Origin of the sequence: Burkholderia sp. THE68, assembly GCF_009938265.1 — a bacterium.
In the GTDB taxonomy this organism is placed as follows: Bacteria; Pseudomonadota; Gammaproteobacteria; order Burkholderiales; family Burkholderiaceae; genus Caballeronia.
In genome coordinates, this window is record NZ_AP022319.1 from 690,457 (window position 1) to 746,457 (window position 56,001).

General features: G+C 57.4%; 54 protein-coding genes and 1 pseudogene (1 of these 55 only partly in view). 21 read left to right on the plus strand and 34 right to left on the minus strand.

What is annotated here, in order from left to right:
• The 9 genes from mmsB to BTHE68_RS31705 form a co-directional block, all read right to left on the minus strand.
• Positions 1-742: the 5' portion of a multiple monosaccharide ABC transporter permease gene (gene mmsB / locus BTHE68_RS31665; protein ID WP_162070230.1), read on the minus strand. 467 nt of this gene lie to the left of the window's left edge; only the first 742 of its 1,209 coding nucleotides appear in the window; the start codon lies at positions 740-742; its stop codon lies off the left edge, out of view.
• The gene (gene mmsA / locus BTHE68_RS31670) at positions 735-2,273 is read right to left on the minus strand and encodes a multiple monosaccharide ABC transporter ATP-binding protein (RefSeq protein ID WP_162070231.1); all 1,539 of its coding nucleotides are present in this window, start codon (positions 2,271-2,273) and stop codon (positions 735-737) included. The genes mmsB and mmsA overlap by 8 nt, the downstream gene beginning before the upstream one ends.
• Positions 2,274-2,357: 84 nt before the next feature.
• Complete coding sequence (chvE, locus tag BTHE68_RS31675; RefSeq protein ID WP_162070232.1) at positions 2,358-3,428, minus strand: multiple monosaccharide ABC transporter substrate-binding protein; 1,071 nt, start codon at positions 3,426-3,428, stop codon at positions 2,358-2,360.
• Between the two features lie 98 nt (positions 3,429-3,526).
• Complete coding sequence (locus BTHE68_RS31680) at positions 3,527-4,615, minus strand: Gfo/Idh/MocA family protein (RefSeq protein WP_162070233.1); 1,089 nt, start codon at positions 4,613-4,615, stop codon at positions 3,527-3,529.
• 24 nt (positions 4,616-4,639) lie between these two features.
• Positions 4,640-5,632: an inositol 2-dehydrogenase gene (gene iolG / locus BTHE68_RS31685; protein ID WP_162070234.1), complete on the minus strand. Its 993-nt coding sequence runs from the start codon at positions 5,630-5,632 to the stop codon at positions 4,640-4,642.
• Between the two features lie 42 nt (positions 5,633-5,674).
• Positions 5,675-6,553 (minus strand): sugar phosphate isomerase/epimerase family protein, encoded by an 879-nt coding sequence (locus tag BTHE68_RS31690; RefSeq protein WP_162070235.1) that lies wholly within the window; start codon positions 6,551-6,553, stop codon positions 5,675-5,677.
• Between the two features lie 75 nt (positions 6,554-6,628).
• A complete protein-coding gene (locus BTHE68_RS31695) occupies positions 6,629-7,540 on the minus strand; it encodes an intradiol ring-cleavage dioxygenase (protein WP_162070236.1) in 912 nt (303 codons plus the stop codon).
• A gap of 131 nt (positions 7,541-7,671) precedes the next feature.
• Complete coding sequence (locus tag BTHE68_RS31700; protein WP_162070237.1) at positions 7,672-8,586, minus strand: LysR family transcriptional regulator; 915 nt, start codon at positions 8,584-8,586, stop codon at positions 7,672-7,674.
• A 139-nt stretch (positions 8,587-8,725) separates the two neighbouring features.
• The gene (locus BTHE68_RS31705; protein ID WP_162070238.1) at positions 8,726-9,937 is read right to left on the minus strand and encodes a phytanoyl-CoA dioxygenase family protein; all 1,212 of its coding nucleotides are present in this window, start codon (positions 9,935-9,937) and stop codon (positions 8,726-8,728) included.
• 93 nt (positions 9,938-10,030) lie between these two features.
• Here BTHE68_RS31705 and BTHE68_RS31710 point away from each other — a divergent pair, with 93 nt between their 5' ends.
• Positions 10,031-11,074 carry a LacI family DNA-binding transcriptional regulator gene (locus BTHE68_RS31710; RefSeq protein WP_162070239.1) on the plus strand — a complete coding sequence of 348 codons (1,044 nt, stop codon included), beginning with the start codon at positions 10,031-10,033 and terminating at the stop codon, positions 11,072-11,074.
• 74 nt (positions 11,075-11,148) lie between these two features.
• On the opposite strand, the gene BTHE68_RS31715 is transcribed toward BTHE68_RS31710, so the two are convergent.
• Positions 11,149-12,333, minus strand: a complete 1,185-nt coding sequence (locus tag BTHE68_RS31715) for a porin (protein WP_162070940.1) — start codon at positions 12,331-12,333, stop codon at positions 11,149-11,151.
• A 492-nt stretch (positions 12,334-12,825) separates the two neighbouring features.
• Between BTHE68_RS31715 and BTHE68_RS31720 the strand changes: the two genes are divergently transcribed.
• The 3 genes from BTHE68_RS31720 (at position 12,826) to xylB (ending at position 16,308) form a co-directional block, all read left to right on the plus strand.
• Positions 12,826-13,146 (plus strand): DUF4148 domain-containing protein, encoded by a 321-nt coding sequence (locus tag BTHE68_RS31720; RefSeq protein WP_162070240.1) that lies wholly within the window; start codon positions 12,826-12,828, stop codon positions 13,144-13,146.
• A gap of 929 nt (positions 13,147-14,075) precedes the next feature.
• A complete protein-coding gene (locus BTHE68_RS31725; RefSeq protein WP_162070241.1) occupies positions 14,076-14,804 on the plus strand; it encodes an SDR family oxidoreductase in 729 nt (242 codons plus the stop codon).
• A 34-nt stretch (positions 14,805-14,838) separates the two neighbouring features.
• Entirely contained in the window at positions 14,839-16,308 is a 1,470-nt protein-coding gene (xylB, locus tag BTHE68_RS31730; RefSeq protein WP_162070242.1) for a xylulokinase, read from the plus strand.
• A gap of 386 nt (positions 16,309-16,694) precedes the next feature.
• On the opposite strand, the gene BTHE68_RS31735 is transcribed toward xylB, so the two are convergent.
• From BTHE68_RS31735 to BTHE68_RS31755, 5 genes are all read right to left on the minus strand, one after another.
• Positions 16,695-18,017 (minus strand): MFS transporter, encoded by a 1,323-nt coding sequence (locus BTHE68_RS31735; protein ID WP_502710622.1) that lies wholly within the window; start codon positions 18,015-18,017, stop codon positions 16,695-16,697.
• 311 nt (positions 18,018-18,328) lie between these two features.
• Positions 18,329-19,255, minus strand: a complete 927-nt coding sequence (locus BTHE68_RS31740) for a ketopantoate reductase family protein (RefSeq protein ID WP_162070243.1) — start codon at positions 19,253-19,255, stop codon at positions 18,329-18,331.
• An 11-nt stretch (positions 19,256-19,266) separates the two neighbouring features.
• A complete protein-coding gene (locus tag BTHE68_RS31745; protein WP_162070244.1) occupies positions 19,267-20,346 on the minus strand; it encodes an isocitrate/isopropylmalate dehydrogenase family protein in 1,080 nt (359 codons plus the stop codon).
• Positions 20,347-20,470: 124 nt separating this feature from the next.
• Positions 20,471-21,376, minus strand: a complete 906-nt coding sequence (locus tag BTHE68_RS31750) for a LysR family transcriptional regulator (RefSeq protein WP_162070245.1) — start codon at positions 21,374-21,376, stop codon at positions 20,471-20,473.
• Positions 21,377-21,455: 79 nt separating this feature from the next.
• A complete protein-coding gene (locus BTHE68_RS31755) occupies positions 21,456-21,767 on the minus strand; it encodes a hypothetical protein (RefSeq protein WP_162070246.1) in 312 nt (103 codons plus the stop codon).
• Positions 21,768-22,645: 878 nt separating this feature from the next.
• Here BTHE68_RS31755 and BTHE68_RS31760 point away from each other — a divergent pair.
• The gene (locus BTHE68_RS31760) at positions 22,646-23,425 is read left to right on the plus strand and encodes a hypothetical protein (RefSeq protein ID WP_162070247.1); all 780 of its coding nucleotides are present in this window, start codon (positions 22,646-22,648) and stop codon (positions 23,423-23,425) included.
• A gap of 23 nt (positions 23,426-23,448) precedes the next feature.
• Positions 23,449-23,700: a hypothetical protein gene (locus tag BTHE68_RS31765; protein ID WP_162070248.1), complete on the plus strand. Its 252-nt coding sequence runs from the start codon at positions 23,449-23,451 to the stop codon at positions 23,698-23,700.
• Positions 23,701-23,760: 60 nt separating this feature from the next.
• On the opposite strand, the gene BTHE68_RS31770 is transcribed toward BTHE68_RS31765, so the two are convergent.
• Complete coding sequence (locus BTHE68_RS31770; RefSeq protein ID WP_162070249.1) at positions 23,761-24,021, minus strand: PepSY domain-containing protein; 261 nt, start codon at positions 24,019-24,021, stop codon at positions 23,761-23,763.
• 198 nt (positions 24,022-24,219) lie between these two features.
• Between BTHE68_RS31770 and BTHE68_RS31775 the strand changes: the two are divergent.
• Positions 24,220-25,705, plus strand: a pseudogene (locus tag BTHE68_RS31775) (DUF1254 domain-containing protein).
• 604 nt (positions 25,706-26,309) lie between these two features.
• Here BTHE68_RS31775 and BTHE68_RS31780 read toward each other — a convergent pair.
• Both BTHE68_RS31780 and BTHE68_RS31785 read right to left on the minus strand, forming a co-directional pair.
• Positions 26,310-26,513: a cold-shock protein gene (locus tag BTHE68_RS31780; RefSeq protein WP_162070250.1), complete on the minus strand. Its 204-nt coding sequence runs from the start codon at positions 26,511-26,513 to the stop codon at positions 26,310-26,312.
• A gap of 139 nt (positions 26,514-26,652) precedes the next feature.
• A complete protein-coding gene (locus BTHE68_RS31785) occupies positions 26,653-26,949 on the minus strand; it encodes a DUF6723 family protein (RefSeq protein ID WP_174258136.1) in 297 nt (98 codons plus the stop codon).
• 408 nt (positions 26,950-27,357) lie between these two features.
• On the opposite strand from BTHE68_RS31785, the gene BTHE68_RS31790 reads away from it, so the two are divergent.
• The 4 genes from BTHE68_RS31790 (at position 27,358) to BTHE68_RS31805 (ending at position 30,076) form a co-directional block, all read left to right on the plus strand.
• Positions 27,358-28,641 carry a GAF domain-containing sensor histidine kinase gene (locus BTHE68_RS31790; protein ID WP_174258137.1) on the plus strand — a complete coding sequence of 428 codons (1,284 nt, stop codon included), beginning with the start codon at positions 27,358-27,360 and terminating at the stop codon, positions 28,639-28,641.
• A gap of 189 nt (positions 28,642-28,830) precedes the next feature.
• Positions 28,831-29,184, plus strand: coding sequence for a response regulator (locus BTHE68_RS31795; protein ID WP_162070251.1), 354 nt, complete (start codon positions 28,831-28,833; stop codon positions 29,182-29,184).
• Between the two features lie 103 nt (positions 29,185-29,287).
• Positions 29,288-29,656 carry a response regulator gene (locus BTHE68_RS31800; RefSeq protein ID WP_162070252.1) on the plus strand — a complete coding sequence of 123 codons (369 nt, stop codon included), beginning with the start codon at positions 29,288-29,290 and terminating at the stop codon, positions 29,654-29,656.
• A gap of 138 nt (positions 29,657-29,794) precedes the next feature.
• Positions 29,795-30,076: an RNA chaperone Hfq gene (locus BTHE68_RS31805; RefSeq protein ID WP_162070253.1), complete on the plus strand. Its 282-nt coding sequence runs from the start codon at positions 29,795-29,797 to the stop codon at positions 30,074-30,076.
• Between the two features lie 135 nt (positions 30,077-30,211).
• Here BTHE68_RS31805 and BTHE68_RS31810 read toward each other — a convergent pair whose 3' ends face one another.
• From BTHE68_RS31810 to BTHE68_RS31825, 4 genes are all read right to left on the minus strand, one after another.
• The gene (locus BTHE68_RS31810; RefSeq protein ID WP_162070254.1) at positions 30,212-31,462 is read right to left on the minus strand and encodes a phosphatidylserine decarboxylase family protein; all 1,251 of its coding nucleotides are present in this window, start codon (positions 31,460-31,462) and stop codon (positions 30,212-30,214) included.
• Between the two features lie 161 nt (positions 31,463-31,623).
• The gene (locus tag BTHE68_RS31815; protein ID WP_162070255.1) at positions 31,624-32,760 is read right to left on the minus strand and encodes a glutathione-independent formaldehyde dehydrogenase; all 1,137 of its coding nucleotides are present in this window, start codon (positions 32,758-32,760) and stop codon (positions 31,624-31,626) included.
• Positions 32,761-33,532: 772 nt separating this feature from the next.
• Entirely contained in the window at positions 33,533-33,805 is a 273-nt protein-coding gene (locus tag BTHE68_RS31820) for a hypothetical protein (RefSeq protein ID WP_162070256.1), read from the minus strand.
• A gap of 509 nt (positions 33,806-34,314) precedes the next feature.
• Positions 34,315-34,974, minus strand: coding sequence for a ParB/Srx family N-terminal domain-containing protein (locus BTHE68_RS31825; protein WP_162070257.1), 660 nt, complete (start codon positions 34,972-34,974; stop codon positions 34,315-34,317).
• 153 nt (positions 34,975-35,127) lie between these two features.
• On the opposite strand from BTHE68_RS31825, the gene BTHE68_RS31830 reads away from it, so the two are divergent.
• From BTHE68_RS31830 to BTHE68_RS31840, 3 genes are all read left to right on the plus strand, one after another.
• Positions 35,128-35,958 (plus strand): CHAD domain-containing protein, encoded by an 831-nt coding sequence (locus BTHE68_RS31830; protein ID WP_162070258.1) that lies wholly within the window; start codon positions 35,128-35,130, stop codon positions 35,956-35,958.
• A gap of 280 nt (positions 35,959-36,238) precedes the next feature.
• On the plus strand, positions 36,239-36,712 hold the full coding sequence (locus BTHE68_RS31835) for a low affinity iron permease family protein (protein WP_162070259.1): 474 nt from the start codon (positions 36,239-36,241) through the stop codon (positions 36,710-36,712).
• Positions 36,713-36,721: 9 nt separating this feature from the next.
• Positions 36,722-37,477, plus strand: a complete 756-nt coding sequence (locus BTHE68_RS31840; RefSeq protein WP_232078316.1) for a flavin reductase family protein — start codon at positions 36,722-36,724, stop codon at positions 37,475-37,477.
• Positions 37,478-37,558: 81 nt separating this feature from the next.
• On the opposite strand, the gene BTHE68_RS31845 is transcribed toward BTHE68_RS31840, so the two are convergent.
• The 5 genes from BTHE68_RS31845 to ku all read right to left on the minus strand — a co-directional run bounded on the left by BTHE68_RS31845 (position 37,559) and on the right by ku (position 41,217).
• Positions 37,559-37,873, minus strand: coding sequence for a hypothetical protein (locus BTHE68_RS31845; protein WP_162070260.1), 315 nt, complete (start codon positions 37,871-37,873; stop codon positions 37,559-37,561).
• A 282-nt stretch (positions 37,874-38,155) separates the two neighbouring features.
• Positions 38,156-38,869: a hypothetical protein gene (locus tag BTHE68_RS31850; protein WP_162070261.1), complete on the minus strand. Its 714-nt coding sequence runs from the start codon at positions 38,867-38,869 to the stop codon at positions 38,156-38,158.
• Positions 38,870-38,926: 57 nt separating this feature from the next.
• Positions 38,927-39,223 carry a DUF6723 family protein gene (locus BTHE68_RS31855; RefSeq protein ID WP_162070262.1) on the minus strand — a complete coding sequence of 99 codons (297 nt, stop codon included), beginning with the start codon at positions 39,221-39,223 and terminating at the stop codon, positions 38,927-38,929.
• A gap of 237 nt (positions 39,224-39,460) precedes the next feature.
• A complete protein-coding gene (locus tag BTHE68_RS31860; protein WP_162070263.1) occupies positions 39,461-40,303 on the minus strand; it encodes a tetratricopeptide repeat protein in 843 nt (280 codons plus the stop codon).
• Complete coding sequence (gene ku, locus BTHE68_RS31865; protein WP_162070264.1) at positions 40,300-41,217, minus strand: non-homologous end joining protein Ku; 918 nt, start codon at positions 41,215-41,217, stop codon at positions 40,300-40,302. Before ku ends, BTHE68_RS31860 begins: the two co-directional genes overlap by 4 nt.
• A gap of 268 nt (positions 41,218-41,485) precedes the next feature.
• Here ku and ligD point away from each other — a divergent pair, with 268 nt between their 5' ends.
• Positions 41,486-44,005: a DNA ligase D gene (gene ligD, locus BTHE68_RS31870; protein WP_162070265.1), complete on the plus strand. Its 2,520-nt coding sequence runs from the start codon at positions 41,486-41,488 to the stop codon at positions 44,003-44,005.
• 39 nt (positions 44,006-44,044) lie between these two features.
• On the opposite strand, the gene BTHE68_RS31875 is transcribed toward ligD, so the two are convergent.
• From BTHE68_RS31875 to BTHE68_RS31885, 3 genes are all read right to left on the minus strand, one after another.
• On the minus strand, positions 44,045-44,254 hold the full coding sequence (locus BTHE68_RS31875; protein WP_062254603.1) for a dodecin: 210 nt from the start codon (positions 44,252-44,254) through the stop codon (positions 44,045-44,047).
• Positions 44,255-44,376: 122 nt separating this feature from the next.
• Positions 44,377-44,598, minus strand: a complete 222-nt coding sequence (locus BTHE68_RS31880) for a hypothetical protein (protein ID WP_062254605.1) — start codon at positions 44,596-44,598, stop codon at positions 44,377-44,379.
• A 231-nt stretch (positions 44,599-44,829) separates the two neighbouring features.
• Positions 44,830-45,021 carry a hypothetical protein gene (locus tag BTHE68_RS31885; RefSeq protein ID WP_035505920.1) on the minus strand — a complete coding sequence of 64 codons (192 nt, stop codon included), beginning with the start codon at positions 45,019-45,021 and terminating at the stop codon, positions 44,830-44,832.
• A gap of 777 nt (positions 45,022-45,798) precedes the next feature.
• Between BTHE68_RS31885 and BTHE68_RS37305 the strand changes: the two genes are divergently transcribed.
• Positions 45,799-46,182, plus strand: coding sequence for a GNAT family N-acetyltransferase (locus BTHE68_RS37305; protein WP_353622678.1), 384 nt, complete (start codon positions 45,799-45,801; stop codon positions 46,180-46,182).
• A 918-nt stretch (positions 46,183-47,100) separates the two neighbouring features.
• Here the strand turns inward: BTHE68_RS37305 and BTHE68_RS31890 are convergent.
• The 3 genes from BTHE68_RS31890 to imuA are packed head-to-tail and all read right to left on the minus strand — an operon-like array spanning position 47,101 to position 52,363.
• Positions 47,101-50,250 carry an error-prone DNA polymerase gene (locus BTHE68_RS31890; RefSeq protein WP_162070266.1) on the minus strand — a complete coding sequence of 1,050 codons (3,150 nt, stop codon included), beginning with the start codon at positions 50,248-50,250 and terminating at the stop codon, positions 47,101-47,103.
• Positions 50,251-50,262: 12 nt separating this feature from the next.
• The gene (locus BTHE68_RS31895) at positions 50,263-51,726 is read right to left on the minus strand and encodes a Y-family DNA polymerase (RefSeq protein ID WP_162070267.1); all 1,464 of its coding nucleotides are present in this window, start codon (positions 51,724-51,726) and stop codon (positions 50,263-50,265) included.
• A complete protein-coding gene (gene imuA, locus BTHE68_RS31900) occupies positions 51,650-52,363 on the minus strand; it encodes a translesion DNA synthesis-associated protein ImuA (protein WP_162070268.1) in 714 nt (237 codons plus the stop codon). Before imuA ends, BTHE68_RS31895 begins: the two co-directional genes overlap by 77 nt.
• Before the next feature lie 153 nt (positions 52,364-52,516).
• Between imuA and BTHE68_RS31905 the strand changes: the two genes are divergently transcribed.
• The 4 genes from BTHE68_RS31905 to BTHE68_RS31920 all read left to right on the plus strand — a co-directional run bounded on the left by BTHE68_RS31905 (position 52,517) and on the right by BTHE68_RS31920 (position 54,572).
• A complete protein-coding gene (locus tag BTHE68_RS31905) occupies positions 52,517-52,735 on the plus strand; it encodes an AbrB/MazE/SpoVT family DNA-binding domain-containing protein (protein WP_162070269.1) in 219 nt (72 codons plus the stop codon).
• Between the two features lie 8 nt (positions 52,736-52,743).
• The gene (locus BTHE68_RS31910; RefSeq protein WP_162070270.1) at positions 52,744-53,088 is read left to right on the plus strand and encodes a hypothetical protein; all 345 of its coding nucleotides are present in this window, start codon (positions 52,744-52,746) and stop codon (positions 53,086-53,088) included.
• Between the two features lie 37 nt (positions 53,089-53,125).
• A complete protein-coding gene (locus BTHE68_RS31915; RefSeq protein ID WP_162070271.1) occupies positions 53,126-54,085 on the plus strand; it encodes an SOS response-associated peptidase family protein in 960 nt (319 codons plus the stop codon).
• A 214-nt stretch (positions 54,086-54,299) separates the two neighbouring features.
• On the plus strand, positions 54,300-54,572 hold the full coding sequence (locus BTHE68_RS31920) for a hypothetical protein (RefSeq protein WP_062253099.1): 273 nt from the start codon (positions 54,300-54,302) through the stop codon (positions 54,570-54,572).
• Between the two features lie 173 nt (positions 54,573-54,745).
• Here the strand turns inward: BTHE68_RS31920 and BTHE68_RS31925 are convergent, their stop codons facing one another.
• The gene (locus BTHE68_RS31925) at positions 54,746-54,937 is read right to left on the minus strand and encodes a hypothetical protein (protein WP_035505908.1); all 192 of its coding nucleotides are present in this window, start codon (positions 54,935-54,937) and stop codon (positions 54,746-54,748) included.
• A gap of 426 nt (positions 54,938-55,363) precedes the next feature.
• Between BTHE68_RS31925 and BTHE68_RS31930 the strand changes: the two genes are divergently transcribed.
• The gene (locus tag BTHE68_RS31930; protein ID WP_162070272.1) at positions 55,364-55,867 is read left to right on the plus strand and encodes a hypothetical protein; all 504 of its coding nucleotides are present in this window, start codon (positions 55,364-55,366) and stop codon (positions 55,865-55,867) included.
• Positions 55,868-56,001 lie beyond the last annotated feature (134 nt).

A 56,001-nucleotide genomic window follows, 5' to 3' on the forward strand; every position in this document is an offset into this window, starting at 1 on the left:
GATAGGATGCGAGCAGATAGCAGAAGCCAACGATGAGAGCCGTCAGCACGACGTTTTTGATGACGAACATCGAGAACGGGCCGCTTTCGACGCCGTGTTTGGCGGCACCGGCACGATGCCGAAGCTCAATCACGAAGAAGAGCGCGCCGACAAACACACCGAGCAGGATGGAGGTGATGTGAAGGGCTTGGCCGTGGAATACATCCGGAATGAAGCCCGAACTCACCGCGCCGAATCCCTCAGGGAATGGCCCGATGGACTGTCCCTGGAGCACTAGATTTGTCATGCCGCGGAACACCAGCATTCCCGCCAGCGTAACGATGAACGACGGCATCCGCCAGAAAGCAATCCAGTAACCTTGTACGGCACCTATCAGCGCGCCAGCCACGATACAGATAATGGTCGCCCAGACGTAATTGACTTCGTACTGGACCATCAATACGGCCGCTAACGCGCCCACAAGCCCCGCCGTCGAGCCGACAGACAAGTCGATATGTCCCGAAACAATCACCATGAGCATGCCGAGCGCCATGATGACGATGTAGCTGTTCTGCAGCACCAGGTTGGTCAAATTGAGCGGCTGCATCAATACGCCATTCGTCGCGACCTGGAAGAACACCATGATGATGACGAGCGAAAGCAGCAATCCATATTCGCTACCGATACGCTTGACCATTCCGAACACTTCGCTTTTCTTGACCTCGGCGCCTTCGGCGGCTACCGGAGAGAGTGCCTTACGCATTTTGAATGTCTCCATTTCGCATAATTGCTCGCATGATGCTTTCCTGCGAGGCTTCTTCTGCGGTTAATTCGCCGACGAACCGGCCTTCATTCATGACATAGATGCGGTCGCACATTCCGAGTAGCTCAGGCATTTCCGAAGAAATCATAACCACACATTTGCCCGCTGCAACCGCCTGATTGATGATGTTGTAAATCTCGTACTTCGCTCCCACGTCGATGCCTCGAGTGGGCTCGTCGAGAATCAACACTTCGGGCTCAGAAAACAGCCACTTGCTGATGACGACTTTCTGCTGATTCCCCCCAGACAAATTACCGACGACATGCGTCACGCCTTGCGCGCGAATACGTAGCTTCTTGAGAAACTCGGTCGCGACCGTAATCTCCTCATGCTCATCGACTACACCGAGCTTTGAGACACCGGATAGGTTGGCGAGCGTAATGTTTCGCTTGATGTTGTCGTCGAGCAGCAGACCATTGCCTTTCCGGTCCTCGGTGACGTAGGCGATTCCCGCTTTGATAGCCTTCTTCACCGACGATGTGTCAGCCTGCTTCCCGTGCATCAGCACTTGGCCCGTGATGTCCTGACCATACGTGCGGCCGAAAACACTCATGGCAAGCTCGGTTCGCCCGGAGCCCATCAAGCCGGCGATACCGACTATTTCGCCCTTGCGTGCCTTCAGATTGACGCCCTTGAGGACGGCGCGGTCACGCTGCGTGGGATGCTTGACACGCCAATCCTTGACTTCGAAAATCACGTCGCCGATATTGGGCGTACGTGGCGGATAGCGGTCGGACATCTCGCGACCCACCATCGCTTTGATGATGCGGTCTTCGCTTACTGCCTCGGTACTGCAGTCGAGGACATCCACCGTCGACCCATCGCGAATCACGGTGATTCCGTCCGCCACACGCGAAATTTCATTTAGCTTGTGCGAGATGATGATTGACGTTACGCCGTTCGCCTTCAGTTCCAGCAGTAACGTGAGCAGCGTGTCACTGTCTTTTTCATTCAAGCTCGCCGTCGGTTCATCGAGGATGAGCAATCGCACTTCTTTCGACAACGCCTTTGCGATTTCAACAAGTTGCTGCTTGCCAATCCCGAGGGTGCCAACCGCTGCGTCGGGAGAGTCGGTGAGGCCGACTTTCGCCAGCAGTTGCTTGGCTTTTGCGCGCGAAACCTGCCAGTCGACGACTCCGCGCTTCGATTGTTCGTTACCGAGAAAGATGTTCTCGGTAATCGATAGCATCGGTACGAGGGCAAGTTCCTGATGGATGATGATGATTCCGACCGCCTCACTGTCGGAAATATCGGCGAAGGCTCGCTCCTGGCCGTCGTAAAGGACGTCGCCACCGTACGAGCCGTGCGGATAGACGCCGCTGAGGATTTTCATCAAGGTCGATTTTCCTGCGCCATTCTCTCCACAAATGGCGTGAATCTCGCCCTGGCGCACCCTCATATTCACGTTATTCAGCGCTTTGATGGGGCCAAAGCTTTTCTGAATCCCGCGCATCTCCAGAATGGTATCCATGGTCAAATCTCCGATTGGTCACGCTCGGGCGTGCCCGCGTGGGCGGGGTCTCGATACACCCCGCCACGCTGACGTTCAGGCGCCTTACTTGACTTGGGCCTGCGTGTAGTAGCCGCTTGTGACCAGTTCCGCCTGGTAGTTGGCCTTGTCGACCAGAACCGGCTTCACGAGATAGGTCGGGACAATCTTCGCGCCGTTGTTGTAGCTCTTCGTATCGTTGACGACTACTTGCTTGCCGGTCAGCGCATCGGCAACCATGTCGGCTGCGACGCCCGCGAGCTTCCGCGTATCCTTGAACACGGTGGAGGTTTGGTCACCGCGAACGATGTTCTTCACGTTCTGAATATCCGCGTCCTGTCCCGTGATGATGGGCATTGCTTGCTGAGCTGAGCCGTAGCCCACACCTTTGAGAGACGAGATGATGCCAATCGCAAGCGCGTCGTTCGGTGCCCATACCGCATCCAGATGGTCCTTGCCATAGAATGCGCTGAGCAGGTTGTCCATGCGGGCCTGCGCGGTCGCACCATCCCAATTGCGCGTCGCAACTTTTTCGAAGGCAACCTGCTTGCTCCGAATCACGAACTTGCCGCTGTCGATATACGGCTTGAGAACCGACATGCCGCCCGCGTAAACCATGTGAGCGTTGTTGTCATCGCTGGAACCGCCGAACACTTCGATATTGAACGGCGTCTTGCCTCCGGCTTTCTGCCATGCGCTGACGATGCTCTGGGCTTGCAGGACGCCTACCCCGTAGTTGTCAAACGTGGCGTAATAGTCGACGTCCTTGGTTTGGCTAATCAGACGGTCGTAGGAGATGACCTTGATGCCCTTCTTCTGGGCGAGCGCCAGCGCGTCAGAGAATGTCTTACCGTCGATGGGCGCAATGACCAGCGCCTTGACACCCTTCGCGAGCATGTTCTCGACCTGGTTAACCTGCGTGGGAACATCATAGTTCGCGTACTGCAGGTCCGCCGAGTACCCCTTCGCTTTCAGCGCGTCGACCATGCTCTTCCCATCGGTAATCCAACGGGATTCGGTCTTGTCCGGCAGCGAGATTCCGACGACGCCCTTATCCTGTGCGAAAGCTGCGCCCGACGTTGCAGCGAAAGCAGCCGACGCTGCAAGCACTACCACAACACTCTTCAAAATTTTCATGACACTGTCTCCTGATTAGGAATCCGTATTTAATCTCTCAGTTTATGAGGTGCAGAATTCGATGCTGACGCCTAAATGGGTGTCAGCTCAACAAGCTGTTATCCAATAACGACCTCTGAGCCAGCTTCTTTCGAGGAAGCGAACATGGCCTCGATGACTCGGCTGATGTTGTAAGCCTGAGTAGCCGGCACGACCGATGCCGTACCATTGCGCAATGCATGGACGAATGCGTTCGACTCGCGGTCGAAGTACACCGGGTTGCCAATTTCCGCGATGTCGGGCGAATATTCGGTCTTCTTGGTGGCCCAGATTTCCGGGAAGCTAGTTTCCTGCCACTCCGTCCAGCCTTCCGGATAGTCGCCTTTGCCCGCGTCATAAATCTTGTAGCTCGAGGGCAGCGAGCGGGAAGACATGATGCCTTCGGTCCCGTATGCTGTAATGTCCCAGCTCTCGGTCCACGGCAAAACGTCCCACGACATGAAGTCGACGCTGATAATCTTGTCTTCGTAATTCAGCACCGCGCCTGCGGCGTCTTCACGCGATTCATCGCCGTGGAAGTTCGGGAACTTCGTGATGCGGGCGTTTACCGAGCGCGGCAAGCCGAAGTGCAGAAGGATGCGGTCGATGAGATGGCAGCCGATGACGAAGACCGCACCGCCGATATCGCCTGGCTGAGTCATGTGCGGCGTGCCCGCCTCATCGTGCGAGCAACCACCGTGGGCGCGCACCTGGACCACTTTTCCGAGACGACCGCTCTTGAGCGCCGCCTGCATGGCATCCACAGAAGGCGCGAAGCGCCAGCAGTAGCCGACCTGGACCAGGCCACCGGTGCGGTCGACCGCGTCGACGATGCGCTTCGCATCCGCCGAACTGCGTCCGGCCGGCTTTTCGCACAATACAGCCTTACCGGCTTCGAGCGCCTCGATGGTCAAGTCGGCCATCTTCTCGCTTTTGGAGTGGACGAGTACGACATGAACGTTCTCGTCGGCCAGGATGTCGTCCTTCGAGCGAGCTTCGAGGCCCAGCGCATCGACGAACGGCGTGAGCAACGGGCTCGTATCCCACGCACCGAGCATCTTCGAGTCAGTACGACGCTGGATAGCCTTGACTCGCCCGGACGTATGCGGGTGAGTGATGCCAAGACATGCTACGCCAAGCGTTTCGTTCGGACCAATCTTTCGCGTCATGACTTATCTCCTCCGGTTTTTCGGTTACACCTTGACGGCTTTGCCCGTCAGCGCGGACTCGAGCGCCGCATCCGCCAGACGCAGAGCTTTCAGCCCATCCTGAACCGACGTCGGCAACGGGGAGTTCGTGTTCAGTGCATCGACGAAGGCTTCGAGCTCAGCCTTGTACGCTTCAACATAGCGTTCGAGGAAGAAATTCAGGAGCGGCTCTCGCGCGTCGGTCGCGTCCTTCGTCCAGCGACGAATCGTCGACGGGCGGAGATTCTCTTGCAGGAGCATGCCTTTGGAACCGGACACTTCCATGCGCTGGTCGTATCCATAGACAGCTTCACGGCAGCAGTTGATGTGGCATTGCTTGCCCGAAGCGGTACGCAGCTGAACCATCACCGTGTCGAAATCGGTCAGCTTCTCCAACGACTCATCAATGAGGCGGCTTGCCATGGCCATCACCTCGACCGGTTCTTCGCCCAGCAGCCAGCGAGCCATGTCCAGGTCGTGGATGACCATGTCGCGGAAAATACCGCCCGAGTGCTCGACGTAGTCGCGGGGCGGCATGCCCGGGTCGCGGCTCGAAATAATGACCTGGCGCACTTCGCCCACGTCGCCCGCATCGATTGCCTTGCGGAAGGCCTGAGACGTCGGGTCGAAACGGCGATTGAAGGCGAGCATGACGCGGCCGCCTTGGCGTTCGACTTCGTTCGCGGCGGCGAGCGACTTGTCCATGTCGAGGTCGATGGGCTTTTCGCAGAGCACAGCCTTGCCACGCTTCACGGCTTCAAGCATGAACGTGATGTGCGTGTCCGTGGGCGTGCCGATGACCACGGCATCAATGTCATTGCGCTCGAGCACCGCTGCCGCGTCGGTCGATGCTTCGCAGCCGAGTTTGGTGGCCAGCGACTTCGCTGCGCTTTCGACCGGGTCCGCTACCACGACGAGTTTCGCGTTGGGATTCGCGGCGACGTTGCCAGCGTGAATGCGGCCAATGCGGCCTGCACCAAGTACGGCGATTCGAATCATGTGAGTCTCCAGAAATACTTTGTCGTTTGGGGTTGGAAGCGCTTATGCGGTAGTGGCTGGCTTCGCGGAGAACTGCGCGACGGTGGTGTCGTACGCACGTTTCGCCATCTCGTCGAGCGGGAATTTCCGGTGAACTTCGGAGATGAGTTCAACGCCGTAGTACGGCAGCGAGCAACCTGCTTGCTCGAGCGCATCGACGAAGGCAACGCAATCGCCTGCGCCTTCGCCGCAAAGCTGGCGATTGAAGGTCGAATCGTCGAACAGCGAACCCTTGACCTGTGCGCCAATGTCGTCCATCTCGACACCCTTGATGAAGCGCGCCGGGATTTGCGCTACCTCGCTATACGGGGTTTTGGCGCGGGCCACGTGCCAGTGGTCGACCATGAGTCCGCCGTTGGGCTGGTTCGCTCCCTTCGCAACCTTGAGCGCGTCTGCGACGTTGCGGATGGGAGAGAAAGGCATGAACTCGATTGCGACCGTCGCGTTAACCGTTGCCACGTCCTGGCAAAGCTTTGCGAACTCGTCCGTCATGCGTGCGAAGTCGGCCGGGTTCGTGTCGAATGGGCTCGCACCGATTTTCAGATTGCGCATTCCGAGTTCGCCGCCCAGTTCGATGAAGCGGCGACGGCAATGGTCCGACTTCGCACGCGCCTCACCGTCGAAGTACCAATCCATCAGAATTTCGAGCTCGAAGTACTTCATGCCCGTGTCATCGAGAATGTTTTTGACGCCCGACAGGCCGTATTTCTCTATGCTGTATTCAAGGTCGTCGAGGATGAGGCCAACGCCGCTCCAGCCGGCACGCATTGCCGCTTCGCAACGCTCGCGCAGCGGGAATGGGCTGATTTCATTTGCCGCACACGGGTAGACGTCGCCTGCGAGGGTCCAATAGGCTGCAAGCAGTTCTTTCTTTGCGCTCATGTGTAGTACTCCTGTGTCTCTCAAAGTCTTCCGTTCTGATACGACACGCTCCCGCGTGTCAGTCGGCTACGTGTTTCATTGAAGCGGCTTGCTGGACGTCGCGAGGGTGAAGTTCCACGACACAGACCAGAAGGGCGACGAGAAGCCGACGCGCTTCGCCGCGTCCGGGTCGTCAATCTTGTCGAATTCAGCGATGAGCTCACGCTTCACGCCAAAGACCGCGTCCTCGGACAAATACGGGCAGTCCGGCGTAAAGATGTGCGTGATAACCGGGTCGAATCCGGGCGCAGTAACGATGAAGTGCAGGTGCGCAGCCCGGTTTGGGTGTCGACCCATCGCGCCGAGGAGGTTGCCAACGGGGCCGTCAGAGGGAATCGGATAGTGGCGCGGCTTGACGGACTTGAACCAATAGCGGCCTTCGGCATCCGAGGTGAAAACGCCGCGCAGATTCGAGTCAGGCTGGATGCCCTTTTGCTGCACGTCGTAGAAGCCGTCATCGTTCGTCTGCCACACCTCGAGCTTCGCGTTCGGAATCGGAATTCCCTTGATGTCCGTTACACGCCCCTCGACGACCATAGGTTCGCCCTTGCCATCCAGGCAGATGTTCGTGCCGTTGGAATATTCAGGCGCATTGGCGACGTAGAATGGACCGAGAATCGTATTCGGCGTGGCGCCACTGGGTCGACGGTGATTGATTGCGTCAACCAGCATCGAAACGCCAAGGATGTCGGAGAGCAGAATGTACTCTTGTCGCCAGTCGGTGCACATCTGACCGGTCTCGGTCAGAAAGCGAATGGCAGCGAACCACTCTTCGTGAGTCGGCTCGATTTCCTTGATGGCAGCATGCAGATGCTTGACCAACACCGACATTACTTGACTCAGGCGCGGGTTAGCGTCGTCGCTCATGCGCGCGTTGACGACCTCTGCCGAGCACGCTTCATCGAAATACGGCGATGTGGACTGAACTGCGGGGGATGCGTTTTGCATTACTGTCTCCATCAATCTCTTCTGTAGCTTTGAGACCAGTCTATATTCGCTTTGGTTGGCAAAACAGAGCTAGAAAGGGAAAGTCTTTCGCGCTCAGTGGGAATACGCCTCGACTGCAGCGCGCACCGGCATCACGCCGTCCAATGCCGCTCGTAGTCGTTTTGTTGGAATCGCTCGAGAAGCGCGTCGATGAACAGTCGCACTTTCACAGGCAGATGCGAGCGAGTCTGGAACGCGATGTTCATGGTCAATCGAGGAAGGTCCCAATCGTCCAGCACCGGAACGAGACGACCGGCCTTGAGGTCGTCATAGATGATGTACTTCGGCTGTACAAGAATACCCATGTTGTCGAGCGCGGCAACTCGAAGTATTTGGCCGTCATTTGACTCAACCAGCGGCTTCACTTTAACCACCACGGTCTCACTGCCGCGTGTGAATGAGAGCTCACGCGCGTTGTCGGCAAGTTGGTAGTTCAGAAGCCTGTGCCTTACAAGTTCGACTGGGAGTCGAGGCTGGCCATTCGCCTCAAGATAGCCCGGCGAGGCGGCGAGAATGCGGCGCGTGGAAGCCAACCTTCTAATCGTGATGTTGCTGTCCGGCTCGAGGACTTTGGTGCGAATCGCGACGTCGATGCCGTTCTCGATGATGTCGTAGTAGCGATTGGCTGCGACCACATCGACGGCGATGTCTGGATAACGCGTCGTGAACTCGGGGAGCATCGGCGCGATGTGCAGCATGCAGAAGGACAAAGAAGCGGTGACGCGAAGCACGCCGCTTGGGCGTACGACCGCTTCCTTGATAACAGCTTCGGCCTCGCCCAGGTCGGAAAGTATCGATTTGCAGCGCCGGTGAAATTCGGCGCCTGCTTCAGTCAGGTAGAGGTTTCGCGTCGTGCGGCGAACCAACTGGACCCCAAGTCTCGCCTCCAATGAAATCAGATAGCGGCTTGCCGCCGAAATCGAAAGGTCAACTGATTCCGCCGCTCGGCTGATGCTGCCCGACTCGGCAACCTCGACAAACAACTGAAGTTCCTTGAACTGGTCCATGCTCTTGCACCATCACGCCTTTGTCTCCGCCCGCATTCCAGTGGATTGCAGGAGCGTATGCGACCTCTGTGAAGCTTTTTTGGTGTCGCCCAGGCATCATCATAGTGCGTTGAATCTATCTGTATTCGGAAAAAAGACATCAATAATCTATCAGTTGGAATGCTTCGCTAGTCCGACGCCGAGCGTGTTCCTCGATTGCCTGGGCAAAACAACCTGGCGACCAGTCTTCCGCGAGTGCGCGGCGCATCATCTGACTTTGACTCTCTGGCGCAAGCCCGTTGACCGGAGGGTCGCGGTCGAGGTTCGTCGGAAACGGGTAGCCTTCGGCGCATGAGGCAATGACCGAGAGGGCCTCGCGCTCTGTGACATCTCCGGCTCGAAATCGGGCGCGAAGGACCGGATAAAGGGTCTGCGACATCCGAGTCCTATCCACGATTTCCATCGCCCGACCGTACGCCGATGAGATTTGAAGCAGATTAGCCATGCGCTGCACGTCGCTCGTCCGGTTTGACCCGGCAGAGTGAAATAGCGCCGGATTGAAGAAAATTGCATCGCCCTTCGAAAGTGGAATCTGGACGAAATGCTTTTCGAAATATTCGCGGAAGTCGGCTCGGCGCCACGCGACATACCCTGGGGCATATCGCTGAGAAAACGGCAAAAGCTTGGTCGGGCCGCTCTCAATAGGCATATCACTATGCGCGACAGCGCCCTGCAGCGTGAGAAATTGCGACATTCGATGTACGTGCGACGGGAATGACGCGGCGACCTCCGCTGCCTGGAAACCCAGATGGTAGTCGCGGTGCGCCTGCTGCGCTGCGCCGCCAGGCCTGACGACATTGACCTGGGATGTCACCTGAAAGCACGGACCTAGCCACGCCTCGGCAGCCGCAGGGAGCCAGGGATTCGAGAAGTAGCCGGTGAAGGCCTCGGGCGCGGCCAACAAGAGCTTCTCCTGCGCGTTCCAGATACGGTCGTTCGCGCCAACCTTTGCGAAATGGTCACCTTTCGAACCCGATTTCCGCTCGGCCGAGATGATTGCTTCAAATACGGCCGTCGCCTCGTCCACGACGCGGGTATCTGCATAGGCGCCCCTGAGCACAAACACGCCAGCACCAACTTCTAGGACGCTGGCCCACTCTGAAAGCAACTTACTCCGTTCCGTTTCAGACGAGAGTACGTTTTTAAGGCCGCCGCACTCATATGCAGGAATACCCGAAGACGCGGACGCGGAAAAGTGAAGTGCGAGAGTCGGCCCCTCGCTGAGCGCGTCTTCAAACTCACTTATCGTGCAGTCGTCCTCGTGAAACCAATCAATTCGCTGTCCGCGATAGTCGTCCCGTTGGAAATCCATCCGTGCCTCCTATTTTCGATGTAGGATAGCTCGATATAAGCGCCCGGAAGTCTCAAAAAGACATCAAAAATCTATCTGTCCAGGAGGGTCAGATTGGCTCACCGGTTTTTGATTAAGGAAATCGCCCTGCAGGCGGGTCTCGGTGTGGCGACCGTAGACAGGGTTTTAAACGGCCGCGCCAATGTCCGCGAGCACACACGCAAACGGGTCGAGCAGGCCATCAAGGAACTCGAGAAGCAGGAGTTGAATCTCGCGAACACCGGGCGGAAGCTTATCGTCGATGTCGTGGTCGAGGCGCCGTCGCGGTTCAGTGATGAAATAAGACATGCGCTCGAAGGCGAGCTCGCGCTCATGCACCCAGCGGTTGTCCGGCCGCGCTTTCTGCTACAGGAGACGATGACGACCTCCGAGATAGTAGAGGCGCTTCGGTCGATTGTCCGCAGAGGAAGTCACGGTGTCTTCTTAAAAGCCCGGGACGTTCCCGAGATTGCAGAAGCTGTGGCAGAACTTCAGCGACACGGCATTCCGGTCGTCACAGTAGTCACTGACATCCCACTGTCAGGACGCGTCGCCTACACGGGACTCGATAATCGCGTCGCTGGCGCGACGGCCGCTTACCTTCTTGGCCTCTTGTTGGGACCACAGCCCGCCAACGTGCTAATAACGATGAGTGACGAGCATTTCCGTGGCGAGGAAGAACGCGAGATAAGCTTTCGTCGAGCATTACGCAAGCACCATCCACGTCTGAGACTGATTGATGCGAGCGGCGGACATGGTCTTGATACCCCAACCGAGGAGCGAGTCCGCAGCGTTCTCAGTGACGGAACGCAAGTCGCGGCCGTCTACTCCATGGGCGGCGGCAACATCGCAATCCTTCGCGCGCTAGAAGCGCAGCAAAAGGACCCCGTTCTCTTCATCGGGCACGACCTCGACAAAGACAATGTGCAGTTGTTACGTGACGGACAGATACAGGCTATTCTTCATCACGACCTGCGCCAGGACATGCGCTCGGCCTGTCATCACGTCATGCACTATCACAAGCTTCTGCCATCGTCATCCGTCGCGACGTCTTCATCGGTTGTTGTCGTAACTCCGGAGAATATTCCGGACTACATTGCCAGTCGGTTCCGTGACTGACTCGGCCGCTCGCAGTTCGCTTCGTCAGCGTGCGAGGTCCAAGAGAGCAATGTCTCCCGAACCTCTCGACGCTATCAGAACCTTGTCGCCAAGCCTGCAATTACTCCAAACTGGCTCTTCCCATAGTTGGGGTTGGTGCTCGACGGGTTTCCGTTGACGGGGTCGTCATTGGTGTTCGCGCCGTAGAGGCTACCGTCGAGGCCCAGATTGGACGTCGAGCTGTTTCGCACGTAGGCAAGCTCAGTGTAGAGAAGTGTTCTCTTCGAGAGCGAGTAATTCGCGCCCAGTGTGTAAAGGGTTGCGTTCCCGTTTCCCTTATTTGCGTTGGCGTGATATACGGCCCCGGTGATAGCAAGCGCAGGCGTGGTCTGCCAAATCGCGCCAATCCATTCGTGATTGACCGTTGTCGGGAGACTGGCACCGGCTGGCAACGCTGACGGTGCTGCGGTACCGAAATACCCCGCGTTAGATGCATCGGGAGCGCTCAAGTGCTGATAACCGAGATACGCCGTTACAGGCCCAAAAGCGTAGGTCAAGCCGGTGAGAATCGAGCGAGACGTGAGATACACGTTGCTGAATTGACCATTCGGGTCGCGGACTTCGTCGTAGGTTGCTTGCCAGAAGAGGCCCCGGTTCGCGTAAGACAGTTTTATACCATCGGAGCGTCCCTGGGCGCTTCCAAGCCCGGTCGAGGTGCCCAGTTGACCTGGCGCGCTGCCTGGGTTGCCGGCGTTCCAGGTCGGAGCGTTGGTCAGGTCATACTGGCCTTGCAACGTGAAACCTGCAATTGTCGGTGAGAGGTACTCGACGCCATTTGCTGCCTGGGAAAAGATGCGGCCGCGAACCAATGTCCCAATTGCATACTTCTTCGTCTGCTGCGGGTCGACATCGCCTGAATATTGACTGATTTCAGCCGAGCCCATGTTCCCGAACTTGATTTGCCCCCACGTGTCGTTTTGGAGACCCACGGTCGCCTGCCCCTCGAAGAAGCTCCCGTTTGCGAAACTCCCGTTCATCGTGTTCAGTCGAGATTCAAGCTGAAAGATTGCATGCGTGCCGCCGCCGAGGTCCTCAGCACCCTTAAGGCCGAATCTGGATTGAGCCCAACCTCCGCTTTGCGCGCCGAAAACGTGTCCCTTCGGTTGATTCGTCTCGTACACGATACCGTTGTCCACGATGCCATAAAGGGTGACACTGCTTTGAGCGGCGGCGGTCGCAGCGGCGGACAGTGCGACCACGCTGAACAAAAGTTTCTTCATCATTATCTCCATGAATATAGTTGTACTACTTAATCTTCCTGCTTCAGTAAGCGTCAACCCATGCGCTTAAATGCCGTTCGGAATCAACCCTTCCACTTTCCGACGTCCCTTCAACTAGCGGACCGCAGTCCTCGAGCAGTCGGTCAGGAAAGGTGGGAGCTGAAGGAAACAGAGAAATGCTTCAACGTTGCGGAAGCCTCCGTGAAGGGCGTCTCCCGCACCGCTCTGTATTTTTGCCGGAGTGTATATTCCCCACCCAGTTGAACAAAGAGCGGAAGAAGGAATCTCTTTCGCGGAACTCGGGAAAATGACTTGTCCCGCAATGCTGACCGGCCTTTCGGGATTATTCTGTGGGCTGGCCTCGCGGTTAACCCCCGTTTTCTGGAATCGGCGCATCGAGTACGGTTTCCATGGAAGCTTGGTTAGCAAGAAGCCATGCGAACACTCAATCTGCAGCTTCATGTGGTCTAACGCGTCACAAGGGAGAATGTCATGAAGTTCAGCAAGCTGAATGCCGTTGTTGTCTGGGCCGTCGCAACCTTCGGTCTCGTTGCCGTACCGGGGTTCCAGGCGCGGGCCGCAAACGGCGACAATGCAGCGTCAGGTGCCGCTATGTCGAAGCAAGAATTGAAGGCGCAAAAGAAAGCTGACCGGCAAGCGCGTCGAGCGAAGAAGAATGCAGAGTTGAGTACGTTGGAGAAGAACGGTTACAACCCTGGAGGCGACCAGACCAACTACCCGCAGAATCTGCAAAACGCTCAACAGAAGGCAGCGGGTCAAAAGCCTACGAACGCGCCTGCGGTCGCGCCGTGAAGCGCTGTACGCAGGACTTACGCTTCCTCATGTGAGCCGCGTCCTAATCGATAAATTTGGCGCGATGATGTCATGATGTGTGGCTGACGGAAACGGCCACACATCGTCCAAAAGGACGAGCTACAAATTAACTAAGGTTTTTGTCTCGATTTCCTATGCTTCTTGGACGTCACCGACATTCGCTCGGGGCTGCGCCACCGAACTCTGCTGTCGTCAATACAAGACTGGCAAGGATTGCGTGGACCGGAAACCGCTGCGACTGTTGCCGACGCACAACCATCCGATTTCTTACCCGTGACTATGGCGCGTTAGCCGTAGCGACACCTTGCCCACTCGTCGCTCACTCTTCTTCTTTTAGTTGAGCACTTCTCTCTGGCGTACATGCTTCGTTTTTCGAATGCCCCTTGGTGAAGTAGAGCCCAGCATTATCCTAAGCCAGGCCTTCGGACACGTTCCAATACATCGTGAGATGCCCCTCGGAGCCAGCGTCGCCCGTCAGCCGTTCGTCTCAGGGCGCTAACTTCGCCACCCTGTCCGGTATCTCAAGACTATCCCGCAGTACCGGTTGTCCCATGACCGCTGCCGTTGATTTCCGACCGGTCATGCTACAGCTGACCGAAGAGATAGGATGCTTAAGGCATACGTCGCGGGCCGGCTCATCGCTGGCCGTGGTCCAGCCGACACCCGGGTTTTCCCTCTTCGAATCGCCTTGACAAGGACGACTCTGAACTTGATTATTTGCTCTTCGACGGAGCATTTGTTCGCATGACTGTTCTCGCGCGATAGCTGAGGCTGGGCGGCCAAGGCGCGTGGCGTGCTCCTAACCGGAAATCGACGGCGGCGTTGCACGTGCAGCCGTGAGCGGCAACGGACTGAAAGACTTCCAACACTGATAAATTTGCAAGCAAGCAAAGCGGGAGGGCATTCTCATGGCCGGAGAATTACAGGGCAAGGTCGCTGTTGTAACTGGCGCCGCTTCAGGGATAGGCCTAGCAAGTACGCAGGCGATGTTGACTGCTGGCGCCCGAGTCGTTTTGGTCGACCGCGATGAGGCAGCACTGGCGTCAATCTGTGGGGAGCATGGCAACGCAGCCATTCCATTCGTCGTGGATTTGCTCGACCCGGCAGCATGCTCGGCTCTCATACCCCGCGTGCTGGACATCACCGGGCAAATCGACATCCTGCACGCGAACGCTGGTACGTATGTAGGCGGCGAGCTGGTCGAAGCAGACACTGCTGCGATTGACCGGATGCTGAATCTCAATGTGAATGTCGTGATGAAAAACGTTCACGACGTGCTGCCACACATGATTGCTCGGCGGACCGGCGATATTGTGGTGACCAGTTCCTTGGCGGCTCACTTTCCGACGCCTTGGGAGCCGGTCTATGCATCGTCCAAGTGGGCGATTAACTGCTTCGTCCAGACAGTGCGGCGCCAGGTATTTAAGCACGGAATCCGCGTCGGCTCTGTATCGCCCGGCCCGGTTATCAGCGCGCTACTGGCCGATTGGCCAGAGGAGAAACTGAAAGAAGCCAAAGAATCCGGGAGTCTGATTGAGGCTAGTGAGGTGGCGGATGCAATCATGTTCATGCTGACACGGCAACGCGGCCTGACGATACGAGACGTGGTCTTGATGCCTACCAATTTTGACCTGTAAGTTATTGTAGGCAGGCCCCAATCGAGCTTCAGCGATGTTTCTCGGCATTGACCTCGGCACGACTGAGTTGAAGGTCCTCTTGCTCTCAAGCGACGGAAGTATCGTCGCTACCGCTCGTCATCCGTTGGAAATCTCACGGCCGCGACACCGGTGGTCAGAGCAGGACCCCGACGACTGGTGGCGAGCCACGAGAATAGCGCTTTCAACGCTACGCAATAGCCATTCCGATGCGTTCGCTAGCATACAGGCCATCGGCCTGTCAGGGCAGATGCATGGTGCTGTTCTGCTGGGCGCAAGTGACCAACCTTTGCGCCCAGCAATACTGTGGAATGATATGCGCAGCGCAAGCGAATGCGCCGAACTCGAAGCACGCGCGCCGAGACTGCGCGAGATAGCAGGCAATTGCGCGATGCCTGGACTCACTGCACCCAAGCTGCTGTGGCTGGCGCGTTACGAGCCCGAATGTTTTCGCCAATTGTCGTGCGTGCTGCTACCAAAGGATTACATCCGTTTGCGCTTGACTGGCCTCAAGCAAACGGACGCGTCCGACGCATCAGGAACGCTTTGGCTAGACGTTGAACGCCGACAGTGGTCCGACGAGCTTCTACATGCTTGTGACATGACACAGATGCAGGTTCCTCCGATTCTGGAGGGATGCCAAGCATGCGGCGGCGTCCTTTCAAGCGTTGCTAGCGAACTCGGCCTGCCGCCAAACGTATTGGTTGCAACGGGCGGAGGCGACACGGCGACAAGCGCGCTCGGTGTCGGAGCGACGGAGCCGGGAGAGGGCTTCTTGTCTCTCGGTACGTCGGGCGTCCTTTCTGTCGTCACCGAGCGTTTCCGACCGAGCCCAGAACTAGGATTACACGCACTTTGCCACGCACTCCCTGACCGGTGGCACCGAACCAGCGTCGTGCTGTCCGCGGCTAGCTGCGTTCGTTGGATTTCCAAACTGACTTCTGCTGACGAACCATGTTTGCTCGCTGAGGTCGAAACTCTCAGCGCAAACGCTCGGGCGAGAGCGCCCTTATTTCTTCCGTATCTTTCCGGCGAAAGGACGCCTCACAATGACCCATACGCCCAAGGCGTGTTCTTAGGACTTTGCGATTCGACCGACCGAGCCACTCTTGCTTATTCGGTTCTCGAGGGCGTGACGCTTGCTTTGACGGACGGCCTCGATGCTCTCCGTGCGGACGGCACCCGCGAAACCTCAATCAGTCTCATCGGTGGCGGTGCACGCAGCACATTCTGGACGCAATTGATTGCTGACGCGTTTGGCGTTCCGATACGCCGTCTGCCCGATGCCCAGTGCATCGCTGCGCTCGGAGCGGCACGCCTCGGATGGTTAGCAGCAGATGGCGATTTCTCGGTCGTGGCCAGTCCGCCATCGGTATCGCAGGAATTCGTTCCGGACGATGAGTGGCATTCAATACTTTCGGACCGGCTAGCGTCGTTCCGGACTCTATATCAACAACTGCGGCCAATCTTCCCAACGCAAACCTAAATCACTTCGGTGGTGTCCTGCATTGCAAGAGCCGCCCGCGCCTGCCTCCGGAGACGATACAGTACAGACGACTCGCCAGGCAGGTCGATACGCGACATCTTCGACACGGACACTTCAATAGCAAGTACGCGCCGCCGTAAAAGCATCCATCAGACAGAGGCAAACTATCCTTATGTCGGTGCGCGTAAAGAGGCTTCTTTCTTTTCTTGTCTAGGAAGAAGCTCCCTTGTGGATGCCAGCTCTTTATAGATTCTAGCGAGACGTCTTTATACATTGAGAACCGGTCTAGATGACAGCCGCGGGGAGTTTCCGGGTGCCGGCCTCCCCGCGATGCCGCACGGATGCAACGGTGCTGGCGAACGCAGCGTCTCATCGTGCATTGGCTGTCAGACATCCTTCGCCCGTAACTGAGCAGGAAAGGCCCAGATGGCAAGGGCGGCACAAAGTACACAAAGCCCGACAATCGTGTACAACGCTGGCGTTGTGCTTCCGGACAAGTCGCTGATACGTCCAACCATCACAGGGCTGACGATACCGCCCAACTGACCGATTGAGTTGATGAGCGCGATGCCGCCCGCAGCGCCCACTCCCGTCACGACCTTAGGTGGAAGTGTCCAAAAAGCCGGAATGGTGGTCAGCATTCCGGTGCCAAGCACAATCAGCGAAACCGTCAGCAGCACAGTGTCGTGTGCGAAGATTCCAGCGCCGAGGAAGCCTACAGCCGTAAGAAGGATACAACTGGCAAATACAACGCGGCGATTGCCGGTACGGTCGCCCAACCGCCCCATCACGAGCATGCCTACTCCACCAAACAGATAAGGCAGCGCTGTCAGCAAGCCAATCATCGTCGAATCTCGCAGCCCGGAACTCCGAATGAGCTGAGGCATCCAGAAGTTCATGCCGTAAGACGCGATTTGGACGAGGAAATATGCGAGCGCCAGAATCAAGAAAGCCTTCGACTTCAATGCTCCGAGAAACGAATGACTCTCGGCCTTCTTCGCATCGACGTCCAGCTGTGACCGAAGAAGTCGCTTCTCGTCTGCTGTGAGCCACTTTGCGTCCTCCACCTTGTCGTCGAAGCGCCAGAACACAACGAAGCCGAGAAGCACACAGGGAAGTCCGCCGATGAGAAAAATCCAGTGCCACGCAGCCATCCCTCCGACGCCCTCGAAGTGGCCGAGGATGAAGCCGGAAAGTGGCGCACCCAGAATGCCCGAGAAGGCGAGCGCCAGAAAGAGGAGACTGCTGACGCGACCACGATGCTTGGCGGGAAACCAAGTCGAGAGGTAGTACAGCACACCCGGAGCGAAGCCGGCCTCCATTGCACCGATGATGAAGCGCGCAATGTAGAACTGCCACTCCGTTCTCACGAAGACCATACAGGCGGTCGCGATGCCCCAGGAAATCATGATGCGCGCAATCCATTTGCGCGGCCCGACGCGGTACAGAAAGAGGTTACTTGGCACTTCGCAAGCAACGTAACCCACGACGAACAGCGCTGCGCCCAATCCGTAGGCGGTATCGCTCAGAGCGAGCTCTTTTTGCAGATGGAACTTTGCGAAGCTGATATTGATTCGGTCGAACCAGGCGAACAAATAACAGACGATGATGAGCGGAATGACGCGGAGCTTTACCTTCAGCATGAGCGCTGATTCGGCATCGCGCATTTCCGTGCCTCCAACCAATGCTTTATTGGTTTGCATGAACATCCCCTTTTGTCTCTGGTAAAGGGTGGACGCGCCGACGTTGGTAACGTGGCGACGCTGATGTGATTTCGGCAGGTGTTGCCGGTCAGGTGATTTGTCTCGAGAGGTCGGAATGCCCGCGTTTCTTCTTTTGCTGAGTGCGTGGCAACTTTTCCTCGGGAGCTGAGCTCAGAGGCGTTGATAGTTCATCGATGTCTCCAGGTCTCTTTATATTCTGTTACGGCAGCTCAAGCGCTCGCGCCAGCGGTGCCAGGCGTGCGCTTGAGTTCAAATAGGCAGTTGAAGTCCGTGATTCGACGGAGGTGCTCGCCGAATCACTCCGTAAAACCGGCTTCTCTCGCCCTGATGATTGCCACAACGGTGTCGTTCACCGGCGTGGGAATGCCGTATTTACGACCCTCCCGCGAAATCGAACCGTTGATGGCATCCACCTCACCACGCCGGCCGAGGTTGTAGTCAAGCAGCATCGAGGGCCGAGCGTTTGGAATCTTGCTGCCGAGCTTCTTGATGTGCTCGATGGGGTCGCCGACGTCGAGGTGAATTCCAGCAGCTTTCGCTACCGCGATGGCCTCTTCAGCTGCGCCTTTTGCGACGCTCCATGCGTCCGCGTTTGACATCACTTCGCCGATGGTCAGGCCCGTTGCGCATGTCGTTCCCGAGAACGCAACGTTCATAATCAACTTCTCCCAGACCATCTGGTTCAAGTCTTCGAAGATGGCTACCTTGAAACCTGCCGACCGCCAAATCTCGGCAGAAGCTTCGAGGTCTTCGGTCAATAGGCCTTGATACGCGCCGAAGCGAATCATCTCCATGCCGTTGTGGTGCGCGTGGCCGGGAGCGCGGATGGACGCCCCGAACCCGCCGACAACGCCAACAGCTATGCGGTTCGCTCCAAGAATAGCCGCCGCTTTATCCGCGGAGCCGAGTCCATTCTGGATGGTCTGAACCACGGTCTTCGGTCCGAGCAACTGCTCCGACGCTCGCGAGGCGGCTTCGACATCAAAAGCCTTCGTGGCGATGATGACGAGGTCACACGCACCGATTCCGTCTGTCGTCGTGCTGGCGTGAATCGGCACTGTTCGGTCGCCGCTGGCGCCTTCGACTCGCAATCCCTTTTCCTGCATTGCCGCCACGTGGTCGGGCCAAAGGCAAACCGCATGTACGTCATGTCCTGCGCTGACCATGAGCCCCGCATACACGGAGCCCATAGCGCCGCAGCCGACAATCGCTACTTTTGCCATTTTGATGCTCCTCAGTTCTTCAATGCGGCGACGACGGCGTCGGTGACGCTTTCGGTCGTGCCCTTACCACCGAGGTCCGGCGTCCGCGGACCGTCGAGAAGTACGGCTGCAGTGGCGCGGCGGATGGCGGTCGCAACCTCGGTGCAACGTGCGTCCTCATGCTGTTGCGCGAGCCACTCGAGCATCATGGCGGCCGACAGAATGGTCGCAACCGGATTTGCTACGCCCTTGCCGGCAATGTCCGGAGCGCTGCCGTGACTCGGCTGGAAGATGCCATGCTTCAGGCTGACGTCGCCCGACGGCGCCACGCCGAGACCACCGACGACACCGGCTGCGATTTCCGAAGTGATGTCGCCGAAGACATTCTCGGTGACAACGACATCGTAGCGTTCCGGGTTCGTCACGAACATCATCGAGCCAGCATCGATGTAAAGCCGAGCGGTCTCGACGTCGGGGTGCCGTTCAGCAACTTCGTCGAAAATCTTGCGGAGAAACGCATTGCTGCGCAGGACGTTGGATTTGTCCAAAAGCGTGACGTGACCAGGCGTGCCATGCGTGGCGCGGCGTTGCTTCGCTTGCTGGAACGCGACTTCGAACAGCTTCTCGCTCGTCGCGCGGGTGATGGTGAGGCGGTCGCTAACCGCGTCGTTATTCGGCTCCTGCTTGTCGTGCCGGCCGGCGAACAAGCCTTCGGTCGTCTCGCGGATGACCAGCATGTTCACCTTGTCTGCCTTTACGCGGGTGGGCACGCCGGGAAACAGTTCGCATGGACGCAGGCTTGCAAAGAGTCCATAGCGCTCACGCAGGTCGATTTGGGGCGCAATCTCGGTACCGTCGGCCTTGCGCACCGTCGGGAGACCCATCGCGCCGAGGAACACGGCATCGGCCTTACCCACGGCCTGCGCGTCCGCCTCGGACATCGACTCGCCAGTGCGTTGGTACAGTCCCGCGCCTGCCTCGAAGGTCTTCAGTTCCAGCTCTACGCCTTCACGAGCGACGCCTGCGTTCAGAACCCGAACTGCTGCATCCACGACTTCCGGACCGATACCGTCGCCGGGCAGCAACGCAATTTGATAGTGGGATTTGGTCATCACGTGTCTCCGATTTAATCCGGCGCCGTTGCGGTACCGATGGGACAGATGATGAAGAAGCGAATGGCTTCCGTGAATTACTCATTGGCGAGGCAGCCGTAACGAACCGTTATGGCCGCCTCGCTCACTTTCCTCGACGCGCCGCTGCGCGTGCCTGCAGGTGATTGACGAGACTCTCGGCGGCCGGAGAGAGGCTCGCGCGCTTACGGATAGCGATGCCCAGTTGCCGCTTCGCCCACGGTTCGGCGAGCGAGACCTCTGTGATTCCAAGGCGTTTGACGAAAAGCTTCGTCAGATTGCGCGGAGCAATGGCGATTCCAAGCCCAGACGAGACCATCAGACACAGCGCGTCATATCCGGTAACCTGGATGCGCAACCGGAAGTCCTTCTGGAGCCGATTCGCAATCTGGGTCAATTGCGTGTTTATTGCGCTCCCGGTACGGAGGCCAACGAAATCCCAAGCAAGCGTTTCCTCGAATCGAACGCTTTTGCGGTCCGCAAGAGGATGGTCGCGACGCACGACCACGCTCAGTTCGTCTTCCTCGTACGGCAGCGTTTCCACGTCCTCGCCGTGAATGTCGACGGTGAAAATCCCTACATCAGCTGCGTTCTCGGCCACTGACCTCAAGGTCACGAGACTGTTTCGCTCTTCCAGTCGAATCTCGACGGCTGGATGGTCTGCGAGAAATGTCGAAAGGTCGTCCGGCAGGAATTGTGTGATTGCGGAGATGTTGGAGAACACTCGCACTTGGCCACGTATCCCCGACGCGTAGTCGAGCATCTCAGTATGGATGTCATCCAGATAGTTGACCGCACGACGTGCGAGATTCAGCAACGCGTACCCGGCAGCGGTCGGCTCGACGCCCTTGTGGTGGCGCTCCAGGAGTTTGGTGCGCAGCGTCTCCTCCAATGCCGCGATTCGCTTACTTATCGCAGGCGCAGCGATGTGCTCACGCTCAGCGGCAGCCGCGATGCTGCCTTCTTCAATGACGGCGATGAAGAGATTCAGAGAAACCGGGTCGAGCTTCATAGTGGTCGCTGGACTTGGATACCCGGAGCATAGCTCATACTCCGGGACGTCCATACTCGACCGGCCGTCAGGTTAGAGTTCAGTTGGCGGCTGCGGTGGTGCGGAGAGCGCCCGGCTCACCCGTCTGCTTGAACATGTCATCCATCAAGTCCTGCACGACGCCGTCCGCATTGGGAAACTGATGCAGAATCGAGTTCTTCCAGTGCCCGGACGCGATGAGGCCACCCACCGGGGCTTTGTAGAAGCGAATGTCCATTGACCGCAGGTACATCACAAGGTCCCAAGCCCAGGCATCGGTGTAGGTCACGTTCATGTCGACCTTGTCGCAAGTCGGTGTCAACGACACAGCGACGCCATGGCTTTCGAGATTTCGCTGAATGGCGGCATCCATATCCGACGCTCTGCCTCCGTGAGGCGTGAAGCAAGCGGTGGACAACGCCGCGCTCTTGACCTGTGGTCCAGTCGTGACATCCTGAGTCGTCGAGCAGCCGGAGAGGAGAACCAAGCTCGATACCGCAACTGCCAAGTAGATAGAAGCGCGCATTTCTTGTTCTGAAGTTGAAGGCGTTCTGAATTACGGCAGTTGAACCGTGAACTTTAATCGGCCAGAGGTTCGCGCTAGGATGCCACCCCTTCTCTGAAGTGCGCCACGACGCGGCCGACAACTGCCCATAGAGTTATGGCTGTCGCACCACGTCTTCTTCCTGGGAAGTGGGTTGCGAGGTTAACCGTGCTGCTTACACATTTCGTTTTTTGAATGCCCCTTGGTGGAGAAGAGCCCAGCATTATCCTAAGCCAGGCCTTCAGACACGTTCCATAGCATCATGAGATGCCCCTCGGAGCCAGCGCCGCCCGTCAGCCGTTCGTCTCAGGGCGCTAACTTCGCCACCCTGTCCGGTGTCTCAAGACTATCCCACGGTACCGGTTATCCCACAGCCGCCGTCGTTGATGTCCGACCAGCCATGCGGCAGCTGACCAAATAGGTAGGCTGCCCAATGTATACGTCGCTGACAGGGCCATGATTTGCCCGCGGCCCAGGAGTTCGAGAAAAGTCTCGGCCTACGCGAGAGAATTTCGACGAAATATTTGCTGAGCAGCAGTAGGGCGATACGAGCGCGCGTCTACGGCTACCGCCCGCTTCGTCTGAGTTTGACCATCCAACTGTCAAGCTATTCGGCCGGTGCCGACAACCGCACTCGTCGCGATTTCGTTGAGCGCAAGGTTCTGGTCGAAGTCGATAAAATTCATCTTTAACGTACGAGCCATTTCATGCTTGTTCTGAAGCTCGCTCTAGTCCCCGCTTTCCTCTGGTTCATCTCGATGTCGGGCAAATGGTGGGGACCCAAGGCGGCGGGATGGCTCGCCGGCTTTCCCGTTGTGGCCGGGCCGATACTCTTTCTGCTTGCAATGGAGAAGGGGCCGGAATTTGCTGCGCAGGCGGCGATGGTTTCTGTGTCGGCAATCTGCGCTTCTGAGGCGTTCAACTTCGCTTACGCGTGGGCGTGCCGAACAGCGAGATGGCCGACGGCTTTTGCGCTAGCCCTTGTCTGCTGGCTCTTAGTCGCATCTGCGCTGTCCAAATTGCCCGCTACTCTGCCGTGGTGCATCGGTGTCGCGTTTGCGGCGGTCGTAATCGGTCAGCGATTTCTTCCGCGCAGCACAGTCGAGACACCGGGACTACCGCTTCGACGTCGAGACTTGACTATGCGGATGGTCCTGGGTGCTTTGCTCACGTTGGTAGTCACCTACCTAGCTGCCGCGGTCGGGCCGAAGTGGAGTGGCTTGCTCGCGGTCTTTCCACTGCTCGGAAGCATCCTGTCGGTATCATCGCACCGTGCTCACGGTTCAGAATTTGTTGTTTCGTTGCTGCGAGGCATGGTACTGGGCCGATTCTCTTTTGCCGCATTCTGTCTGGCGCTCGCCGTTCTGCTGCCCATCCACGGCATTAGTATTGCTTTCGGCATCGCGCTAGTGCTGTCGATGCTCGTGCAATGGAGCACACGAATGATTGCAAATACGGCTTCGGAGATTTGCAGCCGAAACGCATAACGCTGCCAACGAAGGAACAAGTCATGACCAACGCCGAACTGACCAAAATTCCAAGCCAAGAGCTGGTCCATCTACTTGATTGGATGGTTTGGGAGATGAACCACCGAGGGCGTGATGACGTCCTGATGTGGCGCAACGAGTTATCGGCCCGGAGCGATGCCGGAACGATAGATGTGACGCGAGCTATCGCCGTTTGCGACGATTATCTGGCGCCGGAGGGTTCGGAGGAAGCTCGGCTCGCCCAAGCAAAGGCGTGGCCCGACCTTAAACCGTAGCGCGGGAGAGATGGTGACGAAGATTTTATCCGCCTCCGGCGCGCGTGGGCCTACATGCTGTCAGTGCTTCGGCTCGCTCTTGGTAATCTCGCCGGAATGCGAGTCGACATGCAGTTCGTAGATTCGCCCGCCCTTCGTCGCTTCGCCTTCCCAGTGTCCGTCGTCCGCCTTCAGATAAGCATTCGAGTAGCCTTGCTCGCCGAGCTTTTGTATCGCTTGCTCCTTTGACATCCAGTCCGACCCAGGCGTGTCGGCATGCGCTACCCACGCCCCCGCGAGTATTGCCGTCGCAACAACCGTGCGTAGTTTCTTGGTAATCATAGATTCTCCTGCATTGAAATTGTGCTTGGCCGCAACGTTTGTTCCTCGCTATCTCTGCAATTTTGACACTCAGGGTCCACAACGAGACTAGGGCAGCGCGGAGAGCGCTCTACCCTCGATATTGACCTCGAATGGCCTATGCAGTATTTGTGGCGGAAATCGCTTTCGGATAAAGCGGCAACCATTGAGGCGACAACCATGACGAGCTTGTGGACTCGCGTTCTATCGACGGCATTGGTCTGCGGCAGCCTACATTTGACAGGCACGGCATGCGCGCAGGATGGCAAGACTCCTCAGGGCGGCCAGCCGCCTGCAGGCAGTCGAGCCACGCCCGACCTCGAATACCAGACGAAGCGGCAACGTGCGTTTGAAATCGTCAACTGGGCGCTGCCCGCCGTAGAGGTGTACCGCTTCCGGGTGGCCGGGCTCGCAGACCTTGGACTCAAAGACAACGACATCTTGGCGTATTCGCAACCTGCCACGCCGAACCTCGAAGTCATTACCGCCAACAGCTCAACGCCCTACATTTCGGCGTTCACGGACCTCCGTAAAGGGCCGATAGTGTTGGAGATTCCTCCGTCTGGCTCTGACGGCACGCTATATGGTCAGGTTGTCGACGCGTGGCAATTCACGATTGCCGATGTTGGCCCCGCGGGATTTGACCAAGGGAAAGGCGGCAAGTATCTATTCACTCCTCCCGGATACACCGGACCGATTCCGGAAGGCTACATTCACGTCGCATCGCCGAGCTTCCGCATTAGCTTGGGCTTTCGCTCAATCGTCCAGCAAGGCAAAACAAACGAGGATGCCTTCAACTTCTCGCATAAGTTGCGGATGTACTACCTTTCAGAAGCAGCGAACCCGCCGGAACAGCGCTTCGTCGACCCCATGCAGCGACGTTACGCAACGCTTCCTCACTATGATGAAGAGTTCTTTCGCGACCTCGCGGACATCATCAGTGTTGAGCCGGTGAGACCTGAAGACAAGGCGATGATGGGCATGCTCGCTTCGCTCGGCATCCAAAAAGGTAAGCCGTTCGCGCCCGATGCCAACACCACTCGAGCAATGCGACAGGGGGCGGCCGATGCTTGGTTTAGCCTGCAAGCGTATTTTGACCATCCTCCGAAAGACGCCCTGTACTGGCCGGACAGGCACTACGTTTCGCTGCTGCTTCCAGATGAAAAGAAGCAGTTTGACTACGTCCTACGACGACAGGGTCGACTACGTGGGAAGGGCAAGAGCCTTCTTCTGGTGCATCTATATGCCTCAGAAATTGAGCGACTCGCCGGCGACGATGTATATGGTCGCGGTTGCGGACAACCACGGCAAACTGATGGACGCCAAGAAGACCTACAAGCTGACAGTTCCTGCCAAGATGCCAGCGAAGCAGTTCTGGGCCATCACGGAGTATGACCACGCGACATGGACTTACATCTACAGCGACAGCGGACGAACTACGCTGTCTTCTTACGACATGGACAAGATGAAGCCGAATGCCGATGGCAGCGTCACTATCTACGTCGGACCGCGTGCGCCAAAAGGGCTTGAATCAAATTGGATTCCAACAGCTGGACGCCGCCCGGCACCGACGATGCGAATTTATGGGCCAACAGAGGAGTTCATGAACAAGTCGTTCAAGTTGCCCGACTTCGAGCTTCTCTCCGTCGCACCGGGGTCCAAGTAGCCGAAGACGACTTTTTGCACTAGGTCGGCCCTCCTTCGATGAGCAATATGCGCATGACGTTACGGGTCGCTTCGTTTATTTCGTGTCTCGATTGCTCGGACCCAAACGCTCGCTCTAACGCCTGCGGCACTTTGTCGACATAGGCTTACGGAGACGTCGCGTTAAGAAGGGGCAATGTCGCTGCGTCTAGACGAGGGTGCGCAAACTCGACATCAGCCGACCTGTACGAGGCATTGACCGGGAACCTACTTGGATGAATGCAGACGCTTGCCAGCGGAAGCCCATTGCTTGCCGTTCACTTGGTCGCGCCTCAGGCGTTCGACGTCATTGCTTCCAGTCGGCACCTCGCGCCTAACTGATTCGTCGCGCACACTGCTGGATACTCGAAAAGCGCGGGTCAACGTCGTGCGAAGGTTTTGGCTCGCCTCCAGAAAAAATGCCCGCTCATCGGCGGGCACAATCCATATCAGTGGAGACATGGAGGAGACGTAGTCAGTATAAACCCCACTTCGCATTTTGCAAGCGCTTCCGCCCGCTCGCGAGCGACTCTCCGGACGTGGCAAACACTGACGCTGTGTACCTTTTCGCCGACGAAAACGTCAGTCTAAACAGGTTTGATATTCGAGGCTTGCTTGCCCTTTGGGCCCATTTTCACGTCGAAGGTCACCTTCTGGTTTTCCTGCAGCGACTTGAACCCCTCCGCCTTGATTTCGGAGAAATGCGCGAACAGGTCCTCTCCCCCGTCATCAGGGCTGATGAAGCCAAACCCTTTCGCGTCATTGAACCACTTCACAGTACCGGTTGCCATCTTTAACCTCGCTAGAAGATTAAGCGCCGAGTCGGGGCAATTTGGGGGTGCGGTTACTCCCGCAACCCGGTGAATCAATCACTATCACGCCGCGACCGACTCTGCGGCAACTTCGTCCTCGCAAGGAGCATGCGAAGTCTCAAAGTTCCGGAGTTCGCAGGTCGCCCAGCACAATATCGCTCCCGCGCTGAGCCGCCGCCGCTTTCGCCGCGGCCTGTGTTGGAAATGGCCCAATCTCGTCGGCGCCTTCAAACGGGTAGAGCAGCCGGGAGTCAGTTAATCTCACGACCTTCAGCGTGCCGACGAATCCGCTGAGATGTGGCCTGTAGGAGGCGTAGACAGCATAGTCATCTTCGGTCTGGCCAGCTATCGGATTGACAATAGGACGGCTAACAAAGAGAACAAGCTTAGCCCGCCGAGACGACGAATTCTTCATGGCAGAACCGCCGTAATAGGGGGAGTGTATGCATTTAGCAATACCCATACCTGACGGCATCTAGCCAAAATGATGCGCCATAGTGACCGAGAGCGCCGGAAATGGCTCGTAGTGGGGAACCGTCGCGATACCTGTGTCCTCGTCCGGTTCGGACCAGTGAGCGGAGCTTTCTGTCAGTGGAATGGACGGTTTTGCGGTGGCGAATACTCTCAGAGCGAATGCCCAGACTTCCGACATCGTAATCATTGCGCTGACAGCACACGACCAAAGGTATGTGAAAACCAGGGCGTCTGAGGCGGACTTTGACGGATACTGTCAGAAGGGACTAATGCTCGAACCTCTTATTGACCTGCTCTTGGACTGTACGCAAACCGCCCATGATTCGGGAACGGGGGCAAGGAACATCAGATGAAATCTGAAACAACTGCTTCAGCCGAACCTCGCCCTGTGCAACCCTCCGTGTCTGCCTCGACGCCGGCCTTCGAGACACGAGAGCTGATATTGCGTGATGTCGGAGCTATATCACAAATCTCCGCCGTACCGTCGATGCTAGATATGATTTGTAGCGAGTCGGGGATGGGGTTCGCAGCCGTAGCGCGAGTCAGTGACACATCATGGACAGCATGCGCGGTCAAGGATAACGTCAATTTTGGCCTGCTGCCTGGCGGCCAATTGGATTTGCACACAACGCTCTGTCACGAGTCCCGTTGTGCTCGCGCGCCCATCATTGTTGACGACTTCCAAACGGACGCTACCTACCGAAACCATCACACGCCTGCCATCTACAAACTGCGCAGCTACATTTCGGTCCCCATCGTGCTGCCAGATGGCGAATATTTTGGAAACCTGTGCGCGATAGACGGCCGCCCAATGAAGGTCTCTGAACCCCGTGTTGTCCGGATGTTTGAGGTGTTCGCAAAACTCATCGCGATGCAGTTGGACGGCGAAAAGCGACAGTCAAAAGCCGAAAGTCTCTTGATGGATGAGCGCGAAACGGCCAAGCTCCGAGAAGAATTCATCGCCGTGCTTGGTCATGACCTCCGCTCTCCGCTCGCAGCTATAAGCTCGGGGGCAGAATATCTACACGTCCGTCCGGCGACACCCGAAGTGCTCGCGGTGAGCAAGCTCATCAAGTCGAGCGTCACTCGCATGTCGCGGCTTATCGATGACATCATGGATTTCGCTCGGGGTCGGCTGGGAAACGGCATCCCGGCACGCATCGAATGCGTCGGAAATCTTTCGACGCATCTTGAGACCGTCGTCCAAGAGATAGCGCGAGCGAACGAGGGACGGGTATTTGAGGCCACGATGGCAATCGGCCGGGACGTCCATTGCGACGCCGCGCGTCTACAGCAGCTTTTGGCGAACCTCCTCGTCAACGCTGTGACCCATGGCTCTAGCGAGGCGCCCATCTCCGTTTCAGTCGTCGCCGACGAATCATATCTAGTCATCGAGGTCGCAAATCGAGGCGACGTCATTCCGCCAGAGGCGCTCTCAAAGGTCTTTCAGCCATACTGGCGGCCCTCAGGAAAAACGACTAACCAAGAAGGACTTGGTCTCGGACTGTACATATGCCAGCAGGTAGTCCGGGCGCACAGCGGAACCATTTGCGCCTACTCCTCAAAGGAGAATGGAACCCGCTTCACTGTTCGAATCCCGTCGGCCCCTGCGTCATCGAATCGGCAGCGCTGAAATTTCAACCGAAACGCGAGCCGAGCACATTCGTCAGCGGGTCGCGCCATTCTTCGTCCAGACGAGACTCACCTGTTCATTGCGTTCCAGCATCGCCGACTGCACATCATCGAGGTCAAAGGAATCGAATCAATCACAAACGCCCATAATAGGCGCACCGGCGCAGAGCCCACTTTCGTGAGAGACCCGATGACCAAAGTTCTCTTTGTTGATGACCATCGAGAGACTGCTGACTCATTTTTTGACATCGCCCTGGCCTTGGGACACCGCCCCGCCGTCGCTTATGACGGCGCGACGGCGCTCAAGTTGACCTCCGACGAAGTCTTCGACCTTGTTTTCCTCGACGTAACTCTGCCCGATGCCGACGGACGAGACGTGGGTGGCCAGATTAGAAACGGAACGTCCGGCGCCGCGCGACTCGTTGCTGTTACCGGCCACGACGACGTGCGCGGCTCCGTCAGAATGGAAATGTTTGACGACTGTTTGCTCAAGCCCATTACCATCGACGAACTTCAGCGACAACTCGCCCTGCATCGACCGTAAAGGGCTGGCGCCGCAGACAGCATCAGCGAGATTGGTTAAGGCCTACGCCGCGGCACAGTCGTTGCGCTATCACAAGATGAAACGTACGTGGTAGGCGCAGGCAATGCATTCGGTTTTACTCGTCGACGATGACGTCGATTCTCTACTGGCCCTTCGTTTCGTGTTCGAAGCCCACGGGTTCACGGTGTTCGCTGCTGAGCACGGAAGGACTGCGCTTTCTCTGGCGGGGAAGCATGTACCCGACATAATCGTCACAGACTACGAAATGCCCGAGCTCGATGGCATTCGCCTGTGCGAGCGACTCAAGTGCTCCCCCGCGCTCTGCGCCATTCCCGTAATCCTCATCTCTGGCGGCCAACCGCCGATGGATGAACCCGCGCTTTGGAACGCTTTTCTTTCGAAGCCCGTCGATTTTCATCAACTGACCACAGTGATTGAGAGCTTTCCGGTGATTCGACTCGGCGGCGGATGAGTTAGCTGACGACTACACTTCCTGAAATCGAGATTGCTCGTTTGAATCTAACGGTTCGCGCACGCTCTGGCCGTCGAGCAGTCCGCCACGAAAACCGCACGGGGCGATTCCTGAGTCTTGACGTTACTGGAGGCCACCGTGAACCAACCAAATTCGGACATCCAGTTCGATTTCCTTCGCGCGCTGGTCGATGAACAGAAACCCGTATGGGTGTTTCTGGTCAGCGGCATCAAGCTGTCCGGGGTCATCGGGTCGTTCGATAAATATGTCATTTCCCTTCGGTCGCCGGCTGTCACTCAGACGATATTCAAAAGCGCGGTCGCTACGGTCATCACCCAATATGCCTCTGTCCCAAAGCCGGCGGACGAGGACCGGCCAGCTCGTTCGGAGCGTCGACCGCGTACGTTTCGTCATCGGTGACATTTCATGTACTAGCCCTCACGTCGACCGGAAAGGCACCGTCCGAGCCGGTCGACGATGCGCTGCTCGCAGCGTTTGCCGCTAGTTCGCCTAGAGGAAGGTGAAGCGCCCCTCCAAGGGCTCCGCAAAGCGTAACTATCGCGCCGTGGCAAGATGAGCGTTGACTTTCAGCGGTGGCGCTCGGTCATCGAACGGTGGACTCGGAACAAAAGACTGTACGACATTGGGTCGAAAGACGAGGCAGTATGTCGAACCTCCGTACTGGAAGTATCCGAGTCCGTCGCCCTTCGAAACTTGCTGCCCGGGAAGTGCCTCGATGACACACGACGATACGTCCGCCATCCCAACAAAGATGCAGCCGACCATCCCGATGGCCGGGTCATCGCAATCAATGACAACGACCGCCCGGGCCGCGACCGCAGTCGTATAACCCTGCGAATCGTTGAGCCCACCTGGGTCAATTCCTTCGGACTCGGCATCAGAGAAGTAACTGCCGTCGACTTGATAGGCCTTCACTATTCGGCCGCTCACCGGCGCGTGCCAGCGATGATAGTAGAACGCGCTAAGGAAGGCTTGATACACGCTTCCACCAACAAATTGCTCCGCCAACTGCTGCTCCTTCGCTGTAAACATCTCGCGCAAAGAATAGAGTTGAGACTTGACCCAGAACTCGTCCTGAAGCTTGATGTCATGCTGGATGTTGTAGGGAGAGGCTTCGCAGGCGGAAACGATGACTTTCGGGTCTTCAGGCCCGGCGACAGGTCGGACGTCAGCTCGAAAGTGACGAGTGAAGAAGCTATTCCATGACGAAAATCCCCAGTATGGCTTTCCTGGGTCACATTCGAACTGCGAGGTGCCGAGTTGCTTCTGGGCCTCAGGACAGAACCATCCTTCCGGCGCAGACGTATTCAGATGTTTGCGTGAATGAGGTCCACTTAGGAAACCGCACCACGTGTTCAGCACATTCTTGAGTTGAGCGTTGAGTGCTGGGTCGCGGAAGAGGGCGTATCCAGAAGGCATGCACATCGGCCAATCGAGTACAGCGTTCAGCGGGCAGTGAATCAAGCTCGCTTCGCTAAACCGAGGAGCATATGTCATCAAGTAGTCGACAATGTCCATCAGTTCTTCGATGGTGGCGTAGCCAAGCTCGTATCCCGCTTCTGAGGCGTCGACGATGGCGCGGGTCAGGTCCATTCGCAAAACCGGGTCGCCGTTGATTAGTGTCGCAAGCTCCTCTACGGCGGTAACACGAGGAGCTTGGCCCGCTCGCTCTTGCGCCTTTCTCGCCAAGTCCTTTCGAAATTCAACGAGCTCGGCCTCTTTCCGTGGCAACCAACCGCCGAGGCGACGGCGTTCCTCAAGGGGATTCTTCAGCTCCCTCACCATGAGCATCTCCTTCGTTTTTTCCACGGTTGCAAAATTTTTCGAAGAGCCGCGCTGACGGTCGGCAACTCACTCGTCCTTGAGGGGGTCCCAACGCGTCCGAGCGACGGGGGGAGGCCCCGGTTCCCGGGAGCCTCACAATTACCTACGTCGGTGCGAAGCGCTTATGCCGCCGTCTTTAGCACTACCTTCGTCCAGCCATCATCCCTGGCGTCGAAATGCGCGTAGCCTTCCGGTGCCTGCTCGAGTGGCAATTGGTGCGAGATGATTACCGAAGGCTTCGCTTTCCCGGCGGCGATAAGGTCTCGCAACTTTCGGTTGTATGCCTTCACATTAGCCTGACCAGTCGCAATATGCTGCCCCTTCATCCAGAGTTGACCAAAGTCGAGTGCGAGCTGACCTTTCTTCGCGAGAGAATCTTCGGCTTTGGGGTCCTCGGCGACGAAGACACCCACTACCCCAATTCCACCGGTCGGTCGAACGGCCTGAATCAGGTTATTTATTGTCGCGTTTGGAACCTCGTGTCCCTTACAGCTGCATTGGTATCCGACGCATTCGCACCCCCGGTCTGCCCCTTCACCGCCGGTAAGCTTCATGACCTGGTCGACCGACGAGCCGTCGCTGTCGTCAATCGGAATCGCTCCAAGCTTCTCGGCGAGTGCCAGGCGGTCTGCGTGGTTATCGACGACCATCACCTTGCTCGCTCCTTTTATCGAAGCCGAAAGCGCCGCCATCAAGCCGACAGGACCCGCCCCGTAAATGACGACACTGTCACCGGGCTCGACACCGGCAAGCACGGTCGCGTGGTAGCCGGTCGGAAAGATGTCCGAAAGCATCACGTAGTCGTTCTCTTTCTCTTCAGCGTCGGGCGGCAAAAGAAGGCAATTGAAGTCACCGAACGGAACACGGAGATATTCGGCCTGTCCGCCGCTGTACGGGCCCATCCCAGCGAAGCCATAAGCTGCGCCAGCCACCCCGGGGTTAGTCGTCAGGCAGAATCCCGTTAGCCCCTTCTCGCAGTTCTTGCAGAATCCGCAACCGATGTTGAACGGCAGGCACACACGGTCGCCGACCTTGATTCGCTCAACCCCGCCTCCTACTTCAGCGACGACGCCCAAATTCTCGTGGCCCAGAATCCGGCCTGTCTCCATGTTTGTGCGCCCTTCGTACATATGCAGGTCGGAGCCACAAATGTTCGTCGTGGTGATTTTGACGAGCACATCAGTGGGCTTCTCGATTTTTGCATCGGGCATGTCCTTCACAACCACCTTACGCGGACCTTCATAAACAAGCGCTTTCATTGATGTCTCCTGGAGAGGATGGCAAGGGCTGTCCAATGGACCAGCATGGCCACGAATTCAGCATCTCGCATGCCTCAGCGTGTCGACTCGTTCAGCGAACCCCTGTTCCATCGCTCGTTGATTTTGGAAACCCGCGCCCCGGAGCGACATCTTGAAACCAGCGTGCGCATTCTCAGAAGGGTGCGGCACATGCTTTCGAGTCAAGACCGCAAACGTGAGCTCGACGATTGTCCCGTAGAGGAAGCGCCTCCAAGCGCTCCCCCCGAACGTCCGACTGGAGCGGCAGCATCGCGCAAAACGGTGCACTGGGTTAGAACCGGAACGAGGGCTACAGTGAAATGCTGGGACCGCGCCTCTCTCCAGCGCGGTCTTCGATGGAGATGAAGAACAAATATCGATGGCTCGAAACCTCACTTGCCATGACTGTCAACCCAGGCACGCGCCCAAGCTAGGCCCACGGCACGCGCTTCCTCTTCGGTATCGCAAGGCAAAAGCACGCCGGAGCCGTCGACCAGTTTGACTATGGCCGTTACGGTGCCGCTCACAGCGAAACGTCCTTCCTGGGCAATGGCATGGCCCCAGATTTGATACCCGTTGTAGTTTTCTGGGTCCATCGAGGGCAAAAGAAGTCGGATTGGAGAGGCGCGAACTTTGTTTTGCGCCTCACGGCCTTTCGCTCGCTGTCACCAGTGAGACGATGTGCTCGCCGGCGGCAATCAACGACTTCCGAGCGGGGTGTCGAGAATGCTCATTCGCTCGCGCAACCGTAGCCTTAAGCAAAATCGCTGGGACGCAGGACGACGCGTTGCCCTTTTCCAGGTAACACTTTTGCATCGATTGCGCGGGCAATACGCTGATGGTTGAGCTTGAACGCCAGCAACACCTGATGACTCTGCGGGTCACTCGCACCGAGCTTCTCGCACGCAGCTTCGATGGAAAGGGTGAAAGCGTTGTAGCCTTTTCCAACGCCGTATGCCGAGAAAAGTACACCGTCATAGGGTGAGAACACCGGGCTCGTAAAGGTGAGGTTAGTTCGGTTGGTCATGTCTGTCTCTGCTAGCAAAGTATTCGACGTTGTCTTTCACATTACGTAGGTGGGCCCAGCTACCATCGAACGGCAAGTCGATGATAGGTCGGCCTCGGCCAGCAGCGTTGCTACAGCTTCCCGTCGGCTTTCGTCTTCGCGGTGGAAAGTGTTGGTTGGTTGCCGCGCACGGCGTCTGCGCTGGCTCGAGGGGTCCAAGCGGGAACCACACGCGCACCGGCGCGTTCAGCACGCTTGAACTCGGCGACTACCGTCGTCGCCAGCTCGGCTCGCCCACGCAACGCTCGGAGACAACGTCGTTACCATCGACAATCCGCGCAACATAGGCTTAGGCTTTGTCGTGGCCATCGAGAACATGCGCCCATCGTGCCGCAAGCCCCTCTTCAGTCGTCTCGAGAACGCTGATTTGAAAACCATTCTCACCGGTTTTGGTTGTCATGTTGATAGACCCGCTGCTTGTCCGGTCGACAAGTCCAATGTCCTCATTCAACACTTCAAGTTCGTATCGTTTAATCATGTCCGTGAGCACCCTTGGTAAAACCCGGCAGTTCGGCCGCTCCGGGCAACCGGGACGCCGCGAACGCTTCCGCAAGCATCAAAGCGAACCCTTCGACGGTCGATGGGCGAAGGGAGACGCGTCGCCGCATAAAGTCCGCCCACGCAAATTTTGCATTGAATTCGCCAGGGTTGTCGTAGACCCCAGCAATGCGCAAAAACGCAGCGATGCTTTGATACACGTCGTCTGGAAGTTCCGGGACCGACCTGGGTAGCTGGTCTACCGATATTTCGCGACCGCAGTGGTCGAACGGATGAAGCCAGCCACGGCGCGCCATCTCCTCAAGGAACTGGGCCCGCGACAGACTGCTGAAATCCTCAGCGATTTGAACAGGCGCCTCGGGCAGTCCCATATCGAACCAGGCGCGCGACCAATGATGGTGGTCGACGATGTGCAAATCGCCTGACGGGCCTCGCACCACTTTAATCGCCTGCTGCTCAACGAACGACCGCCTTTTTGCGGGACTCAACTCGAGGTATCTGGCTCGCTTTGCCAATACCTGGACTTGCCCAACTGCGCCTTGAGTCGGGCGAAGCAGAGACCATTGCGCCCATTCAGGTGCAGCATCGTTGCCGGGGCGGAGGTCGCTCTCTGATTCCGATTCGCCTTCCATGTGCGCCTCCTTTCTGGTCGACGCGCTATCAAAGCTTGGCCAAACTTCAAATTACAAAGAGCAAACATCACACCCGATTGGTGAAAAGCCGCAAGCTTTCAAAGGTATGCATCTTGCCTTAGGGATGAAACCACCAAGATAAGGAGCGTTGCCGTGACGACCGACGACACTAACCCCGCAGTGCAGCGCGAATCAATCGCAGAAGCAAACTTCGCAACGTATGCTGACCCGCTCGTGAGCGAAGCCATCGAGGAAGCCTCGGCTCTCAAAGACACGGCCGATGCCGAGAAACTACACAAGTTACGCGTCGCGTTGCGCCGGCTCCGAACTCTGTTGTGGGCATACCGACCGATACTTGACGAGGAGTTCGACAACGAACAGCGTGCACTCTTGAAATTTCTCGCGAGCGCGGCCGGAAACACACGCGATTGGGACATCTTGATTGGTCTTGTCGAGGAAAAGAGCGATGAAAAACTATTAAGCGCATGCAAACAAAATAGAGATGACACCGCTGACAAGAGTCGACAGACACTGATGAACACGGACCTACGCAAACTGCTGCGCGAGGCCATTCGCGAAGCGAATCGTGAGTTGAACACTTCATCTGAACGCACGCCTTTGAGCAAGTTTGCGCGGAAGCGGGTGTCAGCGGCGCAAAAGGAACTAAAGAAGCGTATGCAGCATGCTTCGAAAGTAGGCAGCTCGGATTACAACTCGTATCACAATGTACGCAAAGCAGGGAAGAAGGTCCGCTACCTCATCGAATTCTTCGAACCGCTTTTGCAGAAGCGCCAGCGCAAGAGTCTGAAGGAGTTAAAGCAACTGCAGAAGCGCTTCGGTGGATTAAATGACGTTGTTGCCAGCCGGGACCTGCTTACTGCAAATCAAGGTTCGCTGCCCGAGGGAGCGAGCGTTGACGCAGCACTTCGGCTGCTCAAGAAGAAACAGAAGCGTCGCCTTAAGGCGGCGTCGAAGCTCTTGTAGGCGTCCTCGTTCGTATCCCGCTCGCCGGGCACGCCTACTCACGGATGGTGCACTTACCAATGGCGGTGGCTCCGACGAGCGTCGCGCGGGACTACTGTCCCGGCACGAGAAACCGGCGTATTTCCGGCCCGGCGGCAGTCGTATTAGCTAACGAAATCCCCGTCGTTTTCAATTCTCAAAAATCGACGACTCCTCCCCGGTCGAGCATGCACCTCCCTTACGACTGACCGACTGGCATGCCGGTTGCCTCATTGTTAGCCTAACCATCCTGGAGCCGACAATGAACAAACCAAACTTGTCGCACTCGTCTACTGACGAACTCGACACCGTTCCAGACACGTCCAGCCCGGCTTATGCAAGTCGGCACCCTTTGACCCGCGCGTTTGACAAGTTTGCCAGCCTAGTCACCCGCTGGGCCGGTTCGCCAGCAGCCTTTTGCCTAGCTGTATTCACGGTAGCCGGTTGGGTCGTGACCGGTCCGATTTTTCATTACTCTGACGGTTGGCAACTGGTCATAAATACAGGAACCACAATCGTTACCTTCCTGATGGTTTTTCTAATTCAACAGAGTCAGAACAAGGATAGCGTCGCGCTTCACCTAAAGCTGAACGAGCTACTTTCATCTCATCGCACGGCAAGTAATCAGTTGATTGGCATTGAAGACGCTTCCGAGGAAGAATTGCGCCGACTCGCCGCAGCTTACCTTCGCTTGTCGATGAGGGAATCGGACGGCAGCGATGAGTTACCAGCCTGAGGACCCGACTTGAAGTTAGAAGACCGATGGACGTTTCAGAACACGCTGAAACGTCCGTCCTGCCAGTTCGGCAGAATGGCAAAGCATCAGGTTTTACGATTTTCTCATGTCGCAAATCCGAGCTTCAAAAATGCCAAGGAGGTTTCCGTGACTCAAAGAATCTTTCGCACCATTGAACCAAAAATTCTTTATTTCGGCACGCCAGTCGCCCTTATCAGCTCACTCAATGAGGACGCAACGACCAACCTGGCTCCGATGTCATCGTTCTGGGCCTTAGGGTGGACTTTGGTTCTCGGGCTGCTCGATGAGACAAAAACCGCGGAAAATTTCGAACGCAACCCAGAATGGGTCATCAATCTTCCCTCTCCAGAAATGTGGCAGCAGGTAGAGAAACTGGCACCGCTAACTGGCAAAAACCCAGTGCCGGAATTGAAGGCGAAGCAATTTCGGTTTGAGAAATGCAAGTTCGAAGAAGCGGGATTTACACAATTGGCGAGCGATAGCGTCAAGCCCTTCAGAGTCGCCGAATGCCCGGTTCAAATGGAAGCCCGTGTACGTCATATTCACAAGATGGGCGGGGAGAAGCTCGAGAAGCTTGGCGGCGGCGTCGCCGCAGAGGTAGAAATCATGCGCGTCCACGCTGATGAGGACTTCGTCAAGAACGACAACCACATCGACGCCGAGAAATGGTCGCCCCTTGTCTATAACTTTCGCCATTACTTTCGGCTCGCGGAGCGCGAGTTGTGCAAAACCTTTCGGGCGTAAAGCGATTTCACGCAGCCGAGGCAATCGCACGAGTCCGCCGTACGAAGGAGTACGCGCAGGTCGAATATTCAGGTTCGACTGTTAATCTTCGATTTCACTTTCGTCGTCAAGCGGCTCGACGAATTCGATATTGTTTTCAACAATGTCGACACGAACTTCCTCGGGGTCGTCCTCGAACTCAAGATTGTTCGGGGGCATTGCGACGGCTTTGAAGTCATACCCTAACGCGCTTACGTACGCCACATAGTCATCATCGTCGTCTTCGCGCAGAACGTCATCGTCCAACATCGAGCGCTTCTCAAGGTGGAAGTCCTTGGCTGTCAGAACGAGGCGTTCTTCCTCTTGCGTCTCCACTTCGGTGACTATGAGCTCGACACTACCGGAAAGTTCAAGCATGGTGCCCTCCACAGGTACTTCAACCTCGGACCTACGCAGCACATGCGAGTTTCCGGTGCAACGTTGTCGGCTATATCAAACGGCATCGCAATTTTGCTTTTCGCCGAGACAACCGAGGATTCACGATGTGAGCAATAGTGTACGACGGACTCGTTGAAGGAGATTCCGGCTAGACACCGAAAAAAGCCGAGCCTCAATACGCAATGAGCCAATAGGTTCCACATCGCGTGGGTGGGGCCCCGCGTCTGGAGCGTCCCGCCCGTTCAGAAAAGAGTTTGCCGCCTAGCGGGGCAAGACAACTCTTCGCCGCTTGTAGCTCACGTTCACTGGGGCCGATGGTGAGATGGACGATTCACTTGTGCCTTTCTCCGACGCGCCGTCATTAGACGAATCAACACCGGAGTCAGCACTCGACTCGGCGGATTGCTTCGCTTTGGGATGAGTGGGCACGCCGGTCATACGAGCGCTCGTGGCCGAAGGTGGCTCCCCAACCGCTGCTCGTTCGGGCTCGCTGGCGGCCCCAGTAAGCGCCCATCGACTCACGAGTTCTTCTGCACGCGCCGAGGAACAGGTCATGAATTGTCGAACTGCGTCGAGCTGGTTGGCCCGACGCGCGCGAAGAGTTTCTTCATCCACGTGCAGGTCATCAGCAAGCATCCTTGGAGAGACGTTCAGGCTGTATGCCTCACCAGCCTCAAGCTTCGCGAGAATGACGACGAGTTCCCGCCACTCTTCAAAGCCACACCCGACGGCAACGGCATTCAGCGCGTCGTTATACCGTAACACGCTCTTGCCGCCTGCCAGTTCTTGGAAGAGGGCGGCCTTCTCTTTGGCGTTCGACGCCGAAATCAAATACCTCGCTTCCTCATTGTTCGCCATTCCATCTTCCCTAACGACGGCGTCCCTACCGTTCGAACACGCGCTTCGAGCCTGACAGCGGTCTCGACTATTGAATTGCGGTCCGTCATATTTCCCGTAGATGCCTTCGAGCTTCATCGACTCGCGTGTCGGGTTGATGACACTTATGAATCCCGCGCCGGCGTTGACGTTCCTTTAGAGTTCCGGAGTCTGCAGGTCGCCATGCACAATGTCGCCGCCTCGTTGGACCGCTGCTGCCCGAGCTGCGGCTTGCGTGGAGAAGGGACCTATCTCATCAGCGCCGTCAAATGGATAGAGAAGACGTGCATCGGTCAGTCGCACGACTTTTAGCACGCCGACAAAACCTGTAAGGTGCGGTCGATACGAGGCGTAGATGGCGTAGTCGTCTTCAGTCTTGCCAGCGACTGGGCTCACGATTGGGCGGCTGGCAAACAAAACAATTTTGGCTCGCCGAGAGGATGCTCTTTGCATAGCGCGACTCCGAGAAAACTCCTGAGCAACAGCAAGGTTTGTACCCACGGGGCTTTCAACCCTTCTGACATCTTGATGATGTCTCATCGACGAAAACCGCGATGAAAAACTGTCAGCGCACCCAGCGCTTCGGCTGCGCGAGAAAGAACGGAAATGCCGCGTCGAGCCGGCGTCGAAGCTCAGATAGCTGTGCTGGCTGATACCCGATTGATGGAGAGTCACGCCGTGGCCGTGACCTTAATTGCTCAATCGTCGATAGGCATTCATATGTCTGATTAGACCGCGGCGGTCGCCGCCCTTGTCTAACAAGATGGCGAGATTGTGATGGGCGTCGGCGTAGTCCGGATTTAGCGCCAGGCACTGCTCATAGCTCGTCCTTGCCTCATCAAGTCGCCCCATCGTGTCGAGCGCCACCGCTCGATTGAAGTGCAGCACTGCATCGTTTGGGAAATGCTCTAGTGCCTGGTCGAACACGCGCAGCGCCTCACCGCATTGATGTTCGTCCTCGCACAACAAGGCGCCGAGGTCGACGTACGCAGCGTAAAAGGACTCGGGAGACAGCTCGATGGCGCGCCTGTAGTTCCGCTCAGCAGCGCCCGGGTCAGCCGGAAGCAACTGTTCAGCCAATTCGTATCGTTCCTGTGCCTGCGCAGCTTCTGTGCTCTTGCGCCCAGGCGTCGCGTCGAAGAGCACGACGTCGCCTCCGACCGTGGCCACTTCGAAGTCGAGCAGCATCTGACCTGTCACCGCGTCCCAGCGCGACGGTCCTGTCTTGACTACAATCGCGTCTCCCTCGGCAGCGATGCGGATGCCTGACAACGGAAGCTCGTCAGGAAGGTCGCGCTTGAGTCGAGCGAGCGCCTCTCGCAGCTTACGCGGCGTGGTCTTCGCCGTCCGCAACTGCAATGCCGTGCGCAAAAGGACGACATCCTGGAACGTGAAGCGCAAGGCGTTGCGCGGTCCTCGTGTAGGCGTCACGAGACCTAACCCGATGAGGCCATCGACGACGCCGCGCGACACGCCAAGCATCGATTGAAGTTTGGCGAGTGACACGTAGTGCGATACGTCGCGCTTGCTCACTTTCGGGCGCGCACCTTCGCCGGAGTTTCGACGGCAACCTTTGGCGCTCGAGCGGCGGGTTTGCGAGTTTTTGGAACGACCGGCTCCTCCGCTGCTTTCGACGCGGTCTTCCGCTTGTCTGCCGGCTTCGCCTTCTCGCCGCTCTTCGCGAGACTAGCGCGCAGCGCTTCCATCAAGTCAATCACTTCGCCAGTTGGCGCAGCTTCGCCAGCCTCGGGCGCAACAATTTGTTTGCCTTCAATTTTGCGGTCGATGGCAGCCAGGACGCGCTTTTTCTCTTCGTCTTCATACGCTGATGCGTCGTAGTTGTCCTCGGCACCCTGCTCGATGATTTGGACTGCAAGCTTCAGTTCCGATTCAGACACCGCGGCATGTTCGATATCGAGGTCTCTAAGAGAGCGGACTTCGTCTGCAAACAGAAGCTGCTGGAAGACCATGCCGTCCGGGGTCGGACGAACTTGGACAATGCGAGTCTTTCCCTTGTACGCCCACTTCGCCAACGCGCAGCGGCCAGTTCGGGAAAGCGCCTCCTGTAGAAGGCTGTATGGCTTGCCACCGCGCTTGTCGGGAGCGATGAAGTACGCCTTGTCGTAGAAGAGTGGGTCGACGGACTTTTCAGGAACGAACGACACGATTTCTACAACGTGGCTCGCGCCTTCCTCCAGCGCCTTGAGTTCATCACCGGTGAAGACGACGTATCGGTCCTTCTCGAATTGGTACCCCTTCTGCATCGAACTTCGCTCGACCACTTTGCCCGTGCTCTCGGAAACGTATTGTTGCTTCACACGCGAGCCGTCTGGCGCAAGCATGTTGAACCGCACTTCGGATGAGCTCTCCGTCGCTGAGTAGAGTCGGACCGGAATCGAGACCAGACCGAAAGAAAGAGAGAGCGACGCAATCGAACGGGCGACCATGGGCTTCTCCTAGACGGCGGCATTATTCGCCTGACGTAACCACATGAGCGAATCGTCGACCGCGACTTGCGGGCGGCGGGATGGTCAGAATAGCACTACACGTGCCGGGCCACGTCCGCGCACCGAGCCATGGGTTTTGGTTAACTTGACGTCAGTATCGTAGACGGAATGGCGGCGACATACCCCAAAGCGCGGTCAGCCGCTCGACGCGTCGCTTTGGCGGCACGCGATTTGCAGTAATCAGCCCATCGAAACGAGGGAAACCGCGATGGTTTCATCCCGCAAAAATGCAGCGGCTACGCCACTCGAGCGCTATCGGAATAAGCGCGACTTTGCCGCCACGCCTGAGCCGTCCCCATCGAATGCGAGTACGGCAAACCGAACGCCACCCCATGGCTGCAGCTTTGTTGTGCAAAAGCATTGGGCCAGTCGCCTCCACTATGACTTCCGGCTCGAACACAACGGCGTGCTGCTCTCATGGGCTGTTCCCAAAGGGCCGTGCTATGACCCGGCCAAGAAGCAGATGGCAGTGCACGTCGAGGACCATCCCGTCGATTACGCTAGCTTCGAGGGCACTATCCCTCCCAAGCAATATGGCGCAGGGACCGTCATTGTGTGGGACCGTGGAACGTGGGAGCCGGTCGGAGATGCTGACAAGGGTATGGAAGCAGGAAAATTGATTTTTCGCCTGCACGGTGAAAAGCTCGCCGGTTTGTGGGAGCTGGTACGGATATCAAAGCCTGGAGACAAGGCCGACCAGTGGATGATGTTCAAGAAACGCGATGCGTGGGCGCGTCCGCTCGCCGAATACGACGTCATCAAGGCACTCCCCGACAGCGTCATCGCGAATCCCCTTGGACCTGTCGAAGAACGCGAACCGCGCACTCCCCGAAGTCCGCGCGCCGAAGCTCCGGAGATTGACCTCTCAGCTGCAGTGACGGCGTCACTGCCGGCTAAGCTTGAACCGCAACTTGCGACGCTCGCGCCCTCACTGCCAGCAGGCGGCGAGTGGATAGTGGAGTCCAAGCTCGATGGGTACCGCCTGTTAGCGCGAGTCGACAAGAAGAGAGTGAAGCTCCTTACCCGCAACGGTCATGATTGGACGACTCGATTCCCGCTGCTCGTAGCCGAACTCAAAGAATTACAGCTATCCAGCGCATGGATGGATGGCGAAATCGTCGTGTTGAAAAACGGTATCCCGAGTTTCTCCGCTCTCCAGAACGCGGTTGATGGGCAATTGAACAAGGACATCCTCTACTTTCTTTTCGACGTGATGTTTCTCGACGGCAAAGACCTGCGAAAAGTGCCGCTGTGGTCAAGGCGTGCGTTGCTTGCACCGATTGTTGAAAACGCAGGAGAGCGGCTGCTGTACAGCCAGGACTTTGACGCTCCGCCAGCGCAGATATTCGAAGCTGCGACAGGCCTTGGTTTGGAAGGACTGATGCTCAAGCGGCGCAATGCAGTCTATGAGTCGGGGCGTACGCAAACTTGGCTGAAAGCGAAGGCTCGGCTGAGACAGGAACTCGTTATCTGTGGCATGACGGCGCGTGGCGGCAACGACGGAGAGGTCGGCAGCTTGCTGCTCGGCTATTACGTGGGAAGCAAGCTTCATGACGCAGGGAGTGTCGGAACTGGTTGGGATTCGAAGACTGCGCGCGACCTCTGGAAGCAACTTACGCCGCTCGAAGTCGACGCAACACCCTTTAACACGCCCCTCAAGAAACCGGGTCGATGGTCAAAGCGCGCAGCGGGGAGTGAGAGATGGGTAAAGCCTATCCTAGTCGCGGAGGTCGAGTTCACTGAGTGGACCGCCGATGAAGTGATTCGTCAAGCGTCGTTCATGGGCTTGCGTCTCGATAAGGACGCTCGTGGCGTAGTCCGAGAAGGCGGAACGACGCAGGCCTCTGAGCCTTTTCCTCAACTGAAGATAACGCACCCTGAGCGCGTGATTGACGCGTCAGCGTCGGTCACGAAGGCTGACCTTGTTCGGTTCTACGCCAGCGTCGCAGAGCGGATATTGCCCCACCTGAAAGACAGGCCCGTTGCCCTCGTGCGCGCGCCTGATGGTGTCGCCGGCAATCTGTTCTTCCAGAAGCACGCTGAACGCACCGCGATGCCTGGGCTTAAGGCGCACGACCGAGAATTGTGGCCAAAGCATCCGCCATTGCTGACGGTCGATACTGTCGACGCGCTGCTGTCCGCCGCGCAGATGAATACCATCGAATTTCATACATGGAACTCGGTAGTCCGACGCCTTGATGCGCCCGACCGGGTCATCTTCGACCTCGACCCTGGCGAAGGCGTTAAATGGAGTCACGTCCAGGAAGCCGCTCAACTTGTCCGCTTGCTGCTGTCGGAGTTGGGCTTGCGCGCGTGGTTGAAAACAAGCGGCGGTAAGGGCCTACATGTGGTCGTGCCGCTTGCTGCGCGGTTGGACTATACGACAGTCAAGGCATTCTCAAAGACATTCGTTGTGCATCTCGCGAAGACGATTCCCAAACGCTTCTCTGCGATTTCTGGACCGTCGAATCGGCTTGGAAGAATCTATGTCGACTACTTGCGCAACGGGAAGGGGCAGACAACTGCTGCAGCCTTCTCTGCTCGCGCTCGACCAGGTATGGGGGTCTCGATGCCAGTTGCTTGGGAACAACTTGCTGACCTCAAGAGCGGCGCTCAGTGGACTGTGCAAACGGCACGCGAGTATCTGAGCTTCCAATCTGGCGACCCATGGGCCGAATACTGGTCGACAAAACAGTTGCTGACCCGAGCGATGAAGCGACTGCCGTAGACTTGATTCAGCTGGTCGCTTCAAATCTACAACGGCACTTCAGTCGTCCACGCGAAACCCTGCTTTCAGGGTTACCTGCCAATGTGCAATCCTGCCGCCTTCCATATGACCTCGGGTTTCCGTCACCTGAAACCACTCGATGTTCTTCACGGTCACCGATGCTTTCTGAAGCGCAACCTCGACTGCTTTATCGGACGACTCGGGTGAGGAGCCAGTGATTTCGATAAGTTTGTAAACATGGTCAGACATACGTGCTCCCAAGACACTACGTGCCTTAACAGTTGGTGGTTGTGCTGACTTCGATATAGAACTGGGCCTTGGACCGTCACTGCATGCGGTCAAACGGAGAGGCGCCGAAGCCCTTTGTCGAGCTAGCTGCGAGCTTCCGTGCCCTTCAGCTCGTCGTGCTTGTGCGAGTGAGTCGCGGCGTACTTCAACTCGAAATGCGCTCCCTTGCCGCTGCGGGTCGGTGGGAAGTGTTCGCCCTCTACGCAGGTCACCTCGAACGTATCTTTGCCATCGTCATGGACGACAGAATAGATACCGGATACTTTCACGCGCTCGCCTGGTTTGTATGCAGTATCGCCAGCCATAGTTTGCTCCTTGAGTAGATGACGAACGCTGGACAGCAACTACCGTACCTTTGCTGCGGGGGTTGGATTCAGATTCTTGCAGAGTGGCCACTGACGTTCCTATCGAAGCGGCCGCGGCACCGCCTGGTCCTCGAGTTTGCAGTAGCAGATGGCATGGTATCGAGTGTCAAAAGAGGGCACAAGCGCGCCACGACGAGCAGCATGCAAACGTCCTGCCGAGGCGAACGCGTCTTAATCGACGATTTGTACTTCCATCCCTTGGCGAAGCAGGGCCGCGAGCCAGACGGCCTCTTCCTCATCCTTCGCGAATGTGATGAATTGGTCGCCTGGCCGTTCGGCGTGAGGCAACGCGATGCTCCAGACGCCGCCGCTTTCTTTGCGGACAACGACGCATGGAAAGGCTTGCTGATTTTTTGTGGCCATCGTGCGCCCTCGAAAGCGCCAAACGCCGTCGCGATGTTCGACGGGTCTGCCAGTAATTCGGCCTATTCGGAAGGAAGGAAGGATTTTGTTTCGCGACTCGGGCCCGTAGTCGCATCTGCCTTGGAAAAGCGCCATAGCCCCTGTCGCTGCTCACCTGACTTACTGCGCTACCAGACGGACGCGAGTATGTGCGGAAGACTGTAGCCGCCGGGCACGTTTCAACGCGATAGGTCTGGGGCTAACGACGGCAGCCGATGCCCCCGGCATTGCGAGGAGATTTGATGCGCCAGCCGCCGATATCGCAAGTGCGAATGACTTGCAACGTCGTGCGCGCCCTTAGTGTTCGCACGATTTCTACGCTCTTGACCTGGATGCCGGCTCCGTGTGTTCATTGTTGCACGCAAAACCTCGCCCATACGAGTTTAAAAATCATTTCCATACTTTCCGACCACGACCGGTGTATTTGACCGCAAAGTCTAAAAGCAAATGCTTGGATTCGGCCATTGTGCTCGCATGGTTACCGCATTGAATTCGACCGGCCGAAAGAGGCGTTGTCCGGCCCAGTTCGACTCGCACTCGGAGTCACGTCAGATGCCGTCCGAACAAGAGAAACCTGGAATTCTCCTGCTGACAGGTGTCTGTGGCTCTCTTCTTGCTGTTTGACGGGAACAACCGCCACTGGACATTCGTATGACATCTGCTTCCCTGACTGTGCTCGTTCAACGAGAAGGCATATGGTCCTACGACGGGCGTGTGCTACTCGACGAAATGGCAGCAATGCAAGCCCTCTATTCGGGCGCCAGCGCAAAGTCACGCTTCTCGCAAAGTGAAATAAGCTCCGCCCGAGGGCGTTTTCTTATCGCTCGAACAGTGAAGGGTGAGGCTATTGGTTGTGGGGCATACAGGCGGCTCGATTTCGGTGTCGCTGAGCTCGTCTGCATATATAGTCGAATGCCAAACGCTGGCATCGGAAGAGCTGTGTTGGCGGGATTGGAGTCGAATGCCGCAAAAGCTGGCTACCATACTCTCATGGTCGAAATGTCGAGAACGAACCGGTCGGGGAAGCGGTTCTTCTGGCGCACGGGATTCGAGCCGGCTATTTCCACCAGCGCGGACCTCGACCCGGAGCAGCGCCTTTTTCTCGGGAAAAACGTGGTGTAGCCACGCTAGCTTCCCGTGCAGCAGTTTCAGGCACAGGTCCTCGACCAATCGAACCAGTAAGGGTCGGCTAACGGCCTTCGAACCAAGCGCCAATCAGGGTTCCGTATTCACTCTCTGACGTCGCGACAATTTTCCGCATCATCGCGTCCAGCCCCGTGTGATTGGCTAGTTCGCGGACGAACACGCGAGCAGTGCGGAGAGTGATTGAGTCCGTCCGAGCCTCGGTACCGTCATCCTCTACGAGAAAGTGGAAACGGTGCGACTCTTTGTCCCCACTCTCCGCGGCAGTGTGGGCTGTAATAGTTATTTTCATGGTCAGCCTTCGAGAATGAGAGCTAACCACATTCAGCATTACCCGAGCCTGATGCCGTAGAAACCTTTCATGCGGTTCTTCTACGCAAAATCGTCAGCTCCTCGTCGCTTGTTCGAGAGGGGCAACTCATCATGCAGCGACTCTGAGGACTCTTCCGCGGGCAGAAGCCGAATTTGAGCTTTTGGGCGTAATTGTCGTGCAAGCGACAACGCTTCGTCCTGGTCGTTTGCTTCCCTGACAAAGACGCCGCCTTTACGAGGAAACTCTACACGCCAGACCCCACCTGGGGCAGGTCGAATGATGATTTCGGCGTCATCAGCGCCCTCATTCGTCAACATGTTAACCCCACCTTCTCCATCCCACCGGTCGGCTATTTTCCCATGCCAAAAGGGTAAAGTTGATGACTTTTCCGGAGCAAGGTGACGTCGGAGATATACAAAGCAAGTTTGACCGACTTTTGTCGATTGCGCCGGCGCACTTAGAGGGCGCGCGGGAGCTTGCTAGCACAATCTTGCTCGGCAGCTCAAAAATTTTGGAAGAGGCGCAGCTGCACGCAGTCGGGCGTTGTCCAGTTGCCATAAACCGCTTGATTACGCCAGTATGTATCAGCAGAAATTGCGGCTCACCGTAGTGAGCCCGCCGAGCAAGTGAGACATGTCGACGAGTCTCTGCGCAACGAGATGTCGTACTTCGCCTTCGCACTGCCACGTCCCGTACACCGCAAGTAGCGCCGCACCGAGCGCTTCACGCCGAAACTTCTCGAGCAGAGAAGGCCAAACGATGACGTTCACGTTTCCTGTCTCGTCTTCGATAGTCACGAACATAACGCCCTTTGCCGTACCTGGCCGTTGACGCACAGTAACGAGTCCGCATCCGCGAGCGAGCCGGCCATTCGGATAAGTCATAAGCGTTGACGCAGGCATGAGACGTTGTTCAAGAAGAGTTGGCCGCAAGAGCGAAAGCGGGTGACGGCCGAGCGTGAGACTCATTGAGTTGAAGTCAGCAATGATGTCTTCCGCTTCGGACGGTGCGCCGAGCGCGGGCGTTCCATCATCTACCCGCGCATCGAGGAGAAGGTCGCGGTCTGGCACAGCGGCGACCGACTGCCAGAGCGCTTCGCGGCGATTGCCAGCCAGTGATGAAAGTGCATTCGCGGCCGCAAGAACCTGGAGGTCTTTCCTGTCCAGCTGAGCGCGTTTTGCCAAATCACTGACGCTTGAGAACACCTGAACTGCTCTTGCGGCTTCGATGCGCTCGGCGGCGCCATCCTTCATTCCCTTTAGCAGAGACAGACCGAGTCTAACTGCTGGCTTCGCTCGAGCATCATGGCACTCGAGAACCGAATCCCAGCCGCAGATTGTGACGTCTGCTGGAAGGACCTTTACGCCGTGTCGTTGCGCATCCTGGATGAGCTGCGAAGCCGAGTAAAACCCAAGCGGCATGCTATTCAGCATCGCGGCGAGGAATGCCTCCGGCTCGTGGCATTTCAGCCAGCTGCTCGCGTAGACGAGCAACGCGAAGGATGCAGCATGACTCTCAGGGAAGCCATACTCGCCGAAGCCATGAATCTGCTGAAAGATTGACTCAGCAAAATCACGTTCATACCCTCGCTCCATCATGCCGTTGACGATGCGGTCGTAGTAGCGGTCGAGGCCACCCTTGCGTTTCCATGCTGCCATGGCTCGGCGGAGCTGGTCCGCTTCGCCGGGCGTGAAGCCAGCGGCCAGGATGGCGACTTGCATGACCTGCTCTTGAAAGATGGGCACGCCGAGTGTTCGACCGAGGGCGACCTTCAACGCTTCGCTTGGATATGTGACCGGTTCGATTCCTTGCCGGCGTCGCAGATAGGGATGCACTGCACCGCCCTGAATCGGGCCCGGTCGCACGATGGCCACTTCAATGACCAGGTCGTAGAACTCTCGCGGTTTCATGCGAGGGAGCATGCTCATCTGTGCGCGTGACTCAATCTGGAAGACGCCCACCGTATCGGCGCGCGAAATCATGTCGTACGTTGCCTTGTCCTCTGCCGGAATGTCCTGCATCTCGAAGCGTTCGCCGCGTTGCTCTGAGATGATGTCAAGGGTGCGGCGAATCGCCGACAGCATACCCAGCGCGAGCACGTCAATCTTCAGAAGACCGAGCGCCTCCAGGTCATCCTTGTCCCATTGAATCGCCGACCTGTCCGCCATCGCCGCATTCTCGACGGGTACAAGACGCGTGAGTTTTCCGCGACTGATGACGAAGCCGCCGGAGTGCTGCGACAGATGGCGCGGAAAGTTGAGGATTTGCGCTGCCAACGTCGCCCACAATCCGATGAGCGGGTTTTCGGGGTCCAGGCCTGACTCCGCGAATCGTCGAAGAAGGTCCTGCGAATGGTCGAACCACTGATGCGACTTTGCAACCTTGTCGACGATTTGTGGGTCGATGCCGAGCGCTTTGCCGGTTTCACGAAGCGCGCCGCGCGGACGATACGTCGAAACCGCCGCCGCAATCGCGGCTCGGTCGCGCCCATACTTCCGGTAGATGTATTGAATGACCTCCTCACGCCGTTGATGCTCGAAATCCACGTCGATGTCCGGCGGTTCACCACGCTCCTTCGAGATGAATCGCTCGAACAGCATATTGCCGCGCGACGGGTCGACTTCGGTTACGCCGAGGCAATAACAAACAGCGCTATTCGCAGCTGACCCGCGGCCCTGACAGAGGATGTGCTGACTGCGAGCGAAACGGACGATATCGTAGACCGTGAGGAAGTAAGCCTCGTACTGGAGCTCCCGAATGAGATGTAGCTCATGCTCGATTTGCTCTTGCACCGCATGCGGGATGCCAGCCGGAAACCTTCGATGCGCGCCGATGTAGGTCTCCTGCCGTAGATAAGCTTCATGCGTAAAGCCTTCTGGCACGAGCTCATTCGGATACTCGTATCGAAGCTCATCTAATGAGAAATTGCATCGCTCAAGAATATTGAGCGTCTCCGAGAGCGTGTGCGGTGGATACAGATTCGCAAGACGCAGTCGCGACCGAAGATGTCCTTCCGCGTTCGGCGCGAGGTCATAGCCACAATCTGCGACGGGCTTTCCGATTCGAATCGCCGTCATCGTGTCCTGCAACGGCTTCCTTGAGCGCACGTGCATGACGACGTTTCCTGTCGCTACGACCGGTACCCGGTACTGGTCCGCCACGAACTCGACGGCACCGCGATGAATGTCGTCCATCGCGCGCTGGTGCAACGTGAGGCCCACCCAGGCGCGTTCAGCAAAAACGTCGGTCATCCACTCGAGTTGCACAGCGAGCGCGTCTTCTTTTGCAGGGAAGTCGGGCACTAGGATAGCGAGGCAGTCCGGCATGCCTCTCAAGTGCGCATGTTCTCTCTCGGGCCTTGAGATATCGTGCGGCGTCAGCAGGTACTCGCCCTTGGCTGCCCGCATGCGCCCTAACGTGATGAGCTCGGAGAGATTGCCGTAGCCGTTGCGATTCTGGGCAAGCAGGATGAGACCAAACGCTGGACTCTTGTCCGCGTTCACAAGCTGAAAGAATGACCCGATGATGAGCGGAAGCTTTTCCTCGTTCGCCTGCACGTGAGCGCGGACTACTCCCGCGAGGGAACACTCATCGGTAATGGCAAGCCCCGAATAGCCGAGCTGCGAAGCACGCAACACCAGTTCCTCGCCATGGGAGGCGCCATGGAGGAAAGAGAAGTTGGTGAACGCGAATAGCTCCGCGTAATCCGGCAACGCCAACGAGGGGAAGTCCACGACGACACCTGCTTACCCAAACAAGCCGTGGAGGAACCAGCGCACTTCTTCCGACGTCACGCTCGGCCGTTCGCGATAAATCCAGTAGCAGCTCTTGTCGGCCGCTTCGGCGACGTAATAGTCGCGGGTAACCAGTTCGCGGTCATGCCAACCTGCTTCAATGCGCTCGCCAGTTGAAACGAGTTTAAGCGGCGAACCATAGAACGGTCGATGGTTCTTCACCATGAGGCGAACGGGCTCGTCGAGCAACCAGGTTGGCCGCGGTAGTCCTACCGGCGGTATGGTTGGCTTCGCTTCATCCTGAACCGGCACCCAACGATTTGCATGCTCCGGCCGGTGGTCGGAGGTCGGCGCCGGCCGCAACACGTTCTCTGCACCAAGTCTCGCAACAAGGAGTTCGATGAGGCGATTGTGGTCTTCGGAAGACCCGCCAGGGTCAGGAAACAGCGAGTCGCTCGGCGGCTCTGCCGGCTCTACTTTGGAGGCCGTCAGTCGAACGGCAAGCACAGCAGCCGACAGTTCAGTGCGCCCGAGCCGCTCCTTGAGCAAGCGCATGAGGTGCTCTTCATGCCAGGTCGGCTCTGCAAGAGCGATTTCAAGAATGGTGGGCTCGACGGCTTGTCGGCCGCGTTCGTGCTCGAGGGATACAGTGGCGTGTGTCAGCGCGAGTTGCTGCGCGCTCAACCAACCGCAAAGCTGCACGATGAGGCGCCGCGCGGAGAAAAGCACGGCTTCGGCGTGTTCGACGCGGTCGGGCAGTTCGGTTCGGGCGCTGAAGGTTGGGGGCACTTCGAGCCACTGATACAACTCGGGCGAAAGACCATAGGCACGGTCCAGAGAGTCGAGCAAATCCACACCGCACCTCTTCTTTAGCCCTGCGCGCGGAAGGCGCCGGATGTCACTCAATGCTCGGCAGCCGAGACCTTGAAACCAATCCGCGTAGGCGCGAACCTCTTGCACGACCATGAACGGAAGCGCATCGAGATTGCGCTCGAGCGAGCGCATCTTGAGCACGCGGCATCGACCTCGCTTTGCCAGCAGCCATGCGCCTTGCCCGGTTGGTGCGACGCTCATGCGGGCCGTCACGCCTATCGACTTGACGACGCCTCGCAACTGCGAACAGATACTACGGATGCCGCCAAACAGACGCAGGCTCGCCGTCACGTCGACTACGATGGTTTCTTCGTCGCAAAGAGCAACCTGCGGCGAGAAGCGCAATAACCCGAAAGCGACTTCGCGTTGCATCTCCCGCTCGCGCTCAACATTTCGGTCGTAGACCGCCGCGTCAGGCGAAAGCGTTGTCACTCCGCCCCGCTTCATTCCTGGCAGCACACCAGCTTCCCGCGCTACTGCGTCCATCACAATCACCTTGTCGCGCTCCAGCACGACGCACCCGTGCTCAGTCGGCGGTGACCACCGCGGACGGAACACCTCCAGCGAAAGCCGGGGCAGGAAGATGGCGACGAACACGGCCATAAGGGCTGAGCAGAATCGGTGACGGTTGCAGGGCGACGGACAATGTTTCGGTTCGTGTCGGGCCTCGTCGCTTTACAACATCGACGACGAGGCCGCCGTCAGCCGGTCTGACTCCCAATCGGAGCGTCGCCGGCGATGCGTCTTGAGCGCTGGCCAGCGGCCTGATTAACACCAGCAAGGTTTCCGTCGCCTGCGCTGCGAGGTGAAGCCGTCGCAGTGCCTCGGCCCGGATGTGCTGCTGCCAGAACACGAGGGCGCCGCAGGTTTTGGCCTGAAGCACGCGCTCGGCGCACCAGAGCGCGTCCGCCGTTTTCGACGCTCGCAGTCTCATCAGCTTGTTCATCGGCAGCCCGAGAAACGAAAACGCCAAGGCGTTAGGAACGTGCGGTGCCTGCAAAAGCACCACCGGTCGGGTGCTCAACTCGGAGAGTGCTGGCCTCAACAACCGCATCTCGCCTATCCCCGGTTGCTGGAGGAGCAACTCCACCAACGCTCCGAGTGGCCAGCCGCCACCGGGCAGCTCGGCACTCAGGGCCGCATAGCCAGTGTCGACTGTCCTGCCGTATGCACGGGCGAGCTGAGACCCGCGCCAGAGGCTCGGATGAATCGACTCGATGTGTTGGGGCAAGGGGGCCATTTCAAGAAAACACTGTATATTTGTACAGTATCGTAACTCAAAATCCGAAGCAGTGAATTGCCCCTTTTAGGTCGTCACTGGACGCGCCAAGGATTATGCTGACCGCCAGTGCCAGTGCTTATCCCTCGGAGATGCAAGATTTGGAGCTGTGTTATGGCTGAATCCACAATTTCATCCAGGGGGCGAACAACCGTCCCCGCTCAAGTCAGAAAGGTGCTCAACGCCAAGCCAGGTACGCGCTTACACTGGCACGTCACGCCCGACGGTGAGGTGCTCGTCAGAGCGAAAACCCTGTCGATTAGGGAATTAGCCGGGTCGGTGAAGGTCAGTAAGCGCGTTGATATTGAAGACATGGACCCCTGGCGTAGCTGACAGCGAAAATGGACAGACTCGACATTGACGAACTTCCAGGCGCGCGTGCCGACCTGTTGTGTTTCCTGGTCGCAACCGTCGCTGCGTCACACACGCTGACGTATGAGTGGCGAATCGACCATCTTGTCGAGAGCTGTCGCATCTGGCTCGCGCGAAACGCCGCGGCGATGGACTGGCTCGACCGAGTGCTCCTCGGGCAGCTTGCGCTGAAGATTGCAAAGCGCGAGTTGCAGGACGCCGGCATCGCGGTTCGGCAGAGCGACGTGCCGGCACTGTTCACCGGCGAGATGACGCTCAATCGAGCAAGCACGGTGGTCCAGAAGATGATGAAGCTGTGCAAGGAATCGCTCTGAGCTGGCCAGCCAACGAATCGACCAAGGAAGACCACGCATGTGCTATTCGGCCCAAATCCAGGCGGACTATCGCAAGTACGTGAAGACTTTCGGTGCACACATGGACATCGAGGAATTTGCGCGCCTTTACTTCGAACGAGCCGAGGGCAGCAAAGCGAAGATTCCGAAGGCGGTCGACGACAGTTTCCGCGACCCGCAAACCGACACTGAGCGCGAAATAAAAGCGTCCATCGACCGATTCAACGCCGAACAGACGACAAAGCTCGAACAAGAGGTCTTTAAGCAGCGAACCCGCTTCGCAGATGCCGAGCGCACGTTGCAGTCGAAGATAACGAAGGCCGCCACCGAGAGTAAGCGCATCGCGACAGACAAAATCGAATCCTCGCTGCGGCGCCTTGAAGACCTCAGCCGGACTGAAGCGGAGCCGCGCGACTCGCGGATTTTTCCTGCAACCTATGCACCCGTGCTTGTCATGGAGAACGACAAGTACATGGTCAAGCCGATGCGTTACCAGTGCCGAATTGCTGGCAAACCAGCGAACTACGACGTGAAGTATCCAGGCACCTACAACGCGCGTCGGGACAACCTCGAAGGTTTTTGGAAGCCGTGCTTTGGCTACACGCATGGCCTGATACTCGTCGATGTCTTCTACGAGAACGTCAGCAAAGCCAAAATGGAAGGCACGCTGCTGGAGACACATGAGAAAGACGAGAACGTCGTCCTCGAGTTTCGCCCAAACAACGGCCAGTTGATGCACGTCGCATGCCTCTGGTCGAAATGGACCGCGCCCGGCCAACCAGACCTACTGTCGTTCGCTGCCATCACGGACGAGCCGCCGCCTGAAGTCGAGGCTGCGGGACACGACCGATGTATTGTGCCCATCAGAGCTGAGAATATCGGAACGTGGCTCAATCCGAATCCGTCAGATTTGAAGGCGATGTATGCCATCCTCGATGACAGGGACCGGCCGTACTACGAGCATCGACGTGCAGCGTAACGAGGCAGCGGGCACACAAAAGTGTTGGTATCGGTGCAAATGCATCGAGGTCGAGGCATTGGCTGCCGCGACACCGTGATTCCCGCGCTTTAGTTTGGCGATGTTCCCTGATGCACCAATCGAGCGTTTTCTGAAGGCAAGCCGCATCTCGACCCTAGGTCGAGGTACACCGCTAGTGCGCTAGACCGGCTAAGATATTCGAAAGGAGACTCGGGTGATACGCAAGACGCTTAATGCTTCGCGGCTTCAGCAAGAGGTCGACCGTCGAATTCATCGACTGCAAGAAGTCGTCGAGGACGGAGTGAAGATTCGTGTGCCGCGGCCCCTGTTGCAAGAGCCGGATAAAACAGGCTGCAACTGGAACATGACCAACTTCGGGAACGCAGTCGGCTTCGAGCGTGACATCGAGCGCGTGCTCAAAGCTGCGCGCGCGGAGTACAACCTCAGTACCGAAACGAAAGACGCTAGCAACCCGTTTGAGGACTAGCCACAAAAGCCATCGGTTCCTAAATTTGCCGGTTTCATGTTTTTCCCCGGGTTCATGCCTTCGCCGTGCAACTTCGCGTGCAAGCGCCACGTGACGTAACGGTGCAGACGCTACGCCACGCGGGACGCATTTCCTCGAAGGAATAAGCCCATGCCCTTCTCAAGGCTCGATGGTTATAGTTTCATCGACACGTGACCGGGAGCCGGGTCGGGCGTGTTCTCCAAAGTGTTCATCGAGTTGATAACGCCGTAGAGTTCAACGAGCGCTTTTTCTTTTTCCACATCATGCCCACCGACAACGCGGGCCATCTCAGTACGAGACAGTTCTTCCTCGTGATGCAGGTCAACAATAGTCAGTGTGCTCATTTCGATTCACCCTAAAAGTAGTGTGGGGCAAGGGACGGATTTTGATTGAGCGGTTCGAATTTACGCTCGCTTAGCCATATCCACGTTCTGTGCCAAGCGCAGCTTCGACACTACCGACGGCCTAACTTTATGTTTACATGGAACAATTCTGGATTTCTCCTTTCTAGGATGTCAAGTCGCGGCGGCGACGTGTTTGATTGATTGCGACACACGACAAAGCTTCTGTTGGTCACGCTGAAACATTCCGGCCGTGTCTGTCGGAGAGAGAGGCGCCCAACCCTGCTAATCGCCGGGACCCGGTCACTCACGATAAGTACGGGGTATGCGCGACGAATCTGAAATCTCCTCTTCGGGCTCGCAGCACGCTGTTGGTACCATTACGTCGTCGCACATCATCACAACCGACAAAGGGCATATAGGCGAGAAATGGACATCTTTTTCTATTGGCAGAAGTTCGAGCAGGACTTGAAGAGCGGCCAGCTCGGCTACTTCGGCTCCAACAGCGCCAAGATTGCTGAACTCAAGGAGCGTTTGCCCATGCGCCTATGGGTTTTCAAAACGCCGAAGGGCATGAAGGGCTCGGTTCAACTGCTTGGCGCATTGCTGGTCAGTGATGAGCCCAAGGTTGCCGTGAACAGCGAGTATTCCCATCTGCTTTACTACGACCCGTTTTCACCGCAGTCGACGATGTTCACCGATTCGGACACGCGAGAGCGAATCGAGTGCGTGACCCGCCTCCTTCAGCATCGTCTCCTCCACGCATTCAAATCGAATTTTCAAGGTGACGCGGGACTGCAGGCACTGGAATCAAATGTGGTGCGGGGCCTGGAGTCAATGGTGGCGGGCTGGGACAAGGTGCAGATGCTTGAGAAAGTGAAGGAGCCCGAGAAAGTGCAGCCAATAAACCCGTTTGCCCAGCAGACGCGGTAAGCGCATGCCCTTGGCACAGAAAAAAACCGTCGCGAGGACGGGTCAAGATGAACCGCGCTCCATGCATGGGCGCTGAAGAGATGTTGGACTATCGGCCCTTTGCGTTCAAGTCGAAGGGTGAAGCAGTGCGTTTC

Bases quoted from the DNA above. Each gene is read 5' to 3' on its own strand.
- mmsA (WP_162070231.1), bottom strand. From the start codon at position 2,273: ATGGATACCATTCTGGAGATGCGCGGGATTCAGAAAAGCTTTGGCCCC.
- chvE (WP_162070232.1), bottom strand. From the start codon at position 3,428: ATGAAAATTTTGAAGAGTGTTGTGGTAGTGCTTGCAGCGTCGGCTGCT.
- BTHE68_RS31680 (WP_162070233.1), bottom strand. From the start codon at position 4,615: ATGACGCGAAAGATTGGTCCGAACGAAACGCTTGGCGTAGCATGTCTT.
- iolG (WP_162070234.1), bottom strand. From the start codon at position 5,632: ATGATTCGAATCGCCGTACTTGGTGCAGGCCGCATTGGCCGCATTCAC.
- BTHE68_RS31690 (WP_162070235.1), bottom strand. From the start codon at position 6,553: ATGAGCGCAAAGAAAGAACTGCTTGCAGCCTATTGGACCCTCGCAGGC.
- BTHE68_RS31695 (WP_162070236.1), bottom strand. From the start codon at position 7,540: ATGCAAAACGCATCCCCCGCAGTTCAGTCCACATCGCCGTATTTCGAT.
- BTHE68_RS31700 (WP_162070237.1), bottom strand. From the start codon at position 8,586: ATGGACCAGTTCAAGGAACTTCAGTTGTTTGTCGAGGTTGCCGAGTCG.
- BTHE68_RS31705 (WP_162070238.1), bottom strand. From the start codon at position 9,937: ATGGATTTCCAACGGGACGACTATCGCGGACAGCGAATTGATTGGTTT.
- BTHE68_RS31715 (WP_162070940.1), bottom strand. From the start codon at position 12,333: ATGAAGAAACTTTTGTTCAGCGTGGTCGCACTGTCCGCCGCTGCGACC.
- BTHE68_RS31720 (WP_162070240.1), top strand. From the start codon at position 12,826: ATGAAGTTCAGCAAGCTGAATGCCGTTGTTGTCTGGGCCGTCGCAACC.
- BTHE68_RS31725 (WP_162070241.1), top strand. From the start codon at position 14,076: ATGGCCGGAGAATTACAGGGCAAGGTCGCTGTTGTAACTGGCGCCGCT.
- xylB (WP_162070242.1), top strand. From the start codon at position 14,839: ATGTTTCTCGGCATTGACCTCGGCACGACTGAGTTGAAGGTCCTCTTG.
- BTHE68_RS31735 (WP_502710622.1), bottom strand. From the start codon at position 18,017: ATGTTCATGCAAACCAATAAAGCATTGGTTGGAGGCACGGAAATGCGC.
- BTHE68_RS31740 (WP_162070243.1), bottom strand. From the start codon at position 19,255: ATGGCAAAAGTAGCGATTGTCGGCTGCGGCGCTATGGGCTCCGTGTAT.
- BTHE68_RS31745 (WP_162070244.1), bottom strand. From the start codon at position 20,346: ATGACCAAATCCCACTATCAAATTGCGTTGCTGCCCGGCGACGGTATC.
- BTHE68_RS31750 (WP_162070245.1), bottom strand. From the start codon at position 21,376: ATGAAGCTCGACCCGGTTTCTCTGAATCTCTTCATCGCCGTCATTGAA.
- BTHE68_RS31755 (WP_162070246.1), bottom strand. From the start codon at position 21,767: ATGGATGCCGCCATTCAGCGAAATCTCGAAAGCCATGGCGTCGCTGTG.
- BTHE68_RS31760 (WP_162070247.1), top strand. From the start codon at position 22,646: ATGCTTGTTCTGAAGCTCGCTCTAGTCCCCGCTTTCCTCTGGTTCATC.
- BTHE68_RS31765 (WP_162070248.1), top strand. From the start codon at position 23,449: ATGACCAACGCCGAACTGACCAAAATTCCAAGCCAAGAGCTGGTCCAT.
- BTHE68_RS31770 (WP_162070249.1), bottom strand. From the start codon at position 24,021: ATGATTACCAAGAAACTACGCACGGTTGTTGCGACGGCAATACTCGCG.
- BTHE68_RS31780 (WP_162070250.1), bottom strand. From the start codon at position 26,513: ATGGCAACCGGTACTGTGAAGTGGTTCAATGACGCGAAAGGGTTTGGC.
- BTHE68_RS31785 (WP_174258136.1), bottom strand. From the start codon at position 26,949: ATGAAGAATTCGTCGTCTCGGCGGGCTAAGCTTGTTCTCTTTGTTAGC.
- BTHE68_RS31790 (WP_174258137.1), top strand. From the start codon at position 27,358: ATGAAATCTGAAACAACTGCTTCAGCCGAACCTCGCCCTGTGCAACCC.
- BTHE68_RS31795 (WP_162070251.1), top strand. From the start codon at position 28,831: ATGACCAAAGTTCTCTTTGTTGATGACCATCGAGAGACTGCTGACTCA.
- BTHE68_RS31800 (WP_162070252.1), top strand. From the start codon at position 29,288: ATGCATTCGGTTTTACTCGTCGACGATGACGTCGATTCTCTACTGGCC.
- BTHE68_RS31810 (WP_162070254.1), bottom strand. From the start codon at position 31,462: ATGGTGAGGGAGCTGAAGAATCCCCTTGAGGAACGCCGTCGCCTCGGC.
- BTHE68_RS31815 (WP_162070255.1), bottom strand. From the start codon at position 32,760: ATGAAAGCGCTTGTTTATGAAGGTCCGCGTAAGGTGGTTGTGAAGGAC.
- BTHE68_RS31820 (WP_162070256.1), bottom strand. From the start codon at position 33,805: ATGACCAACCGAACTAACCTCACCTTTACGAGCCCGGTGTTCTCACCC.
- BTHE68_RS31825 (WP_162070257.1), bottom strand. From the start codon at position 34,974: ATGGAAGGCGAATCGGAATCAGAGAGCGACCTCCGCCCCGGCAACGAT.
- BTHE68_RS31835 (WP_162070259.1), top strand. From the start codon at position 36,239: ATGAACAAACCAAACTTGTCGCACTCGTCTACTGACGAACTCGACACC.
- BTHE68_RS31845 (WP_162070260.1), bottom strand. From the start codon at position 37,873: ATGCTTGAACTTTCCGGTAGTGTCGAGCTCATAGTCACCGAAGTGGAG.
- BTHE68_RS31850 (WP_162070261.1), bottom strand. From the start codon at position 38,869: ATGAAGCTCGAAGGCATCTACGGGAAATATGACGGACCGCAATTCAAT.
- BTHE68_RS31855 (WP_162070262.1), bottom strand. From the start codon at position 39,223: ATGCAAAGAGCATCCTCTCGGCGAGCCAAAATTGTTTTGTTTGCCAGC.
- ku (WP_162070264.1), bottom strand. From the start codon at position 41,217: ATGGTCGCCCGTTCGATTGCGTCGCTCTCTCTTTCTTTCGGTCTGGTC.
- ligD (WP_162070265.1), top strand. From the start codon at position 41,486: ATGGTTTCATCCCGCAAAAATGCAGCGGCTACGCCACTCGAGCGCTAT.
- BTHE68_RS31875 (WP_062254603.1), bottom strand. From the start codon at position 44,254: ATGTCTGACCATGTTTACAAACTTATCGAAATCACTGGCTCCTCACCC.
- BTHE68_RS31880 (WP_062254605.1), bottom strand. From the start codon at position 44,598: ATGGCTGGCGATACTGCATACAAACCAGGCGAGCGCGTGAAAGTATCC.
- BTHE68_RS31885 (WP_035505920.1), bottom strand. From the start codon at position 45,021: ATGGCCACAAAAAATCAGCAAGCCTTTCCATGCGTCGTTGTCCGCAAA.
- BTHE68_RS37305 (WP_353622678.1), top strand. From the start codon at position 45,799: ATGCAAGCCCTCTATTCGGGCGCCAGCGCAAAGTCACGCTTCTCGCAA.
- BTHE68_RS31895 (WP_162070267.1), bottom strand. From the start codon at position 51,726: ATGGCCGTGTTCGTCGCCATCTTCCTGCCCCGGCTTTCGCTGGAGGTG.
- imuA (WP_162070268.1), bottom strand. From the start codon at position 52,363: ATGGCCCCCTTGCCCCAACACATCGAGTCGATTCATCCGAGCCTCTGG.
- BTHE68_RS31905 (WP_162070269.1), top strand. From the start codon at position 52,517: ATGGCTGAATCCACAATTTCATCCAGGGGGCGAACAACCGTCCCCGCT.
- BTHE68_RS31910 (WP_162070270.1), top strand. From the start codon at position 52,744: ATGGACAGACTCGACATTGACGAACTTCCAGGCGCGCGTGCCGACCTG.
- BTHE68_RS31915 (WP_162070271.1), top strand. From the start codon at position 53,126: ATGTGCTATTCGGCCCAAATCCAGGCGGACTATCGCAAGTACGTGAAG.
- BTHE68_RS31925 (WP_035505908.1), bottom strand. From the start codon at position 54,937: ATGAGCACACTGACTATTGTTGACCTGCATCACGAGGAAGAACTGTCT.
- BTHE68_RS31930 (WP_162070272.1), top strand. From the start codon at position 55,364: ATGGACATCTTTTTCTATTGGCAGAAGTTCGAGCAGGACTTGAAGAGC.